Genomic DNA, 57,104 nt, shown 5'->3' with positions numbered 1-57,104 from the left:
CCATGCCGAGCACCAGCACCCCTGAGACGGCCATGGGGGAGAAGGCCCCTGCATGGGCGCCGCTGATCACCATCATTCCGGTCATCAGCGGGTTGATGTCGTAGCGGAAGGCGAAGTTCATCGCGATGGGCACCAGGATCGCCACGGCGGCAGGGGTGAAGGTGCCCAACGACGTCAGCACCCCGGCAAGGAGGAACAGCACCCAGGGGATCAGGAACGTACGCCCCCTCACCAGGCGGACTCCGGCGGCGACCAGAAGATCGACCGTGCCGTTGCGGCGGGCCACGGCGAACAGATAGGTGACGCCGACGATGGTGAGGAAGAGCTCCACGGGGAAGCCCTCGAATATCTGATCCTCCGTCATGTTCAGTGCGGTCGTACCGATCGCGAACGACACGACGAAGGCCAGGATGCCGATGTTGATCGGCAGGACGGTGCCGACGACGAACATGACGAGCAGCGCGCCGACGGATACCAGCTCAGGAGACATCATTGTCCTCTTTGTCCTGCGGGGACGGGGCGGGCGAGAGCGTCCGGTGACTGCGGCTCACCGGGGAAGGGTGGCAGGGGTCAGGCGGCGGCCGGCAGTGCGGGATCGCGTACGAGGATGCGGGCCTGGCACAGCACACGCGCGGCCCGGGCGACGGTGACCCGGTCCGGTCCAGTGCCCGAGGACTCCACGGCCAGCACACCTGCAGGGGTGCCGATGCGCAGGACGCCGCGGCCGGCGGCGGTGGACGCCTCGGCCACCACGGTGCCCTCGACGAGGTTGGCGGCGGCCACGGCCACCGCGGAGGTGAGCCCGATGGCCGGGTGCGGGGAGTTCATCGACAGCATCCGTACGGACACGTCGTACTCGTGCGCGCCCACGTGCTCGCCGAGGGTGGTGGTGTAGGCGACGGGAGAGCCGACGAGGCCGACCTTGGGCACCGCGTCACCGGGCGCAGCCCCGGGTTCGGCCAAGCCCATGCGGATTGCGGCGGCATGCCGGGCCGCACGCAGCCGAGGCACCTCCGTACGCATCTGCTCCAGCGTCTCGGCTCCGGTCCTCTCGGCGCGCAGCGCGTCCACCAGGACCACCGGGGCACCGGCGTCCACCATGCTCACGGCCAACGACCGCTCGCCGACCGGCAGTACTTCAGCCGGCCGGCCGGTCGGCAGGAGGTGACCTGTCGCTGCGCCCGAGGGGTGACGAAAAGCGAGACCTACCGGCACGCCTCCGGCCAGCGTGCCCGGGACCGTACGGTCTCCGAACTCCTGGACCCGGCCTCCCGGGGTGTCCACCTCGGCTTCGAGAACGGCGCCCGTGTTGATGTTGCGCATGACCACGGGGGTGCGCTCGTCCCTGAGCGGCACCAGGCCCTCGGCGACGGCGTAAAGGGCGATGGCTGTCGCGCAGTTGCCGCAGTTGCTGCCCCACTCGACCGTGCCGGTCCCGATGCCGACCTGGGCGAAGAGGTAGTCGATGTCGACGCCGTCGTGGGCGCTCGCGCCGACCACGGCCGCCTTGGACGTGGTGGGGGTGGCGCCGCCGATGCCGTCGAGCTGAACCGGGTCCGCCGCGCCGTAGGCGTCGACCAGGATGCGCTCGATCCGATCGCGGTCGGCGGGCATGTGCACCTGGGGGAAGAGCCAGCACTTGCTGGTCCCACCGCGTACGAGGGTTGCGGGAACGTGCATGTCAGAGCGTCCTTCTCTCAGCGCATCGGGTGCGGGACCGCTGCGTTGGCCAGACTCTCGCAGAGCCATTGGCTTGAGCACAATGTCTCGTTCCTTGAGGAGGCTTTAGCTGGGCTAAAGTCGCCGCATGCTCAATGTCCGCCGACTGCTGCTGCTCGCCGAGGTCGCCGAGCGCGGCTCGCTCACCGCCGCCGCCGAGGCGCTGTCCATGACCACGTCCGCCGCTTCCCAGCAGATGTCCCTGTTCGAGCGCGAGGCCGGGCAGCCGCTGATCGAGCGGCTACCGCGCGGCGTGCGCACCACCGCGGCCGGTGCCGCGCTCGCTGAACGGGGCCGCACCATCCGCCGTGAACTCCAGGCAGCAGAAGCTGACTTGGAGGCGTTCGGCCATCTGGACCGTGGTGTCGTGACCCTCGGCTCCTTCCCCACGGCCAGCGCCTCACTGCTTCCGCTGGCCCTGACCCGTTTCCGCCGCGCCCACCCGCAGGTACGCACGGTCGTGCGTGCCGGGGTCCTGGCCCAGCTGCGGGAGATGCTGCACACCGGTGAGGTGGAACTGTCGCTGCTGTGGGACTACGACTGGAACCGCGTCGACGACGACCAGTTGATCCTCACTCCCCTTCTGGAGGACCCCACGGTGCTGGTCGTGCCGACCAGTTCGCCGCTGGTCGCCTCAGAGCATGTGCGACTGTCCGAGCTGGCGGGCCAGGAGTGGATCATCCGCGCCGAGAACCACCCGGTCGCGGACGTGCTCCGGCGTGCCTGTCGTCAGGCGGGATTCGAACCGCGAATCGCCTACGCCTCCCACGACTACCAGGAAGCGCAGGCGATGGTCGCCGCCGGCCTCGGCCTGGCTCTTGCGCCCCGACTGGCCCTGACCAACCGGCGCAGTGACGTACGCCTTCTCTCCCTGTCTCACGACCAGTCGTCCGACGTCGTCTCCCCGGTCCGCCGCATTCTCCTGGCCAGGCCAGCCCAGCGCGCCGCCACGCCCGCGGCTCAGGCGATGGCCCGCATCCTGCACGCCGTCGCGCGAGGGTTCACCGACCCCGGACTTGACCGCCCTCAGCTGGGCGCGGTGCGGAAGCGCTGACGCGTCGCTCAACCGTGCAACGAACGGCGGGAGTCCAGCAGTTCGCCCGCTCCAGGCCCTGCGGGTGCCGGAAAATTATCCGGCCTGGTCAAGGTGCATGTCGGTACTCGCGGAGGGTTCCGCCGGGTCGGTCTCGTCGGCGGACCTTCAGGGCCCCGAGCTGCGGTGGGCGGTTGACCGGTTGGGGGAGCGGGCGGAGTGGTGCGGCTTGCTTGAGGGTCCGGTGGGGTCGGTGCTCGTTGTAATGGGTCTCGAACTCACCTAATGCGTAGAGGCGGTGGCTCTGGTTCCAGATCAAGGTGCGGTCCAGGAGCTCGCGTCGGCAGGTCTGTAGCCAGCGCTCCATGAGGGAGTTCATCCGGGGCATCTGGATGCCTGTGGTGATCCCGCGACTCGAAGTTCATGACCGCCTTCGACGCCCTTTTGGCCGACGCCGACCAGAAGGTACGTCTTCGCCGTCATCGAGCACTCGACAAGGCGCATCCGGGTCCTGGGCGCCACCGCAGCACGAGAGATCATGAGCCGTCCGCATTGGTCCGCGGGAAGACAATCAAAGGTCGGTGTGCGCGGCTCGCCGATAGGTAATCAAGGCCGTGACCTGCGCGGATGATTTATCGGCACCCGCAGTGTCCGAGGTCAACCAACCGTCGGCATAAAAGCCTTGGCGTGTGCGAGGTGGGCTTCCAGGAGCTGGGCCGCCTCCTCGCCTTTCGCCTGACGGAGCAGCTCCACGATGGCCCGGTGCTGCTCGACCTGTGCGGGCAGATCGTCGCTGGTGCGGTCTGTGGTGGCCACCGCCAGCTTGATCTCCGACATGAGATCGCGGGCCGTCGCCGTCAGTCGGGGGCTGCCCAGGAGCCCGACGATCGCCACGTGCACGGCGAGATGCGCCTCCGTGACGACGCTGGCAGCGGCTGACGACGCGACAGCCTCTTCGAAGTCGCGCTGGACCGCGATGAGCGTCATGAGGTCGGTGCGAGTTGCCTGCACCACCGAGCGCGCCGCCGCCGTCTCCAGGACGCGCCGCGCCGTGAAGACGTCCTCGATCTCCTCCTCGGTGAGCTGCCGCACCTCGACCCCGCGATTCGGCCGCCGTACCAACAGGCCCTCACCGGTGAGGATTTGCAGGGCCTCACGCACGGTGCTGCGCGAGACACCGAGGCTCTCGGCGACATTGTTCTCGCGCAGAGAGGTGCCGCCCGTGAGGGTTCCCCGGTACATCTCCTCGCGCAGCGCGTGAGCCACACGGTCCACCGTGCTGGAGCGATCGATCTCTATGGGGCCTAGCGCCATGACGCACTTCCTCGGGGTCTTGGTCGGACAGCCGGACAATCTGGGGCGACAGTCTACTGGCATGCAGGAGTGGGGAGTTGGCGCGGCCTATTCCTCCCAGGGCTCTTGACGATCACTGTGCTTGCTGAAATTGTCCGACAAGCGGGCAGTCCGACGAAGCGTGTCGGTGGTTCCTTCTGCCCACACCCCCTACAGCTCCTTCTCCATGTGATCAAAAAATCCTGGCCACGGCCGTCGAGCCGCCCCCTCACACCAGGGAGACCTGTTCATGACCGATACCGCTGCCACCACACGCCTGTGGGGCGGGCGCTTCCGCAGCGCTCCGGATGAAGCGCTGGCAACGCTGTCCCGCTCGGATCCCAGCTACTTCGCCATGGCGCCCTATGATCTCGCCGGTTCCCGCTCCCACGCCCGCGAGCTGCACCGGGCCGACCTCCTGGACGACGGCGAGCTGGCGATGCTGCTCGAGGCCATCGACGTACTCGACGGCGAGTACCGGCGCGGGGAGATCCAACCGAACCGTGAGGACGAGGACGTCCACACGTTCCTGGAGCGGGTGCTCAGCGAACGGCTCGGCGCGGTCGGCGGCAAACTGCGCGCCGGACGCTCCCGCAACGACCAGGCCGCCAACGATCTGCGGCTCTACCTGCGCGACCAGGTGCGCAGACTCGCCGAGGCCACGGCAGACCTGACGGACGCCCTGCTGACCCAGTCCCGGCACCACTGCGCAACCCCGGCCCCCGGTTTCACGCACCTGCAGCCCGCCCAGCCGATCACCTTCGGGCATCAACTCCTGGCGCACGCACATGCGTTGGGCCGTGACATCGACCGCCTGCGCGACTGGGACCGGCGCAGCGCGCGCTCTCCGCTGGGGGCCGCGGCCCTCGCGGGATCGGCCATCGCGCTCACCCCGGAGCACTCCGCGCGCGAGCTCGGATACGAGCGCACCTGCGCCAACTCCATCGATGCGGTGGCCAGTCGGGACCACGTCGCCGAGTTCCTCTTCGTCGGCTCCATGCTCGCTGTCGACGTGTCCCGGCTCGCCGAGGAGATCTGCCTCTGGGCAAGCCGCCAGTTCCGCTGGATCGCGCTCGACGACCGCTTCGCCACCGGGTCGTCGATCATGCCGCAGAAGAAGAACCCGGACATCGCCGAGCTGGCACGCGGCAAGGCCGCCCGCCTCACCGGAAATCTGACGAGCGTCCTCGGCGTGCTCAAGGGTCTCCCGCTCGCCTACAACAGGGACCTCGCCGAGGACAAGCGCGCTGCCTTCGACACCGTGGAGACGCTCCTCATGGTGTTGCCCGCGATGTCCGGGCTCGTGCGCACCTTCGTCGTCGACGAGACGGAGCTGCGCGCGCAGGCGACCGCCGGATTCACCCTCGCTACCGAGATCGCGGACTGGCTCGCGCGCCGCGGCGTCCCCTTCAGCGAGGCCCACGAGATCACCGGGGCCGTCGTGCAGCTCTGTGAGGAGCGCGGCGTCGACCTGGAGGACCTGAGCGACGAGGACTACGCGGGCGTCGACGCCCGGCTCACGCCCGAAGTGCGCTCCGTCCTCACGGTGGAAGCGGCCCTTGCCGCGCGCAGCGGACAGGGTGGCACCGCGCCCGCCCGAGTCGACGAGCAGATACGGGAGTTGGCGGAACTGGTCGCCGAACAGCGTGCGTGGGCCGCCGAGTACGCGGGCCCCCGCACATGAGCACAGACCGGTCCGTGCCTCCCACGCCTTCCCCTCCTGTTTGCCCACCGACCGGGACACCCGGAGAAGAGAGCCAGGACATGTCCGAAGCAGTAGCGGCGGGCTCCGAAGCCGTGGACACGAGCGAGCTCGTCGCGGTGCCGCGCACCCACTACGGCCGGTGGATCGGCGCCCTCGCGGTGGTGGCCCTCCTGTGCTGGCTGGGCTACGCCCTCGCCCACGCGGCGATCGACTGGGGCGTCGTCAAGGAGTACTTCACGATGGGCGTGCTCCTCAAGGGGCTCCTCATCAGCCTTGTCCTCACGGTCGTCGGCATGGTCATAGGCATTGTCCTGGGCGTCCTCGCCGCGGTGATGCGCCTGTCCCGCAACCCGGTCACCTCCGGCGTCGGCTGGCTGTACGTATGGGTGTTCCGAGGCACCCCGGTCTATCTGCAGCTGCTCGCCTGGTTCAACATCGGGCTTCTCTTCCCGTACGTCTCCGTGCCCGGCATCGGCGGCGCCCGCACCGTCGACCTGGTCACCCCGTTCGTCGCCGCCGCCATCGGTCTCGGCCTCAACCAGGGCGCGTACACCTCCGAAGTGGTGCGAGCTGGCATGCTCTCCATCGACGAGGGGCAGACCGAGGCGGCCCAGGCACTCGGCATGTCACGCCTGCGCACCCTGGGACAGATCGTGCTGCCGCAGGCGATGCGGGTGATCCTGCCGCCGATCGGCAACGAGACCATCGGCATGCTCAAGACGACCTCGCTCGCCTCGGCCATCGGTGTCAGCGAGATCCTCTCGGAGGCGCAGCACATCTACTTCGTCAACAACCGGATCATGGAACTGCTGATCGTGTGTGCCGTGTGGTATCTGGCCGCGGTCTCGGTCCTCTCGGTCGTCCAGTACTACCTGGAAAGGCACTTCGCCAAGGGCAGCAGCAGTCGCGCGCTGCCCGCGACGCCTCTGCAGCAGCTGCGCACGGCCCTGAACCAGAAGAAGGCGGTCTCGTGATGAGCGTCACCACGACCACCGAACGCGCCCTGGTGCGGGCCGAGTCGGTGCACAAGAGCTACGGCGACCTCCAGGTCCTCAGGGGCATCGACCTCGAGGTGCACCACGGTGAGGTGGTGTGCCTGCTCGGCCCTTCCGGCTCGGGCAAGAGCACCTTCCTGCGCTGCATCAACCATCTCGAGCAGGTCAACTCCGGGCGGATCTGGGTCGGCGACGAAGTCATCGGCTACCGGCAGCAGGGCAACAAGCTGCACGAGTTGAACGAGCGGGCCATCGCCCGGCAGCGCCGCCGTATCGGCATGGTCTTCCAGCGGTTCAACCTCTTCCCGCACATGACGGCCCTGGAGAACGTGATGGCGGCGCCCGTCGGCGTCAAGCGGGTGGCACGCGAGGCCGCCCGCGAACGCGCCGTCGCCCTGCTCGGCAAGGTCGGGCTCAAGGACAAGGCGGACGCCTACCCGCGCCAGCTCTCCGGCGGGCAGCAACAGCGGGTCGCCATCGCGCGCGCCCTCGCCATGGACCCCGACCTGATGCTCTTCGACGAGCCGACCTCCGCGCTCGACCCCGAACTGGTCGGTGAAGTCCTGGACGTCATGCAGGACTTGGCGCGCAGCGGCCTGACGATGATGGTCGTCACCCACGAGATCGCCTTCGCCCGCGAGGTCGCCGACCGGGTGGCGTTCATGGACGGCGGCAAGGTCCTGGAGATCGGCCCGCCGTCCGAGATCCTCGAGAACCCTCAGCACCCGCGCACCCAGTCGTTCCTGGCGCGCGTCCTGTGAGCCGCACGTCGGCAGGAGAAGTCATGTCCCGTCCGATCCGCGCGCTCGTGTCCGTCGCCGTCTGCCTCGGTGCGACGGCCGCCCTGACCGGCTGCGTCAGCACCACCCTACCCGCGTCCGCCAGCGGCAAGGGCGGCCTCCCGCCCTCCGTCGTCGACGGCAAGGAGCTCAAGGTCGGCCTGTCGCCTGACTTCCCGCCCATGGAGTACCGCGACGGGAAGACCAACCGCCTGGTGGGCGTCGACGTCGACCTGGCCCGGGCGCTCGGCGACGAACTCGGCCTCAAGGTCACGTTCGTGGAGCAGCGCTTCGACCAGCTGATGAACTCGGTCGCGACCTCCCGCGTCGACCTGGTGATGTCCGGTATCTCCGACACGGTGGAGCGTCAGGAGACCGTGGACTTCGTCGACTACTTCGACACGGTCGGCCGCCTCTACACCCTGCCCTCGCGGGCCGGCGACTTCCGCACCGCCGCAGACGTGTGCGGCCGCAAGCTGGCCGTCAGCAAGACCACCGACTACTACGGTCAGGCCCTCGCCTTCAACAAGAAGTACTGCACCGGCAAGGGGAAGCCGGCCGTGCAGATCCTGCCGACCGACTCCGGCGCCGCGGCCCGCCTCCAACTGGAGCAGAAGCGCGCGGACATCGCCATCCAGGGCGGCGAGAACCTGGCCTTCTTCGACCGCACCGAACCCGGCCGGTTCCGCGCGGTGCTCGACCCAATGCCCGCGAAACCGTTCGCCGCCGTGGTCAAGAAGGACGACAAACCCATGGCGGCGCTGGTGATGAAGGGGCTGCGCAAACTGCGGGCCGACGGAACGTACCAGCGCATACTCAAGAAGGCCGGCCTGTCCTACGGGTCAACCGCGCCGAAATACAACGGAGTTGATGGCTGACTCATGCACACCCCCGCCGACCCGCGCCCGCCGCGCTGGCCCTACGGGCGCCGCAGCGCGGTCGCCCTCGCCTTCGACCTGGACGGCCCCACAGGCGGAGCCATGCTCGACGGTTCCCTATGGGACCGGCCCGGCTACTTCGCCCTGGGCGGCTACGGCCCGCACCGGGCGCTGCCCCGCCTGCTCGACCTTCTCGACGACGCCGGTGTCCCCGCCACGTTCTTCACACCCGCCTGGGTGGTGGAGCACTGGCCGCAGGCTTGCCGTCAGATCGTCGAGCGCGGTCACGAGGTCGCCCACCACGGCTACCGCCACGAGTGCTACTACGACCTGACGGCCGACGAACAGGCGGACGTCATCACCCGCAGCCAGCGCGTGTTCCGCGACGTCCTGGGCACCGAGGCCACCGGCTTCCGCTCCCCGTCCGGCGACTGGCACCCCGAGACCCCGCGCATCCTGCGCGACCACGGGTTCCGCTATTCGAGCTCGATGCGCGGCGACGACCGCCCCTACCGGCACACCGTCGACGGCGTCACCACCGACCTGGTGGAGATCCCGGCACGCTGGGACCTCGACGACTATGCCTTCCTCGCCTACCACCGCAACCCCGACTACCCCAGCGGCCAGGACCGGATCGCCAGTTACGCGTTGACGCTCGACAACTGGAAGCGCGAGTTCGACGGATACCGCGCCGAAGGGCTCTGCCTGACCACTCTCTTCCACCCGAAGGTCTCGGGCAGGCCTGGCCGGCTGCTGATCCTGGAGGAACTGATCGCCCACACGCGGGCACACGACGACGTCTGGTTCGCGCGCTGTGACGACGTGGCCGAATGGTGGATCGAGAGCGGGCAGGGAGCGCAGGTGGCGGCCACATGAAGGACATCCGAGGCCGTTGGCCGAACGACGCCCGCGCCGCCGTCATGATCAGCGTCGACCACGACGCCGATCTCGCCATCCTCAGCGGCTCGCCCGCCACCGCGGACCGGGGCAAGACCCTGTCCGTCGGCAGGTACGGAACCGACCGCGGCATCGACCGGCTGCTCGGCCTCTTCGCCGAACTCGCCATCCCCACCACGTGGTTCGTACCTGGACGCAACGCCGAGAGGCACCCAGAGGCAGTGCGACGCATCGCCGCGGCCGGACACGAACTCGCCTGTCACGGCGATACGCACGAAGACTTCCAGGACCTGACGCTCGACGAACAGACCCGCGCCGCCCGCGACGGAGCGGACCGGCTCCGCCAGGTGACCGGCTCGAACGTGCGCGGATTCCGCACCCCGGCGGGGGAGTGGAAGCCGGGTCTCGGCAGTCGGCTCACCGGATTCGGCATCGACTGGTCCTCGTCGTCACCCGGCGACGATCTGCCCTACCTCCACCCCGGCACGCACGGCGTCGTCGAGATCCCGGTCCAGTACGAACTCGAGGATCACCAGTACTTCTTCTTCAACCTCGAACCGCCCTTCCCGACGGGGCAGTCGCGCATCGCGTCGTACGCACACGTCCTCGGCAACTGGACCCAGGAGTTCACCGCGTACCACCGCTTCGGGCTCTGCTACGTGCTGCGCCTGCACCCCGAGGTGACGGGCACGCCGGGCAGGATCGGACTCGTCCGGGAGCTCATCACCCACATCCAAGGCCACCCGGACGTCTGGCTCGCGACCGGATCGCAGATCGCCGACCGGTGGCGGGCGCAGCACCCGGCCAACGACCCAGGACACCCCGCCGACCTGTTCGCACGGCTGACGGCGGAGCGGGAGGGCGCCGCATGACCGCCGCGCCGTTGGACCATCTCGCGGACCTGATTGCCGACACCACGTACGACGATCTGCCGGACGCCGTCATGCGCAAGGCAACCGTTCACCTCCTGGACACGCTGGGCGCCGGGCTCGCCGGGGCGCACAGCGAGGAGACCCGGATCGCGCTGTCGGTGCTCGGCGACGAGAGGGGCGACTGCCCGGTGTGGGGGACGGGAGAGCGGCTCACCCCCAGAGCGGCCGCTCTGGTGAACGGCATCTCCAGCCACGCCTACGAGGTCGACGACACCGGCGGCTGCGACCACTCGGGCGCGGTCGTCGTACCCGCCGCGCTCGCGGCTGCCGACGCCAGTACCTCCCCGGTGAGCGGCGCCCGCCTGCTCACCGCGATCGTCCTCGGCTACGACGTGGGCCGCCGGATGCTCGAAGCACTCGGCGGCTACGAGGCGCACAACGGGGCCGGCTGGCACTCCACCGGAACCTGCGGTCCCTTCGGCGCGGCAGCCGCCGCGGCACACGTCCTCGGCCTCCCCGCCCGAGAGGCGCAGGCGGCCCTCGGCCTGGCCTCCAGCGGCAGCGCGGGACTGTGGGCCTTCGTCCACGACGGAGCCATGGCCAAACGCCTGCACGCGGGCCGCGCCGCCGAGAGCGGTCTGCTCGCGGCACGCCTCGCGGCAGCCGGGATGAAGGGCCCTTCGGCCCTGCTCGACGACACCTGGGGCGGTCTGCTCTCCACTTACGCCGGCCGGGATGCCGAACCAGCCGCGCTAACCAAGGAGTTGGGCCGCAACTGGAAGATCATGCGCAGTTCTCTCAAGCCATACGCCTCGTGCCGCGGCACCCACTCGTCCGTCGACGCGCTGTTCGCGATCATGGCCGAGCAGCGGCTGGCCGCGGCGGACATCGCCTCCGTCCACGTGCGCCTCAGCCCGTTCCTGCACGGCATGTGCGGGGGCCGGTCGACCGCGACGCTCGCCGCGGCGCAGCTGAGCCTTCCCTACGCGGTGGCCGCCGTACTCGCCCATGGGCATGCGGGACTCGACGCGTACGCGCAGGAGCGCAGGACTGGGTCTGAGCTGCGCGCCGCCATGGAGCGGATCGCACTCGAGGTCGACGAGGAGATGCCGGCCACCGAGGAACCGGTCGTCACCGTGACCGGTACCGGCGGGGGATGCTGGGCGCGACGGATCACCCAGGCCAGCGGCTCGCCGGGGAACCCGCTCACCGAACCGGCCGTCCGGGAGAAGTTTCGTGCACTGGCCGGGCGGGTCCTCGCACCGGAACGGACACGGGTGCTGGAGGACGCCGCGTTCGGCCTGGCCGCGACGGGCGATGTGCGCGAGCTCGCAGGGCTGTTGGCAAGCGCGTAACGGCGAGCGAATCAGGCGCGGCTCGGGTTGCGGGCACCGCTGAGTCGGTCTCGTCGGTGCCAGGAGTGTGTCGACTGCGCCACGCGATGGTCGATGCCGCTCGATCCTGCTCGGATCCGGATCCCGACCGGGCCGGCTTCACCGCCGCTACTGCCACCGCCCAGGCCACGGTGATCCGGGCTACGGGGATCGTCGACCAGCATCGCCCCGCCCCGTCGGCGACCGGTCAAGGTCCGCGCCGACAAGGCGTACTTCCCCGCCGAACACTTCGTCCGGCTCCGCTCACGAGAACTCCTCGGTCGCCTTGATCGCGACATGGCGTGCCGGCCTATGGCGTCAGTCGCCGTCGCGATCCGCCAAAATCCCCTGTACCCGGGCTGCATTGGTTGCGATGTGATGCCTGGCCTCGCGCTGTGCCCGCCCCGCGTCCCCCGTGCGGATCGCGGCCATCAGTGGTTCGTGTTCGGCGACCACCTTGCTGGGGTTCTCGCTCTCGCGTTCGTGTGCGGACAGGGCCATGAGGTAGAAGCGCAGCTCACGGGTGAGCGTTGCGTAGAAGGAGTCGATGCGGCTGTTGTCGAGGGTCGCGACGATCGACGCGTGGAAGGCGAGGTCCGCGGCGACGGTGTCCGCGCGCTCTCGTGTGCCGGCGGCCGCGACGAAGTCAGCGAACGCCCGCTCCACCGTGGCGAGCTGACCATCTGTCAAGGGTGTCGCCAGTGCCGCCGACTCGAGGTGTTTGCGCGCGGTGTAGAGCTCGTCGGCCGTCGCGGGTGTGGGGGAGAAGGTCACGGCGCCGCGGTTGCCGTCGAAGCGGACCAGGCCGCCGTGTTCGAGTAGGCGCACCGCCTCGCGGACCGTGTTGCGGGCGATGCCGAGCTCGGCGGCGATCGCGCTCTCTCGCAGCCGGTCACCGGGGCGGAACGCGCCCGCGAGGATCCGCTCGAGGTCGTGCTCAGCGGCGTCCGGATGCCGCGAATGAACACCATCATGGCGAGGTGGGTGCAGACCTGTCGGCGCGAACTCCTGGACCGCACCTTGGTCTGGGGCCAGCGTCATCTCCTGCACGCCCTACGGGAGTTCGTTCTACAACGGCCACCGGCCTCGCGAGGGCATCGCCAACGCCCGTCCGCTCCGGCCGCTGCCTGTCCCGCTCGCTGACCCGGAGCAGATAGCCCACCTCGACATACGGAAATGCCAACGCCTCGGCGGCATCCTCCACGAATACGAACATGCCACGTGACCTGCGCGGACGGGGTTCTCGGCAAGCGCAGGCCGGCCTCCGCGTTTCGGCTGGGACTGAGCGGCGTGTCGGCGGGCGATGGCGTTGCGGTGCCATCGAAGTACCGTGTCTGGCCTCACCAGCAGGCGCATCTGACGCAGCACCTCTCGTGGCAGGTCATGGAGGAGCGACGCCAGGAACGCGCGGTCGCTCGCGTGGAACCGAAGTTGCTGCCCGTTCAGCTGCCGTTCGAGAACGCCGATCTGGTGGCGCAAGGCCAGGATCTCGGCATCTTTCTCACGATCGCTCATCGGTAGCAGTCGCAGCATCGCGAACGCGTTCGTCACACCCAGGTACGCCAGTCTCAGAAGCACGACTGATCATCATGCCTCGCCCACCACCGCCAAGCGATAGCTGCGACTTGAGCAGCCTCAGCCAGCGCCGCGACCCGCTCCCACGTGCATGGATGAGGTATTCGGCAAGGGCAACGCCCTGCTGGGTCGATCTGATGGCCTCTGATCAGCAGGCGGCGCTCGACTTCTACCGGGACCTGTTCGGCTGTCAGGGCGAGATCGGCCCGCCCGAGTTCGGCGGGTACGCGATGTGCACGCTGAACGGCAAGCCGGTGGCCGGGATCATGAAGGCCCAGCCGATGAACGAAGGGGACCCCACCCCGCCCACGGTGTGGACCACCTACTTGGCCAGCGTTGACGCGGACGCCACCCAGGCCGTGATCACCGCGGCCGGCGGCACGGTGATGTTCCCGGTGATGGACGTGGGCACGGTCGGCCGGATGTGCGTCGCGGCCGACCCGACAGGGGCCGTCTTCGGCGTCTGGCAGCCCGTCGACTTCTACGGTGCCCAGGTGGTCAACGAGCCCGGCGCGCTCACCTGGAACGAGCTGCACACCTCGGACATCCCTGCCGCCTCGGCCTTCTACCAGAGGGCGCTCGGCCTCGGCTCCGCCCCGATGGAGGGCGCCGGCATGGCGGACTACCACTCGATGAACGTGGGCGGCCGCCCCGTCGGCGGCATGACCACCATGGAGGGCACGCCGCCCGGGGTGCCCCCGCACTGGCTCACCTACTTCGCGGTGGACGACACCGACAGCGTGGTGGACGCGCTGGTGAAGGCCGAGGGCAACGTGCTCGTCCCGCCGTTCGACTTCGTCGCGGGCCGGATGGCCGTCGTCCAGGACCCGCAGGGCGTCGTCTTTGCGGTGATCAAGCCCGTCCCGATGTGACGCTTCTAGGGAGACGGCGCTGATCGCGGTCGGCGCATGACGCGCGAAGGGCCGCACGGGCCAGGTGAGTTGTGACGCTTGCCGGGGCCCGTGCTGGGTCCGTGCGGCCTGTTCCATGTCCTGCACGACGGTGACGCCGGTGAGGCGGGACAGTTCCCCGACCGACGCTCAGTCGACCGGAAGCGGCGCGTCCGAGCCGGGTGCAGATGCTCGCGCGCCGACGGGTCGCGCGACCTCTGCGGTGCGCCGCGTACAGGCCAGGTACAGCACCGTCGCCACCAGCAGGCCGACGATCCAGGAGATGTCGGCGCCGCCCAGGTGGGCCACCATCGGCCCGGTGTAGAGGGTGCTGCTGATGAAGGGGATCTGCGCCGCGACGGCGGCCAGGTAGACAAGGACGGCCGGCCAGTTCACCAGTCCGTACGCGCCCCGGGGCCGGAAGAGTTCGCCGACGTCGTAGTGGCCGCGCCGTACGACGTAGTAGTCGGTGAGGTTGATGGCGGTCCACGGCACCAGCAGGTACAGCAGGAACAATGTGATGTTCTCGACGGTGCTCAGGATGTGGCCGCTCGCCATCAGCGTGGCCGCGATCGTGAGTGCCGCGCTCACCACGATGAAGACGGCGCGCACCAGCGGCGTCGCCGAGCCGTGGCCCTTGGCCGAGAAGGCACTGATCGCGGTGAGGTACATGCCGTAGTAGCCGTACACGCCGGCCGGGACGATGCCGATGACGATGGCGAGCAGGATGGCCGAACTCAGCCCCGGGATCTGCTGGCCGAGCATGCCGATGGTGTCGTCGCCCACCGCCTTGGCGCTGATCGTGGCGGCGAACGCGCCGAGGATCATCACCCAGGAGGAGCCGAGTGCCGAGCCGGCGTAGGTCCACAGGAACGTGGTCCGCGACGGGGTGTCCTCGGGAAGGTAGCGGGAGTAGTCCGAGACGTACGGCGCCCAGGTCAGCTGCCACGAGACGAAGATCGAGATGACGAGCAGGACGGTGCCGAACGACGGGGTCGGGCTGCTCGGCAGGTGGTCCGGCAAGTGACCGGCCAGCGCGAACGTGAGGGCGAGGAACAGCAACCCCGAGACCACGCTGACCACCCGGGTCGACAGGTGGATGACCTTGTACCCGACGATGGCGATGACCGCCGGGACCGCGCCCTGGATGATCACCGACCAGGTGAACGAGATGTGGGCCCAGTTCGCGAACGCCTGCCCGGTGATGACGCCGCCCTCGATACCGAATCCGAGGTACATGCACAGGACGATCACGACCGGCAGCAGCGTGCCGAGGAATCCGAACTGCGCACGGCTCTGGATCATCTGGGGCACGCCCAGACGGGGACCCTGGATCGAGTGGTAGGCCATGAACACGGCACCGGCGAGGTTGCCGATCAGGATGGTGGCGACGGCCCAGGGAAGATCGAGTCCGAGGGTGACCGCCAGGACGCCGGTGACGAACCCGGTGATCTGCACGTTGCTGGAGAACCAGACCGTGAACAGGTGCCACGGCTTGCCGTGGCGCTCCTCCGGCGGGACGTAGTCGATCGAGTGCTGCTCGATCGATGCGCCGTGTGATCTCTTGCGGTCCGTCCCAACCGTCTCGCCCATCTCACCCATCACACCCATCTCGTCCATCTCATGCCTCCTGCGGGATCAGGGCGGCGGCACGGGCGATGGCGCCCAGCGCGTCCAGGTGAGCGGGGGTGTCGGCGACCGGCTGGTCGGTGGCGGAGAACTTCGCGATGACGACGTCGGTCCGCGGGTCGAGCCAGAGGTACTGGCCGAAGATGCCGACGCCGTAGAAGGACCCGTGGTCGTCGCCCGGGATCCACCACTGGTTCTTGTAGGTGCCGCCCGCCGCCGCGTCGGACTCGGCCGTGGTCGCGAAGTCCCCTCCGCGGCGCGTCCGCGCGATCCAGTCAGCCGGCACCACCGGTGTGCCCTCGCGCCACCCGTCGTCGAGAATCAGGCGCCCGAATCGCGCGAGATCGCGCAGGCGCATCCCCATCCCGGCACACGCGTACGGCGTTCCGTTGTCGTCGACCGTGACGAAGGCGTCGTCCTCGGCGCCGATCCACGACCAGAGATGACGCCGCATCAGCTCGCCGTAGCCCGCGCCGCCGGCGCGTTCGAGCACCCACGCGAGGACGTCGGTGGTCCCCGAGCAGTACTGGAAGCCGGCGCCGTGCCGGCCGGCGCCGCGCAACCCGGCCAGGAACGTCCGGGTGCCGACCACGTCCCCGGGCCGCCGCGTCCGCCATCCGGCGGCGCGGTCGCCCGCGTGGACTTCGGCGGTGGGCTCCAGGTACGACATGTCGTAGTGCGGCGCCGCGGTCATGTCGAGCAGCTGTCCCACGGTGGCGCCGGCGTAGGAACCCGCCGCCAGTTCAGGGACGTACGTCGGGACCCTCGCCTCGATGTCGAGGAGGCCGGCGGCGGCCAGCACCCCGGCCAGCATGCCGGCGAAGGACTTCGATATGGACATCACGATGTGGCGGGACGCGGCGGTGAACTCACCGAAGTAGCGCTCTGCGAGGACCGTGTCGCCGCGCAGTACGAGGATGCCGTCGGTGTGCGTGCGGGTGAGGAACTCCTCCGCACCGACCGGCGCCCCGTCAGGGCCCGGCAGGGTCAGCAGGTCCCAGTTCAGGGGCTCGCGCGCGGGCTCCAGTACGCGTACCGGAGCCTCACCGCGAGCGATGGGCGCGCAGGGGACCACGTCCTCGACCCGGTGCAGGCCGAGCCGGTGGTGGGGCGGGGTGAGCCAGTTGCCGGACGAGACGTCGCAGGAGGTCATGGTCATGGGGGAAATGGTGATCCCGGCCGGCTACGCCTGTCCAAGACCTAACCACTACCCACGACCATGCCGTTTCGGCATGATGAGGCATGGAACTCCGCCACCTGCGCTGCTTTCTGACCGTCGCGCGACTCGGTACCGTCACGGCCGCCGCCGAGCACCTGCACATCGCCCAGCCCGCGGTGTCCCGCCAGATCCAGCGCCTCGAGCGCGACCTCGGCGTCACGCTCTTCCGCCGCAACGGGCACCGGCTGTCCCTCACCGACGCGGGCCGCCACACGCTCGACGTGGCGCACGACCTGCTCACCCGGGCCGACCGGCTGACGACGGTCGCCGGTCAGCTGGCCGACGGACAGCTGACCCGGATCACCTGCGTGGCCGCCCCCACCACGCTGGACTATGTCCTCGCCCCGTTCGTCGCCACCCTTGGCGACGACGACCCGTTCATCGCCGTCGTCTCGGTCCTCGGCGACGAGGTGCACGAGGCGGTCGCCGCCGGGCACGACTTCGGCATCGCCGCGAACGTGCCCCCCGCGGGCGGCCTCGCCTGGCAGCACCTCACCCGCGTACCGCTCCACGCCTACGTCCCCCCGGGCCACCCCTGGGCCCGCGACACCGGCGTCACCCTTGACGAGCTGATGGAGCAGCCCCTCCTCCTCCCGGGCCCGACGGACCCGACGCGCACCGTTCTCGACGCGGCCGTCACCGCGGCCCGGCTCCGGTACCGACGCCACACCGAGGTCCCGTGGGAGCAGATGCGCCACGCCCTGGCAGCGGGGCGGCGTGGCGTCGCGATCGGGACCGAGCTGCCGCGCTTCGGCACCCGTCCCGTGCTCGTCCTCGACCTCGACGGCGCCCCCGTCCAGCTCCCCATCCACGCGTGCTGGAGCCCCGACCACTACGCGGCCGCCGCGCTCGAACAATTGGCCACGCGACTCGGCACCTTCGCCGAGCAGGTCGTCCGCCCTGAGGCCGAGGCGATCTGAGGCTGAAGCGGTCTGAGGCGCGGGGCCGGGGCCGGCGTGGGTTTCCGGGCGAACCCGGCGGTGCCGCCGGTACGGCCGAAAGATCTGAACCGATACCGGGAATCAGGCCGCGACGAGCTCCTGCTCGCGGTCCGGCGTCTTGACCTTGGGCTTCTTGTTCGGCAGCGAGAGCCGGAAGACCTTGTGCCACGCGGAGAACACCTGCTTGGGCAGCGGCCCGGTGACGTACTCCAGCTCGTACTTTTCGAACAGCGCGCGCACCTTCACCGCGACCTCGGCGTACCGGTTGCTCGGCAGGTCCGGGAACAGGTGGTGCTCGATCTGGTGCGACAGGTTGCCAGTCATGAAGTGCATGGCCCTGCTGCCGCTGATGTTCGCCGAGCCCATCATCTGGCGCAGGTACCACTGGCCGCGCGTCTCGCCCTTGATCGACCGGCGCTCGAAGACCTGTACGCCCTCGGGGAAGTGCCCGCACATGATCACCGAGTGGGACCAGACGTTGCGGACCAGGTTCGCGGTGAACGTGGCGGCGAGCGTGGGGAGGAACGACGGGCCCGAAAGCAGCGGGTGGATCACGTAGTCCTTGAGCACCTGCTTGCGGATCTTGCGGCCCACGGCTTTGGCCCGCGCGCGGAACTCCGGATTTTTGCGGCGGCGCTTGTGCAGGTTCTTGCCGAGCTCCAGGTCGTACGCGGCGATGCCGTACTCGAAGAAGCAGGCGTTGATGAAGTTCCACAGCGGCTGGCCGAGGTGGAACGGGTGCCACCTCTGGTCCTCGTCGACGCGCATGATGCCGTAGCCGAGGTCGTTGTCCTTGCCGATCACGTTGGTGTATGTGTGGTGCAGCTCGTTGTGCGAGTGCTTCCACTGCGCGGACGGCGAGACGTGATCCCACTCCCAGGTGGTGGAGTGGATCTTCGGGTCTCGCATCCAGTCCCACTGGCCGTGCAGGATGTTGTGGCCGATCTCCATGTTGTCCATGATCTTCGCCACGGACAGGCCGGCGGTGCCGAGCAGCCACGCGGGCGGGAAGATCGAGAACAGCAGCACGCCCCGGCTGACCAGCTCGAGCTTGCGCTGCGCCGAGATGACCTTGCGGATATAGGCGGCGTCCTTCTCGCCGCGGCCGGCGATCACGTCGTCGCGGATCGCGTCCAGCTCGCGGCCGAGCTCCTCGATCTGCTCCGCGGTCAGGTGGGCGGTGGGGTCGATGGCGGTCAAGGTGGTCCTACCGTTCGATGTCGCAGGGGCCCGCCGCGGCGGACACACAGGTCTGGATGAGGACGCCCGGCTCGGCCTCGGTGATCTCGCCGGTACGCAGGTCGCGGACGGCGCCCGCCTTGAGCGGCGTGACGCAGCCGAAGCAGATGCCCATGCGGCACCCGGAGGGCATGAGCACGCCGGCCTCCTCGCCGATGTCCAGCAACGGCGTAGCGCCGTCCGCGTCGACGGTCTTGCCGGTGGCGCTGAACGTGACCTCGCCGCCGCCGCCGCCGCCGGCGACGACGATGCCGGGGCGGAAGCGTTCGGTGTGCAGGCGCTCGTGGACGCCATGCTCGGTCCAGTGCATTTCGGCGGCGTCGAGCAGGCCCGCGGGCCCGCAAGCCCAGGTCTCGCGCTCGGCCCAGTCGGGCACGAGTTCGTCGAGACGGACGATGTCGAGCATGCCGTCTGTGTCGGTGTGGACCTCGGTGAGCCGCAGCTTCTTGTCCGCGACCAGGTCGTGCAGTTCGCCCCGGAAGATCACGTCTTGCGGCTGTGGCGCGCAGTGGACCATGACGACGTCGTCGAACTCGGTGTCGCGCAGCATGCCCATCACGGGCGTGATGCCGCTGCCGGCCGTCAGATAGAGCACCTTGGCGGGCTTGGCCCGCGGCAGCACGAAGTCACCGGTCGGCTGGTCGAGCTGGATCAGCGTGCCCGGTGCCGCCCTGCGGACCAGGTGGTTGCTGACCTTGCCGTCCGGGATCGCCTTCACGGTGATCGTGACGCGGCCGTCCTGGCGATGTGTAGGCGAGGTGATGGAGTAGGCACGCCACAGGCGCACCCCGTCGACGTCGACCCCGATCCGCACGTACTGACCGGCTGTGTGGCCGCGCCAGCCCCGGCCCGGCCTGATCACGATGGTCGCGGCGTCACCTGTCTCGGGGTGCACGGCCTCGATGCGCCCACGCAGGTCGGCGCCCGCACGCAGCGGGCTGACCAGGTCGAGGTAGTCCGACGGCAGCAGCGGCGTCGTGACCATCTCCAGCAGTTTCCACGCCCTGCTGCGGAGGGCTGTACTCGTCATGGCTCCAGCTTGGTGCGCCGCAAGGCGTAAAGTCCTGACCGCAGGACGTAAATCTGGCTGGCTGAATTGTTCGCAGGGAACAAAAACGTGAACCATGCAATCCGGAGGGCCAGCGAACTGGCCCTGGACGAGACGACGGTCACCGCACTTCGGGCCGCGCTGAAGACCACCGCCGACGAGATCGTCCAGGCGATCATCGACGAGGTCCCTCCCTACGCCAACGCCCTTTCGGGCCGCATGGGCGCCACCATCCGCCGAGCAGTCCGCACCGCCCTGGGGCACTATCTGGACCTCGCGAGCGGGAACGCCACAGGCGGCGACGGCGGTGATGCGGCCTACGAGCTGGGCCGCGGCGAGGTGCGCGACGGCCGTTCGATGGACGCCCTGCTCAGCGCCTACCGCGTCGGCGCCCGCGTGGCCTGGCGATGCCTGGCAGCGGGTGCCGTCCCCGCAGGTCTGCCCGCCGCCGAGGTCGCCAAGTTCGCCGAACTGACCTTCGCCTACATCGACGAACTCTCCGCCGCGAGCGCCGCGGGCCACGCCGACGAACTGGCCGCCCGGGGCAGGGCCCACGAGCGCCACCTGGAACACCTGACCCGCGACCTCCTCGCCGGCGCGAGCCCGGACGTGCTGCTGGCCTCTGCTCAACGGGCCGGGTGGCAGCCTCCGGTTTCGCTGACCGCGGTCCTGCTGCCCGCCGCCCAGGCCCGGCCTGCCTACCGCGCGCTCGACCCGAGCACTCTCGTCCTCGACGATCTGCCGGACGCCACCGGTGTGCTGCTCGTCCCCGATGCCGACCGATCACATCTCTTGCGGCAGCTGACCGACCGCACCGCCGTGACCGGCCCGGCCCGGCCATGGACTCGTGCGTCCGCCTCGTACGCACGAGCCGTACGCGCGCGCTCCCTCTCCTCTGATATTCGCGACACCGAGGACCACCTGCCCGAGCTGGTGCTGAGCGCCGACGTGGACGCGTTCGCAGACCTGCGTGCCCGAGCCCTCGCACCGTTGCGGACCTTGCCTGTCGCGACCGCACGGCGGCTGGAGGAGACGCTGCGGGAGTGGCTGCTGCACCAGGGCAGGCGGGACGAGGTGGCGGCGGCGTTGTTCGTCCATCCCCAGACAGTCCGGTACCGGATGTCGCAGCTGCGGGAGCTGTTTCCGGATCTCGCATCGCCACACCGGGTTCTTGAACTGACGCTGGCGGTCGGACTTCGGGACGGCTGACGCGTACGTCGACCGTCCGGGCCTGCCTGGCACACCGCGCGAGGGATGATGAGGATGGCATGACGGAACGTGAGGTCAGGAGTTTCCATGGCGAAGCGGGTTCACCGACCCCGTGAGGACGCGGAGTTCAATTTCATCCTCGGGATGAGCGGAGTTCCGGTCCTCGCGTACTTCACCGGGACATGGCCCAAGGTGATCGAGCCCTGCCGGGTGATGGACCTCGTCGTGGGTGGCATCGCCGACGACTACGCGGGCCGCCTGACGGCCGTCCGCGCCGACATCACACGTTGTCCGGCCGCGACCGAGCGATACGGGATCACCGGAGCCCCGTCCTACGTCCTGCTGAAGGAGGGAGAGGCGGTGGCGCACGGCACGGGGCCTATGACCGCCGCCGAGATGCGGAAGTTCCTGGACGGCCACCTCTGAGCGGCCGCTGCGGCACGTGGCCGCGACGCCCGTCACGTCTCGTCCATGGGAGCTGCGCCGCCTGAGACACCTTGGGGCTGAGCCACCCCCACAGGTCACACAACGTCGTCCAGGCCTGTGGGGCTCGAAAAGCCATCGCTGCTGCTCAGCCCGCATATCGGTACTCGTTGATGGTGCCGCCGAGGATACGGGTTCGGAGGAGTCTGCGGTCTTCGAGGTTGTGGACGGGGGTGGTCGGCTCGGTGGCCTCGGGAGGTCGCTGGTGCCGAGCACGGTGTGGCCGATGTGTGTTGTAGTGCCGGGCGAACTCAGCCAGTACCCGTGTGGCGTGGGCCTCGTTCAGGATCAGGACGTGGTCGAGGGCTTCGCGACGGATGGTGCCGATAACTCGCTCGCAGTGCGCGTTCATCCGCGGCGCCCGGGGTGCGCTGAGCAGCACCTCGGCCTCCTCCGCTGCGAAGACGGCATCAAAGGCCGCGGTGTACTTCGCATCCCGATCGCGCAACAGGAACCGCGGTGACCGATCGCGCTCGCCGAGGCTGACGGTGGTGTTGCGGGCCTGCTGCACCACCCACCCGGCCGCAGGGTGCGCGGTCGCCCCGGTCACGTGCAGTCTGCGGGTGCCGTGCTCCAGGAACGCCATGGCGTACAGACGCTTCCCCAGCACGGTCCAGATGGAAGAAGTCCGCGGCCACGATGCCGTCGGCCTGCGCGATCAGGAAATCGCGCCAGGTCGGGCCGGTGCGGCGTGGGGCCGGGCCGAGGCCAGAGGCGTTGAGGACCTTCCACACGGTGGAGGAGGCAATGGGGTGCCCGAGCCGGGCGAGTTCTCCTTGAATTCTCCGGTGCCCCCACCGCGGGTTCTCGTGTGCCAGTTGCAGCACCAGGCGCTTGAGGGTGGCCGTGGTGGGCGGGCGACCGGTGCGTGCGCGCCGCGCGCTGTAGTCCCACTTCGCAGCGATCAGCTGGCGATTCCAGGCCGGCAGCGTGCCTGGGGTGACCGGGAAGACCCGGCTCCAGCGGTGACGGGGTATCAGGGAGGACAGCGCCGCAAACCACAGCCGGTCGGAGGGTTCGTAGCGAACCTGGGTCTTCAACTGCCGCCGTAGCACCGTGTTCTCGTGCCGCAGCACCAGCACCTCCGCGTCCTTCTCTGTGTCATGGCGCAGCAGCACGCCGGGGACGGACAGCAGCCTGCGGGCCACCTTGTACAGCAGCGAGATGATCACCGGGTCATCCTGCCAGCCGCGGCCGATTACGGCTCCGACGTGCAGCGACGACTTTACGAGCCCCACAGGGAAGTTCTCCGACTCGTTCGACGCTGTCCTGGGCGGCGCGGGCGTGCAGGTCCTGCTTTCCCCGCCACGATCGCCGAAGGCGAACGCGTTCGCGGAGCGCTGGGTGGGCAGCGTCCGTCGCGAGTGCACCGATCGGATGGTCATCCTCAACGAGCGGCACCTGCGGACCGTGCTGGACACCTATGCAGATCACTACAACCGGCATCGGCCCCACCAGTCCCTCCAGCAACGACCTCCCCAGGCCGTAGAGGCAGGAGAGCTGGTCCCGGTTATCCCGCTGGCCGATCGCATCCGTCGTACTCGGCATCTCGGCGGCCTGATCAATGAGTACCAGCAGTCCGCGTGACCGCGACGCCCGCCAGAGCCGAGGCGCGACGTACCTGATCAGCTACGCGAACCCGGGTTTTCACGCGGGACAGGGTTCTCGCGTACCAGGCGCAGGACCGATCGTCGGATGGAGCGGGCGGTGGGCGGCCGTCCGGGCTGTCTCGGGCGGGAGGCGTTCGCGTGATGCCGCTTGGCCGGGTCGCGGTGCCAGCGCAGCATGGTGTCTGGGCGGACCAGCAGGCGCAGTGTGCAGCACTGTGCGGGGCAGCGGGGCCAGGAGGGCTGCGAGGAAGGCGCGGTCTCCGGGGGAGAACGTTGGCTTCCGCGGGCCGAGTTGCCACTTGAGGACGCCGAGCTGGTGTCGAAGCGCCAAGATCTCAACGTCCTTCTCCCGGTGGCTCGTCGGTAGCAGGCGTAGCGCTGCGAAGGTGTTGGTAACGGCTAGGTAGGCAAGGCACAGCATCACGGGGGCTGTCATGGCGCGGTCGCTGACGCCGGCTGGGAGCGGGTGATCTGGGCGGATGAGTTATCGGCAGGCGCACGGCCGACAGCCAGGGCGTGGCCGGCCGGTCCCGGTCAGGCCGATAGCGGATGCGGCTGTGTTTCCAGCCGCCCCCTAACCGGCCTGACGCCTGCTCAGTGTGGCGCCACCCACCCGTGTCGAATGGCATAGCCGCCGAGCTGCATCCGGGTCCGGACTCCGGCTATGTCCATGAGGCGGCGTAGTCGTCGGTGCAGCGTGCGCGGTGACAGTCCGAGTTGTGTCGCGGCGGTTGGATCGGTGAGGCCCGCCAGCAGTAGTGCGAGGATTCTCCGGTCGAGGTCGGTCGGGCCTTCCGCACCGAGCTCGACGGTGGTTTCGGCTTCTCCGCCGGAGTCCGACAGTTCGAGCGGGTGGGCGGTGCGCCATACCGTCTCGAACAGCGCGTCCAGAGCATCCAACAGGCCGCTGCGGTGCAGCATCACGGCACCGGGCTCTCCGGCCGGTGTGACCGCGAGGGGGACAAGGCCGAGGTCGGCGTCGGCCAGTACGAGTTTCATCGGCAACTGGTCGGCGACACGCAGTTCCACGCCGTTGCGCAGTGAATCGATCGCATCGGTGATGATGCCAGGCTCTGCCAGCACGGCCCGGTCCAGTACCGCTCTGAAGTGCACGCCGCGGCCGATGGCCACGGGTTCGGCCGTGTTCTCGTCGGGCGGCACGGCGAGGAACGGTGCGGTGATGAAGCTGCGGACCTGTGTGCGGGCTGCCTGCTGCACCTGGAGGAAGCGATGTCGGATGGCGTCGACGCCGGTGACGACTTCGATCAGATCGTTGATGCTGCTTCCGGTCATCGCCGCCCGGTGTTCCTCGGCGAAGGTCACCAGCGCCTGCTCGGCCATCCGCAGCCCGTCTCGGCGCTGGCTGATGAGAGCGCCGAGCGCCATGGCCGGCGGCGCGGCGGTGAACTGCTCATCCGCCGACCTGATCACCAGTCCCCACTCGACCAGACGGGACAAGGCCCTGTTGAGGTCGGCTCGCGATACGACGAGCAGATCCGACAGCAGCGTGGCGGTGGAGTCGGGCCGTCCGAGCAGTGCCCGGTAGACGTGCTCTTCATCGGGGTCGAGACCCAGAACATCCAGCATCGGCGACCGACTCTCTTTCGCTTGCCGCAGCGGGGAGAGTATGCGCCATGGTGGCAGGCCCTGAATAGTTCCTGCTGGGAGTAGGTGTGAGGGGAAGGGCCCCGGGGAGTCGGCTCCCCGGGGCCCGACAGTGCGGTTCATCGCAGGCCGTACGCCCGGATGATCTCGTTCTTGACGCTGAAGCCGCTGTCCGTCCCGGCGCTCGCGCGGACCGAGAGGAAGCCGCCGGGCTTCTTCGCTGTCCTGAACGAACCCGTCCAGTAGCCGTGGGCGCCCTTGGCCAGGGTCACCTTCTGCCAGGTGGCGCCGTCGTCGTACGAGACGTCCAGCTTCACCTTGGTGACGGTGCCAGGCACGGTGCCGAGGTCCATCGACACCGGCTTGAGCGAGATCTTCTGGGCCGCTTCGGCCTTGACGTCGCCGTGCAGGTCCGACTCGAGCTTGTAGTCCAGGTTCAGCACCGAGAACGGCTCGAAGGAGTCCGAGTCGACGGTGTCGGACATGAACGTCCACTCGGTGTGGGTGCGCGTCGACAGCCGGAAGACGTCACCGGGTCGCTCCGCGTCGAGGACGGCGCGGTAGGGCAGGTTGCCCGCTGGTACCTCCTCCCACTGCATGTCTCCGCTGACCGGGTTGTCGTGGATCAGCGTGTCGCCCTGGAAGATCTGCAGATGGGACGGCGTCTCCCCCCACGGCAGGTAGCCGCCCAGCCGCATGTTGTCGCTGGCGGAGGCCCACGCCTGCACGTTCCAGGTCATGTAGTTCTGCCAACGGGAGTTGTACACACCGAAGGACTCGCTCTGGCCTGGCCGGGTCGCCGGGGCGAACCAGTCCAGACGGGTGGTGCTGCCCTTCGCATACGTGTTGTCGCCCGACACCATCGACCACGGCAGCGGTCCGTCGACGCCCTGCGTGTGGAACTCCCTCCAGACCTGACCCGGAGTCACCCACTCGGTGCGGGTGCCCGGATGCCACTCGCGCTCGGGGAGGTTGAACGACGGGCTGAGGGTGAAGTCGGACCGGTAGCCTTCCGCCAGTCCGCCGTCCGTGGCCGAGTAGTAGCGGGCATCGATCCGGGCGAGGTCACGCTTGGTCGGCTTGTAGACGAGGGCCCGGTTCGGCACCTGGCCGGGGTAGTCCCGGGTCAGGTCGTAGACGAACGGCGTGTACTCGGTCTGCTTCGCGGTCAGCTTCAGGATGCCGGCCTTGGCCATCGCGACAAGGGTCCTGCCCGCGTCGCGGTGCACGGTGGCGACTGGGATGGTCGACTCGCCGACGTACTCCATCAGGGCGCCGACACCGTCGTTGACCACGATCAGTGCCTTGGCGCCAGCCGCGACCGCGGCCTCGGCGCGCTCCTGCGGCGAGACCTCGTCGCTGCGCTTGATGACGACGACCTTGCCCTTGGCCTTGACCTTCTTGTATTCGGCCGCCGCGCCGTTGCCCGCGTAGACGGCGTCCAGTTTGTCCGTGGCCGTGTCCAGGGTGCTGCCCGCCTGCACCAGTGCCTCGAAGCGGAGCCGACCCCCCATTGCGCTCAGGCTGAGCTGCGGCTCGCCCTTGCGCCAGCGGGTGGTCAGCATGAACTCGCCCTGCTTCATCGGCTTCGTCGGGGCGACGTAGACATCGTCGTACGTCGGCGGCAGCACGTACGCGCTGCGGTAGTCCGTGAAGGGGTCGAGGCCCTTGTAGTGGACGTTGAAGTCGACCTTGCGCTGGCGGTCCTGGGTGCGCTGCGGCGCCTCGGTCTGCAGTAGGCGTGCCTTGCGCGCGTCCAGCACCACGTCCATGGAGCGGTCCTTGAGCACGGTCTCCGGGTCGACCAGCACGGCCAGACCCGAGCGGTCTGCCTTCTCGCCGGCCACGTCGAGGTACCCCGCGACGGTGTACAAGCCGGGTGCCATGCGCATGGTGGTCGAGCCGTCGACGTAGACGTTCCACGGCCAGAAGTCGCCGGCCAGGTTGACCGTGACCCAGCCGGCGGCGGGCTTGCCGTCCCGGCCGACCAGGTTGATGTTCAGGTCGTAGCGCTCCTCTTCCTTGAGCAGCGCCACGGACGTGCGGGTCACCGGCTTCCCGGTGGCCGCGTCGGTGCCTATGACGTAGCCGACGTGCCGGCCGGCCGAGGCGGCTTGCGGGTCACCGGTCACCGGGACGGCGGCGGTGCCGCCCGCCGGGACGGTCACCTTGGTCGCTCCCAGTGTGAACGGGCCGCCGTCGTCGGTCAGCGCCAGGTTCAGCGTGACATCGGCCGAACCTGTGTTGGTGAAGGTCAGGTCCTTCGTGACGGCGACGTCGGTCGGCTCGTGCGGCCATGTGTAGTTGCCGAAGAAGAGCGATCCGGTGCCGCGGACCGTGGTGCGCACGGCGGCGGCCACGTCGACACGGCCGGTGCCGACCTCGTACGGCGAGTACCCGTCGTCCAGGCCCTTCGCGGTGCTCATCAGGTGTTCCTTGAGCTGCGCGCCGGTCCAGTCCGGGTGCTGCTGCGCCAGGATCGCCGCCGCGCCGACCACGTGCGGGGTGGCCATCGAGGTGCCGCTGAGGGTGCGGTAGAGGCCCTCACCACCGTCGGTCATGTCCTGCGAGCGGGCCGCGGTGATGTCCACGCCGGGCGCCGCGATGTCCGGCTTCATGCCGCCGGAGTAGGCCAGTGGGCCGGTGCTGGAGAAGGACGCGAGCTGGTCCTGCTTGTCCGTGGCGGCCACGGTCAGCGCCGAGGCGGCCGCGCCCGGGGAGGAGATGCTCTCCGGGCCCGCGTTCCCGGCGGCGATGACGAAGAGCGTGCCGTACTGCGCGGACAGCGCGTCGACCTCCTGCGACATCGGGTCGCTGCCGTCCGTCGGGTAGGTGTCGCCGAGGCTCATGTTGACGACGTCCGCACCGGATTCGGCGGCCCACTGCATGCCGGCCATGACCCAGGAGTCCTGGCCGTAGCCCTCCGCGCCGCCGAGCACCTTGCCGACGAACAGGTCGGCGCCGGGGGCGACGCCGTTGTAGTCGCCGCCGGAGGCGGCGCCGGAGCCGACGATCGTGCTTGCCACATGCGTGCCGTGCCCGTTGAGGTCGGTGACGCCCTCACCCGGCACGAAGCTGGTCGTGCCGTCGATCAGGCCGGCCAAGTCGGGGTGGTTGACATCGATGCCGGTGTCGAGCAACGCGACCTTGACACCCTTGCCGGTGTAGCCGGCCGCCCAAGCCTCGGGCGCGCCGATCAGCGGCACGCTCTCCTTCAGGTTGGCCTTGACACGACCGTCGAGCCACAGCTTCGCCACACCCGCGCCCAACTTCGCGCTGCCCTGCGGCGCGACGGTGGTCCAGAAGGTGCGGGCTTGCCGCTTCTCGGTGCTGAGCGCGGCACCGTGGATGCCTTTGAGCTTGCGGGTCAGCTTGCTGCCGCGAGGGGCCGTCGGCTCGACGGCCGAGCGGGACTTCGGCTGGGCGTACGTCGCGATCAGCGGCACCGCGGCCGACTTCGCGTCGTCGTAGCCCATCTCGATCAGGTCGGTGACGTTGAACAGCCGACGGTCCAGCTTGTCCCTGCCCAGCAGCGGCACCGCCTCGTCCGGGATGACGAACAGGTCACCCTTGATCTCCTGGATCTTTACGCCGCCGACGGCGCTGTCCGGCCGGTCGACGTCGGCGGTCTGCTTGCCGTCGGCCATCGTGGTGACCGTGACGACGTCGCCGGTGACCAGGGTGACCTTGTGGGTCGCCGAGGGCTTGGCGGGAACGGTGGGCTTGCTCGGAGCAGCTTGTGCGGGCGCTTGCAGAACTGCGAGCCCCGACGCCAGAAGCGGCACCACGGTGGCAGTCGAGATCAACTGCCAGCGTCTGCGCCGGAAGGCAGAAGACTGAGAGGGGGAGGACATGCCAAGGGTCTATCGGCCGGTAACGCCCGACGTGAAGGCCTGATGACGGCAAGTCCACGCCATGGCAAGGACTTGCCAGCCGCAAAGCGCTGGAAGCCGGGCAAGACTCACTTGCCGACGTGGAGCCCCCCCCCGCGCCGTACAGGTGCCAAGAAGCGACCACGTGCTCAAGACGCCGCCCGACCAGATACTCAGGACGTACACCCACCCCGTGCAACGGGCACTCGCTCAACCTTTTCGGCTGCACCGATGACCGTACCGTGAGGCAAACTCCCAGCTCATGCCCACACACGGGGCAAGCCTTAGGGAGTGTCTTCCGGATCTCGCCAGCTGGCGCCGGCCGTGCGGACGTCCAGCGGGACGCCGCCGATGCGGTAGCCGCGTTCGTCGAGCAGATGGCCGCTGAGCTTTAGTGGCCAGAGGGCCACGGCCCGGTCGGTGATGTCCAGGTCGGGGGTGCGCTGGGCAAGTCGTACCTCGAAGCGCTGGGCGTCGGCGAGGGACTTCACCCAGGCCACGACGAGGACATTGTTCCGGCCGGTGAGACCGGCGCACAGCCGTACCTCGCGGGCGCCGGTGACGGCGCGGGAGACGCTCTCCAACTCCCTCGCGGCCACCCTCCCCCAGAGGATCACCGTGACCGGCCACTCCGACAGAGGGCGGGCGACCTCGCAACGGGGCTGGAGCATGCCGGCGCCGAAGAGCCGGCCGAGTCGGCGACGGACGGTGTCCGGGCTCGTTCCGCAGACGTCGGCGAGGGCACGGTAGGTGGCGCGGCCGTTCATGGACAGGGCTCCGACGAGGGCGTGGTCCAGGTCGGTGAGGGGGAAGACCGGGGTGTCGGTGCGGGGAGCGCCGGTGTCGGCGAGACGGGCGATCTGGGTGCGGTCGAGGGCGCGCAGCCGCCAGCGGCTTCCCTCGATGTAGACGGTGCTCGCGAGGTGGGTGCGGGTGGCGACGATGCCCTGCATCGAGCCGATGCCGCGAGTCACCCAGTGGGTGAGCGCGGCGAGGTCTGGGGCCATCACCGTGAGCAGGAGGTCGCGGTCTCCGCTGACGTGTTCGACGGTGGTGACGTGGGGCAGCTCGGCGAGGGCCCGGGCGACGGTCAGCACGCTGCCGCTGGCGCAGTCCACCTCGACGACGGCGAGCAGTCCCTGTCCCGTCGCGGCGAGGGCGGGCGACGGGGAGCAGCTGATCCAGGCGGCGCCGGTTTCGGTGAGCCGGTGCCAGCGGCGGGCCACGGTGACGGCGTCGAGTCCGAGTACCGCGCCGATCTCGTTCCAGCCGGCGCGTGGGGCGATCTGCAGCGCGTGCACCAGGGGCTGGTCGACGTCGTCGAGCGTCCGTACCGACCCGTGCGCGGAACTCCGTACCGGTCCGTTTCCGGAATGCTGCGTCATTCGATGTCCCTTGCGCGTTTCCTGCGATTCGGGCCGGTCGGACGGGTCAGGGCTTCAGTCTTGCCCCACCGATGGCCGGAACCGTATCAGGAGGTTGACGCAGCATGTCCGTACTGGAACGCGCCAGGGAGCTCCAGCCCGATCTCGTGCGGCTCCGCCGCTCGTTGCACCGCGAGCCGGAGCTCGGCCTCCGGCTCCCGCGTACGCAGGAGAAGGTCCTCGCCGCGCTCGACGGGCTCCCGCTCGAGATCACGCTGGGCCGGGAGCTCACCTCGGTCACGGCCGTGCTGCGCGGTGGCCGTCCCGGCGGGGCGGTGCTGTTGCGGGGTGACATGGACGCGCTGCCGGTGGACGAGCTGACGGGGGTGGAGTACGCCTCCGAGCTGCCGGGCCGGATGCATGGCTGCGGGCACGATCTGCACACCGCCGGGCTCGTCGGTGCGGCGACGCTGCTCGCGGACCGCCGGGAGAGCCTCCAGGGCGATGTGGTGTTCATGTTCCAGCCGGGCGAGGAGGGGCACAACGGGGCCGGCGCGATGATCGACGAGGGTGTCCTGGGCGTGGCGGGCAAGGCGCTCGACGCGGCCTTCGCCCTGCACGTCTCGGCCAATCGGCTGCCCGGCGGCTGGGTCGCGTCCCGGCCCGGCACGGTCATGACGGCGTCCGACGTCCTGCGGGTGACGGTTCGTGGCGAGGGCGGGCATGGTTCGGCTCCGCACCATGCCAAGGACCCGGTGCCGGCCGTCTGCGAGATGGTGACCGCGCTGCAGAACTGGGTGACGCGCACCTTCGACATCTTCGACCCGGTGGTGGTGACTGTTGGGCGGTTGCACGCCGGTACGCAGCAGAACGTCATCCCGGACACGGCCGAGTTCGAGGCGACCGTACGCAGTTACTCCGAGGCCAACCACGAACGGCTGGCCGTGGGGCTGCCGCGCCTGGTGCGCGGGATCGCGGACGCGCACGGCCTGGACGTGGAGGTGGAGTACGAGATGCTCTATCCGGTCACTGTCAACGAGCCGGCCGCGACCGCGTTCGCGCTGGACACTGCGCGCGAGCTGTTCGACGCGGGCGAGGTGTGGGAGGCGCCGCAGCCCGCCAGCGGTTCGGAGGACTTCTCCCTTGTACTGCACAAGGTGCCCGGTGCGATGCTGCTGGTCGGCGCGGCGCCCGAAGGCGTGGACGTGGAGAAGGCGCCCCAGAACCACTCCCCGCGGGCGGTCTTCGACGACCGGGTGCTCCACCGCCAGGCGGCGCTGCTCAGCGAGCTCGCGGAGCAGCGGCTCGCCGCAGGGGCGTCGGCATGACGGAATCGTGCGGGACGGGCGAGGTGGCGGCGCCCCGGGTGACCGCCGTAGTCGGCCTGCTCGTCGTCTTCGAGCTGGTCAGCGGCTTCCTCCAGGGTTCGGCGCCGGCGCTCGTGCCGGCTGTTCAGGACTGGCAGTCCATCAGCGCGTCCAAGGCGCAGTGGTACATGGCGGTGCAGTTCCTCGCGGCCGCCGTCGCGGTGCCCGTGTTCGGGCGGCTCGGAGATCTGTACGGGCACCGTCGGCTCACCCGGATCGCGCTGGTCTGCGTCGCGGCGGGCACCGTCCTGGTGGCCCTCGCACCGAATCTGATGGTGCTGCTGGTGGGCCGTGCCCTGATGGGCCCGCTGGCGGCGCTGCTGCCGCTGGAGATCGGCCTTGTACGGGACCGGCTCGACCTCGACGGCGGCCGGCAGGCAGTCGGGCTTCTCGTCGGCGCGCTCACCCTCGGCTCGCTCCTCGGCCACGGCCTGGTGGGCCCCCTGCTCGAACTCACCGGCGGCGTCCCGGCCACGCTCTCCGTCCTCGCCGCGCTCGCGTGTGCCTGCCTGGCCCTGTCGTACTGCGCGATCCCGGAGTCACGGACCCGTGCGCCGGGCCGGATGGATTGGACGGGGGCGCTGCTGCTCGGGCTCTCACTGCTGATGTTCCTCGGTACGACGGCGCGCGGCGCGACCTGGGGCTGGACCTCTCCGATCACCCTGGGCGGTCTCGTGCTCTCCCTGGCCCTGCTCGCCTGGTGGGTCCGGATCGAACGGGACCGGCCGCACGCCCTTGTCGACGTCCGGGCGGTGGCCCGCCGCCAGTCCGCGCCCTACTACGTCTCCGGCTTCCTCTTCGGCGCCGTGATGCTGGGCGGGCAGGCGGTGGGCATCTCGTATCTGGCCGCGTCCACGGCCGACGAGGGGTACGGGTTCGGGCTCACGACCTGGGAGATCAGCGCGTGGGGCGCGGTGCCGCACGTGCTGGCTTTCGCCGGTGCAAGCCTCGTCGCCCGGGTGGCAGCTCGCACTGGCTACCGCCGTGTGCTGCTGCTCTCCTTCGCGCTGATGGCGGCCGGGAACGTGGGACTGATCGCCGCACACACCGCTCTGCCCCTCTTCGCCCTGGCATCCGCCGTCGCTGGCCTCGGCATGGGCCTGGCCTTGGGCGGCCTGCCCACTCTGATCGTGGAACGCAGTGCCAAGGACCGGACGGCGAGTGCGACCGCCGTCTACAACAACCTGAAGACCCTGGGCGGCAGCGTCGCGGGCGCGGGCTCGGCGGTCGTCCTCGGCTCCGTCGTCGTCGAGGGCACGGAGGTCCCGGCGCTCTCCGCGTATCTGACGATCTGGGGGCTGAGCGCGCTGCTGTGCGTGGGCGCTCTGGTCCTCCAGGTACTGACGGGACGTGACGTGCATGCTCCGGGTACGACGGGGGACCTCGACTCCAGCGGGCGTACGCCGGGCGGTAGGTCCACGCCGGGCACCACTCGGGCGGCTTGAACGCGACACTCGGCCGCGGTCCTTCGCCGACCCGAAGACACTTACGGGCTGACCCGCGATTGGTCTTGGCGCGTGCTGGCCTGGGGGTTCGGCTGGCTGGTGTTCACTCGCAGCTCGGCCTGCTACTCGTACCGGTACTTCAGCGAGTCCGCCTCCGCCTGCTCGATGTCGGCGATCGTCAGCTCCGGCATCCGCAGCTGGGCCAGCGTCACCTCGGCCGAGGTCGGCTGGGCGTCCGCCGGCAGCCACTGCTCCGGCTTCCAGGCCCCGCTGCGCAGGAGCGCCTTGGGGCAGTGTGGGTAGACCTCCTCAATCCCCAGCACCAGCGCACTGGCCGGCGGCTTGCCCACGGCGGTCAGCTGCGACAGCAGCTCGGGGCGTGTGGAGACGACAGCCCGGCCATTCACCCGCAGGGTGGTGGTCCGCCCGGGGATGACGAACAGCAGCCCGGCCCGTCCGGTGGCGATGACGTTCTGCAGGGTGTCCAGACGCTTGTTGCCGGTCGCGTCCGGTATCGCTACCGTCCGTGCGTCCAGGACGGCGACGAATCCGGCGGGGCCGCCGCGCGGGGAAACGTCGCAGTTGCCCTGGGCGTCCGCGCTGGCGACCAGGACAAGCGATGAGCAGCCGATCAACCGCCGGGTGTGCTCGGTGAGTTCGGTCATCTGCTTGCGAACGGCCGCGTCGCCGGGGAGTTCGTACGCCCGGCGCAATGCCTCCTGGTCGGGCACGGCGTCGTGGCGGAGCGAGTCGAAGGCGCTGCCGGCAAGGGGTGTCGTCATGCCTCCGACCCTAACGAGCCGACTTGCGATTGATCTTGGTCGGTGGGGGCGGGGGCATAGAGACGGCCAAGCAAGTTGTCCGGTGTGTGACGATCAAACAGGCCCGCGCGGCCATGTCCCATCCTGCCTTCTGCGGGCTGTCGCGCCAACATCTGGGCGAGTTGGCCGCGGAACTCGCCCCTCGCTGGGTGGCACGCTGCGAGTCCGGGCGTCACGGGCGACGTGAGGGCGACCGTCGGCGGGAGGCGGGGGAGGGGCCGAAGCACGAACTGGTCTTCATCGACCGGCTCCTGGTGACACGGGTCCATCGGCGGACCGGGCTCACCCATGAGGCGTTGGGCGTGCTCTACGAGGTGGGATCCTCCACGATCGGCCGGGCCATCCGGCTGCGGACCCTGGAGGACGTGTTCGCCTAGGCCGCGGCCGAGGACGTCACCTTGCGGATCGACGGGATGGAGCCCCAGGTCCGCCGTCCACGGGCGGGTCGTCCCGGCCGGCGGGCCTTCGTCTCCGGCAAGCACAGGCAGAACACCGTCAAGACCACCACGATCAGCGACGGCCAGGGCCTGAGGGGTGTCAAAATCTCCGCACGTGCTGTGAGCTGGGGTTTTCCTCTTGGACCTGGGTGCCGTTGCCGGCGGACACCGCGTCGAAGGCCTGGGTGAACTTGGCGTCGCGGTCCCTGATCAGGGAGCGGAACGGGTGGGCGCGGTCCTCGAGTTGGAGGAGTTGCGGGCCTGCCGGGTGACCCAGTCGCCGGTGGGATGCGTGGTAACGCCGACAGAGTGCCCCGACAGGGATCCGGCCGTCCTCGCCGGCGACCCCGACACGTCCTGGGCGACAAGGCATGCAGTTCCAAAGCCATCCGCAGCTGGTTTACGCACCCGCCGCATCACCAGCCCCCTCCCCGAACGCGTCGACCAGAAGGCCAACCGGGCACGGCGAGGAAGCCGCGGCGGGCGGCCACCTGCCTTCGAACCGGAGCTCTACAAGCGGCGCAACGCGGTGGAACGGTGCTTCAACCGGCTCAAGCAAGTGGTCCTGGTCGACCAATGACCACGCTCACGTCGTCGCTGTGGCGGCCCTGTTGTCACCGGCGGATCGTTCGACGTGCGCCTGCGTGACGACGGCGCGGAGAATGGAACAAGGATCCGGTGCCGGGAGGACCGCCATGCCCCGGGGCAGCGGCGGTGACCTCCCCACGAAGGTGGTGACGATGCAGACGTGGCGATTGCGGGATTTCCGCGACGACGATCTGGACCGTGCCATCCAGATCTGGGACCAGAATCAGCAGGCGGACGGGGCACCTGCCGTTTTCCCCATATCGGAGGTCGTGACCGCGGCCAGGGCCGACGGGCCGACCGTCGTGGCGGTGGTCGGTGACGAGTTGGTGGGCATCGCTGTGGCGCAGACTCACGGCGAACGGGGCTGGATCACCCTGGTGGCCCTGGGCGTGGGGTGGCGTAACCGCGGGATCGGAAGCGCCTTGATCGCCGAGATCGAGCGGCGCCTGCGGTCACAAGGGGCCCGCCGGATCGGTGCACTCCTCGCACCGGGGGCGACCGGATCCGCTGCTTTGGAGCACTCCGGTTACCGGTCCCGCAGCGGGCTCGTCTTCTACGAGAAGGTCGAGCACCTCGGCGCGAGCGACGCCGGACTTCTCGCGGAACTCGGGGGAAGGATGGTGCCTGCGGGACTGTGGGACAGCCTCGCGGGAATGGAACGGGTGAAGGAGACCATCGAGCGGCGGATCGTGCTGCCGCTGGCCCAGCCCGCGCTCGCCGAACAGTACGGAGTGGTGCCGCCGAAAGCGGTCATCCTCTTCGGGCCGCCGGGCACTGGCAAGACCAGTTTCGCCAAAGGGGTCGCCGCCCGGCTGGAGTGGCCCTTCGTGGAACTCTTCCCCTCCCGGCTCGCATCATCGGGGGAGGGAGGACTGGCGACCTCCCTTCGCGAGGCGTTCACCGATTTGGCCGAGCTGGAGACGGTGATCCTCTTCATCGACGAGGTCGAGGAGATCGCCTCCGTCCGGTCCGGCACTGCCGTCGACCCTGGTCACGGAGTCACCAACGAACTCCTCAAGCTGATACCCGGCTTCCGTGACCACGATGACCGGCTCCTGATCTGCGCCACGAACTCCGTCCGCTCCCTCGACCCAGCGTTTCTACGGCCGGGCCGCTTCGACTACGTCATCCCCGTCGGCCCTCCGGATCCGGTGGCCCGGACGGCGGTCTGGCAGCGCTATCTCGGCCCCGCCGCGGCCGGTGTCGACCTGCAACGCCTGGTGGAAGCCAGCGAGATGTTCACACCGGCCGACATCGAGTTCGCGGCACGCAAGGGCGCGCAGACCGCCTTCGAACACGAAGTCGCCCACGGGAAAAGCGCACCGCCCAGCACAGAGGACTACCTCCAGGCTATTGCGCAGACCCGCCCCACACTGACCGACCAAGCGCTGAAAGATTTCGCCGAGGACACCGAGCAGTACGTGCGCATGTGACCTCGAGACGTCAGCCCCATACATGATGAGGATCTCTGCTTGACTCTCTGTGACGGGAGCCGTCTGTTCCAGAAGCCGGTCCGCTCGCCGTACAGCACGTCCGCCTGGCCGCACCACCCGCAGTTGAACAGGAAATCCACCGCTGTCCCGCGGCGACGGGGGACGAGCCGATGATGACGCTGACTCATGTGGCGGACTTCAGCGAGCCAGGGCTGCTATCTCTTGTCTTCGGGGTTGTCCGGGAGGCGAAGACGGGGACAGCAAGTCCGCCTGCCTGCGCAAGGGATCGCGCGGTGGCCGGCCTCTCGGCTTGCCCGAGGAGGCATGTCTGCCAGGCACGTCCCTCCATGTTGTCCGCAGCTGGGATCTGCCGCTCTACATCGCCCGCGGTCTGGCCGCCGACCTCGCGGCGAGCGCACGGCTCCTGGACGAGGAGGCTGCCGCGGTGACCGAGGTGCTGCGCCCCTGGCGGCAGACTTTCGCGACAGCGAGGGTCACCGAGGACTCCCGGTCCGGAAAGGCGCCCGACTACCTGGTCGAGGCCTCCCGCCACGCCTCCTTGGTGGTCGTGGGCCGTCGTGGGCGCCGCTCTGTGCTCGGCACCCACATAGGGCCGGTCACCCACGCCGTACTGCCACGGCCCCTGTCGCGGTGGTTCCCCATGAGTGATCACCTAGGAGAAGTGATTCTCGTGAAAACAGCGCCGGTATGGGCTTGCGTCGTGGCGCTGACCGAATCCGAAAACTGAAGGAAGGTGAAGGCCGTGGAGCTCCCCGTGGTCGTGGGCGTCGACGGCTCCGAGTCGAGCATGCGCGCGGTGGACTGGGCGGCGGACGAGGCCGTCCTGCGCGGGGTGCCGCTACGGCTGGTGTACGCGTCGTTGTGGGAGCGCTATGAGGGAGCGGCGCTCGCCGAGACCCTCGACGAGTCTTCGGAACAGGTGCTGGCCGACGACATTCTTGATACCGCGGCGCGGCGCGCCCACCACCGTGACAGCAAGCTGAAGGTCACCACCGAGGTCCTGCCCGAAGACGCGGGCAGCGCTCTCCTGCACGAGGGGCGGAACGCCTGTGCCCTGGTCCTTGGATCGCGTGGCCGCAGTGGTGTCGCCGAGGTGCTTCTCGGCTCGGTCTGCCTCGCGGTGGCCGCCCGTGCCGACTGCCCCGTGTTTGTGCTGCGCGGCAGTCACGACAACCAGGCCAGGACCGGGATGTTGCAGAGGATCGCTCTCGGAGTCGGCGAGGAGCAGCAGAACTCGGAGGCCGTGCGCTTCGCCTTCCAGGAGGCACAACGCCGTGGAGCCGCTCTCGACGCGGTGCGGGCCTGGCGCAGCCCGGCGCACGAGTCGGTCGATCATCCGCTGCTTGCGGGAGAACCTGCGCGTTCGCACGAGGAGCGGGCGGTGGAGATCCTTGAGTCGGCGCTGAGCGAGTTCGCGGCGGAGTACCCATCGGTGGAGCTGCGGCGGCGGACCGCCGAGGGGCCCGCCCGCAGGGTGCTGCTGGACGCCTCGACGCGGGCCGACCTGCTGGTTGTCGGTGCCCTGCGGCGCCGGGGCCACCTTGGCCTTCAACTCGGCCACGTCGCGCACACGGCCCTGCACCATTCGCGATGTCCCGTCGCCGTCGTTCCGCAGCGGGGCTGAGCACGTGTCCGGCTCAGATGCCCGCCGCGTGGTCGGGGACGTATCTCTGCAGGTCACGCGGCGGGCGTTCGTAGCCGGTCGACGGAGGCCGCGGCGGGAGCTCGAGCACCGGAGGGGGCACCTCGTGGTAAGGCACGGAGTCCAGCAGGTGGGCGATCATGTTCAGTCGCGCCCTGCGCTTGTCGTCACTCTCCACGACGAACCACGGTGCGTCCGACGTATCGGTGTGCACCAGCATCTGGTCCTTTGCCCTGGAGTAGGCCTCCCACCGACTGATCGACTCCAGATCCATCGGGGAAAGCTTCCACCGCCGCGTCGGATCCGCCAGCCGGCGACTGAACCGCTCCTGCTGCACGGCGTCGCTCACCGAGAACCAGTACTTGCGCAGCAGGAGGCCGTCCTCGATGAGCATGCGCTCGAATACGGGGCATTGGCGGAGGAAGAGCTGGTACTCCTCTTGGGTGCAGAAGCCCATCACATGCTCGACACCGGCGCGGTTGTACCAGCTCCGGTCGAACAACGCGATTTCCCCGGCAGCCGGCAGCTGCTCGACGTAGCGCTGGAAGTACCAGTGCCCGCGTTCGCGTTCGGTCGGCTTGGGCAGGGCCACGGTCCGCGCGACGCGCGGGTTGAGGTGTTCGGAGACCCGCTTGATGGTGCCGCCCTTGCCTGCCGCGTCCCGTCCTTCGAAGACGACCACCAGCCGGGCGCCCTCGGTGCGCACCCACTCCTGAAGCTTCACCAGCTCCGTCTGAAGACGCAGCAGCTCCCGCTCGTACGCCGCGCGCGGCACCTTCGCGGCCTTCTCGCCGGCCATGCCGCCTCCTACGCCCGAAGACTTGCCTCGATGACTTACGGAGTCACCATGCCCAAGGTCGAACACCCGGACAGCACGGTACTGACCGACGACGAGCTACGCACCCTGGACGCCCACTGGCGGGCCGCGAACTACCTTGCCGTCGGCCAGATCTACCTCATGGCCAATCCGCTGCTCGTCGAGCCCCTGACACCCGCCCACATCAAGCCGCGCCTGCTCGGCCACTGGGGAACGTCGCCCGGCCTCAATCTCGTCCACACCCACCTCAACCGCGCCATCAAAGCCCGTGACCTCGAAGCGCTGTGCGTGTGGGGACCGGGCCACGGTGGGCCCGCGGTCCTCGCGAACTCCTGGCTGGAGGGCAGCTACAGCGAGACGTACGCGGACGTCACGCGTGACGCGACGGGCATGGAACGCCTCTTCAGGCAGTTCTCGTTCCCGGGCGGCGTGCCCAGCCATGTGGCTCCCGAGACGCCCGGGTCGATCCACGAGGGCGGTGAACTCGGCTACTCACTCGCTCACGCGTATGGAGCCGCCTTCGACAATCCGAACCTGCTGGTCGCCTGTGTGATCGGCGACGGGGAGGCGGAGACCGGTCCCCTCGCTGGGTCCTGGCACTCGAACAAGTTCCTCGACCCGGTCCACGACGGCGCTGTCCTGCCGATCCTCCATCTCAACGGTTACAAGATCGCCAACCCGACCGTACTGTCCCGCATCCCCGAGCCCGAACTCGACGAGCTGCTGCGGGGATACGGGCACGAGCCGATCCATGTGACGGGCGACGACCCGCACGAGGTCCACCGCGCGATGGCCGGCGCCCTCGACCGTGCGCTGGACTGCATCGAGCTGATGCAGCGCACGGCCCGCGAGGGCGGCGTGGCCGAGCGGGTGCACTGGCCCATGATCGTGCTGCGCACGCCGAAAGGCTGGACGGGACCCGCTGAGGTCGACGGCGTGCCCGTCGAGGGGACCTGGCGGGCCCACCAGGTCCCCCTGGCCGGCGTACGCGAAAACCCGGATCATCTGCGGCAGTTGGAGGCATGGCTGCGCTCGTACCGCCCCGAAGAACTCTTCGACCCGGCGGGGCGGCCCAGCGCGGACGTCCTTGCGTGCGTCCCCGAGGGGGACCGCCGGCTCGGCGCCACGTTGCACGCCAACGGCGGCCGTCTCGTGCGCGATCTGCCGATTCGGCCCCTCGACGGCTTCGCCGTCCCCGTGGACAAGCCGGGCGCCACCCTGCACGAGCCCACCCGCGTTCTGGGCAGCCTCCTGGAACGGATCATGGAGGACACCTCCGGCCGCCGTGACTTCCGCCTGGTCGGGCCCGACGAGACAGCGTCCAACCGACTCGAGGCTGTCTATCAAGCCAGTGGCAAGGCCTGGCAGGCCCAGACCCTCCCGGTGGACGAGCACCTGGACCGACACGGCCGCGTCATGGAGATCCTCTCCGAACACCTCTGTCAGGGCTGGCTGGAGGGCTACCTCCTCACCGGCCGGCACGGACTGTTCTCGTGCTACGAGGCGTTCGTCCACATCGTCGACTCGATGGTGAACCAGCACATCAAGTGGCTCAGGACCTCGCGGTCACTGGAGTGGCGCGCTCCGATCGCCTCCCTCAACTACCTGCTGACGTCGCACGTCTGGCGGCAGGACCACAACGGGTTCTCGCACCAGGACCCCGGCTTCGTGGATCACGTCCTCAACAAGAGCCCCGAGGTCGTACGGGTGTACCTGCCGCCCGACGCCAACACGCTGCTGTCCGTCGCGGACCATGTCCTGCGCAGCCGGGACTACGTCAACGTCGTCGTCGCGGGCAAACAGCCCTGCTTCGACTGGCTCTCCATGGACCAGGCCCGCGCCCACTGCGCGCGCGGCGCCGGAATCTGGGACTGGGCGGGGTCCGCCGACGGGGAACGAGAACCCGATGTCGTCCTCGCCTGCGCGGGCGACGTCCCCACCCTGGAGATCCTGGCGGCGTCCGACCTGCTGCGGCGCCACCTGCCCGAACTGGCCGTCCGGGTCGTCAACGTGGTCGACATGACCCGCCTGCTGGCCCGCGATGAACATCCCCACGGGATGAGCGACTTCGAGTACGACGGGCTGTTCACGGCGGACAAGCCCGTGATCTTCGCCTACCACGGCTACCCCTGGCTGATCCACCGTCTCGCCTACCGCCGCACCGGACACGGCAACCTCCATGTCCGCGGCTACAAGGAAATGGGCACGACCACGACCCCGTTCGACATGGTCGTCCGCAACGACATGGACCGCTACCGCCTGGTGATGGACGTCATCGACCGAGTGCCCGGCCTCGCTGTCCGGGCCGCCGCCGTACGCCAGCGCATGGCCGACGCCCGCACCCGGCACCACGCGTGGATCCGCGAGCACGGAACCGACCTGCCCGAGGTCGCCGACTGGGCCTGGAGCGCGTAAGGCCCTTTCTCGCGAAGGAGTTCACCGCCATGACAGACATGACCGCCCGGCACGACGCCAACTCGACGGCCGGCGAACGATGAGTGGTGAACGGAAGGCAACGGCCGCCGTGCCCCGCGCGTTGCGAGGTACGGCAGCCGTGGTCTTCGACACCGACGGTGTCGTCACGGACTCGGCCCGGGTGCACGCCGCCGCGTAGAAGACGGCCTTCGACAGCTTCCTGCACGCCCGGGACCCGCAGGGACAACCGCCCTTCGACATGCGCGACGACTATCTGCGGTACGTCGACGGACCGTCCCCCTTCCGCGCCAGCGGGAGGCCCGAGATGAGATGACAAGGAGCGTGCACACCGTGGACCAGGAGAGCGTGAGCGCCACCCTGACTGTCGCCACGCCCGACGCGAAGGTGTTCGCGGTGCTGGCGGACCCGGCGACCCATTCTGCGATCCATGGCACCGGCTGGGTTCAGGAGCCTGTCGACCGGGCGCCGCTGACCGATGTGGGGCAGATTTTCCGGATGGACATGTATCACGCCAACCATCCAGACGGTGACTACCAGGTGGTCAATAAGGTCCAGGTGCTCGACCCGCCGCGCGCGATTGGCTGGCTCACGGGGACGGACAAGGGCGATGGTCACCTGGAGTTCGGCGGTTGGATCTGGCGTTACAACCTTGCGCGGCTCGGTCCGTCCGAGACTGAGGTCACGCTCACCTACGACTGGTCGGCGGTGCAGCAGTTCATCCGGGATCGCGGCATCCAGTTCCCGCCCTTCGGGCCTGAGCATCTCACCAACTCGCTGTACCACCTGGCCGAGCTTGTCTCTGGTAGGTGATGTCGTCGACCAGGATGACCATCAGTACCGAAGACCTCGGATGCAGACGATACCGGCTGGCGCGCCCGCTTTGATCTTGCCATCCGAGTTAGTCCTTGCAGGTCGCCGGGCTACAAGCGACTAACTTCGCTGTCAAAGGACAGTGGGCAGTTGTCCCGTCTCCGTCGATCTGGTCCGTGTCTCAAGCGAACGGGTCCGATTCGCTCAATGTCTCAGATGATCGAGTCCCCGAGACCGTTCGATCGGCGGACATGCGGCTGAGTGCGGACGCGCACTGGTCGTCACACGTTGGAGCGCGCGATGCGGAACCCTACGTCGTCGACCTGGAAGGTCGGGTGGCTGCGGCGCCGCGCGGAGGCCCGGCAACTCCAGTGCTCATCGAACCAGCCACCGCCACGGAGCACCCGGTAGGTGCCGTAGACCTCGGCGTCGTAGACGTCCCAGCACCAGTCCCAGACGTTGCCAAGCATGTCGTAAAGCCCCCACGGATTGGGGTGTTTGCCGCCCACGTCATGGATGCGCTCGCGCGAGTTGCCGCGGAACCAGGCGATCTCGTCGAGCGGCGCGTATTGCGGCCCGGTCGTGCCGGCACGACAGGCGTGCTCCCACTCGGCTTCGGTCGGCAACCGGTACCCGTCGGCGGACAAGTCCCACTCGATGCCGTCGCCGTCGGCAAGGAGGTCGTAGGCGGGCGTGAACCCGTCGTGCAGGGAAAGGGCGTTGCAGAACCGTGCCGCATCCCACCAGGAAACGCACTCGACGGGCAGCTGGTCCCCGTGAGCGGTGCTCGGCCGCTGGCCGGTGATTTGTGCATACAACGCCTGGGTGACCGGGAATGCCGCGAGTCGGTAGGGCGCAAGCTCGACCGACCAACTGCGCCGGGTCCGCCGGTCCGACAGCGTCACCTGCCCCGGCGGGATGGCGACCATCTCGTTCCCCGTCATCACGTCCATGATCAGGAGATCCTAGCGAGACGTGCCAGCGCGAAACGGCAGAACCGAACCAGATCGACTGAGACAGCACCCTGTGGGGCTCGGAAAGTCGTCGCTGCAGCTCAGGCGGCGTACCGGTACTCGTTGACGACGCCGCCGAGGACGCGGGTGCGCAGGAGTCTGCGGGCGTCGGTGCCATGCGATCCCTTCCCTTCGTGTCGGCTCAGGCGCGGTCAGCCGCGGCTGCGCAGCGGTGGGATCGCGGGGACCTCGATCGCGTTCTCGATGTCGGCCTCCGTCAGCTTGAAGTTCTCCGGGTAGGCGTCGCGGCGGGTGCGGCGGGCGGGTTCACTGGTGCGCCAGGTGTAGAGGCAGCGGCCGCACTGGAGCACGTCCCACACCCCCGGGACAGGGGACGTGGCGAGGCGGGTGATCGTCGCGAAGGCGCAACGGGGGCACTCGACGGGAAGGTCATGCACAGGAGTTGCGGGCAGGTCGTTCACAGGACTTGTCCTTTCGGCGGATTTTTTTGGTGGGTGTCAGTGGCGGTCGGCAATCAGGCGCTGCAGGCGGGCCGCCCACGCGGCGGTCTCCGGCAAGTCCTTGGCCGGGGTGGAGAAGTTGCCGCGGACGTCGGGCGCGACCGGCGTCGTAGCATCGATGATCATCTTGCTGGTGATGCCGGCCGGCTCGGCGGCGGGCGCGAGTTCGAGGACCGACAGATTGGGGATGACGACGACATCGTCCTTGGGGTTGACCTTGGCGGACATGGCCCACATCACCTGCGGCAGGTTGAACGGGTCGACGTCCTCGTCGACGAGGATCACCTGGGACACGTAACCGAGCCCGTGTGGTGTGGTCATCGCGCGCATGCCGACGGCCTTGGCGAAGCCGCCGTACCGCTTGGCCGTGGAGATGATCACCATCAGGCCGTGCGTGTACATGGCGTTGACCGCCTGCACCTCGGGGAACTCGGCACGCAGCTGCTTGAGCAGCGGCACGCACGTGTTGGGCCCGACGAGGTAGTCGCACTCGGTCCACGGCATGCCCAGGTAGAGCGACTCGAAGACGGGGTCGGTGCGGTACGAGACGCGGTCGACGCGGATGACCGGCATCCGGCGGCCGCCCGAGTAGTGGCCGGTGAACTCACCGAACGGACCCTCGATCTGCCGCTTGCGGGACTCGATGACGCCCTCGATGACGACCTCGCTGCCCCAGGGCACGTCGAAGCCGGTGAGCGGAGCGGTGGCGATCGGGGCGGGCGCCCCGCGCAGCGCGCCGGCCATCTCGTACTCGCTCTGGTCGTACGCCATCGGCATCCCGGCGACGATCGCCATGACGGGGTCGTTGCCGAGGGTGATGGCGATGGGCAGGTCCTCGCCCACTTCCTCGGCCTTGCGCAGGTGCTGGGCGACGTCGTGCATGGGGACCGGCTGGAACGCGAGGCGGTTCGTGCCGATGACCTGGATGCGATACGTGCCGACGTTCTGCTTGCCGAAGTTCTCCGGGTCCTCGGGGTCGCGGGAGACGACGGCGGCCTTGTCGAGGTAGAAGCCGCCGTCGCCGTCGTTGAGGCGGAACAGCGGCAGGACGGAGAAGAGGTCGACGTCGTCGCCCTCCTGGGTGTTCTCGCGCCAGGGCGCGTCCTTGCGCCGCTCGGGCGCGACGGGGAAGGCGTCCCAGCGCCGCGCGAACTCCTCCACCTGCTCCTTGACCGGGGTGTTCTTCGGCAGTCCGAGCGCGAGGGCGTGGTTGGCCCAGGAGCCGTGCACGTTCATCGCGATGCGGGCGTTGGTGAAGCCCTTGACGTTGTCGAAGTGGAGGGCCGGGGCGTTCTCGCCGATCCGGCCGGTCGCGTTGGCGGCGGCCGCCAGATCGGGCTCGGGCAGCACCTCGTCGGTAATGCGCAGAAGCTGCCCCTCCTTCTCCAAGGTGCCGAGGAAGCTGCGCAGATCGTCGTAGGGCATGGTGAAGTCCTTTGCGTTGTACGGGGGTTCAGGCGACGTCGGCGTCACGGTGATCGGCGCGGGCCGCGCGCATACCTGCCCAGCGCCGGGCGGCGGGCGCGGGCAGGTCGAACTGGTCGAGGATGCGGGCGGTGACGTGGTCGACGATGTCGTCGACGGTCCGGGGGTTGTTGTAGAAGGCCGGCATCGGCGGCACCAACTGCACGCCCATCCGGGCCAGTTCGAGCATGTTCTGCAGGTGGATCTCGCTCAGCGGTGTCTCGCGCGGGACGAGGACGAGCTTGCGCCGCTCCTTGAGGATCACGTCGGCGGCGCGGGCCACGAGCCCGTCCGCGTAACCCGTCCTGATCCCCGCGAGAGTCTTCATGGAGCACGGCACGATGACCATGCCGTCGGTCCGGAACGAACCGGAGGAGATCGTGGCGCCCTGGTCGTCGGGGTGGTGCGTGACATCGGCGAGCGCCGACACCTCGGCCACGGACAGGCCGGTCTCCAGCTCGATCGTCGTGCGGGCCCAGCGGGAGAGCACCAGATGCGTCTCCACGTCCGGCAGCTCCCGCAGATTTTCCAGCAGGCGGACACCGAACGGGGCGCCCGTAGCCCCGGTCATTCCCACGACCAACCGCACGGGACCACTCCTCACATGTCGCTGACCTGTGCTTTCACGCTAGGAGGCAGTCCGGGCCCGGCGGCGGTATTCTCGGGACTCGCTATGGGGAAAAACGGACAGTCTGCAGGACACCCCGACGTCAGGGACCTGGCGTACACCCCGACCGTGGGCGCGGCGGCCGGGGTCGAGGTGATGGAGCTCGCCGACCTGTACGAGCGCTCCCGCCGTCACGGCAACGACCCCTACGCGCCGCTGCGGCCCGCGTTCCACCAGCTGATCGGCGCCCGCACGCGGCCCCTCCGGGTGTGGGTGGACTTCGTCGAGCACGAGCTGCGGCCCGGCTCGTGGCTGTGGATCCGGCCGGGCCAGGTGCAGCGGTTCGGTACGGACCTGGTGGCGGCGGACGGGCTGATCGTCCTGTTCCAGCCCGGGTTCCTGCCGCCTGCGACGGTGTCGGCCGCGCACATGGATCCGCCCTACGAACAGCGGCCGTTCACACCCGAGGGTCCGGACGCGGAGGGACTGCGCCGGGCCCTGGAGCATCTCGCGTACGAGTACGGGCAGATGGCATCACTGCCGCTGGAGTCCCACACGGAAGTCCTGCGGGCCCTGCTGTCCGTGCTGCTGATGCGCCTCGCGACGGTCCGTGAATCGACGCCGGGCCCGCTCGCCGCGTCCGACACCTTCCACCGCTTCCACGCGGCCGTCGAGCGGGACCACGCGGTGACCCGTCGCGTGGAGGACTACGCGGCGGCGCTCGGCTACAGCCCGCGCACACTGACCCGCGCGACCCTCGCCGCGAGCGGCCGGACGGCGAAGCAGTACGTCGACGACCGGGTGCTGCTCGAGGCCAAGCGTCTGCTGTGGCACAGCGGCCTGCCCGCGAAGGAGGTCGCGCGCCGCCTCGGGTTCGCCGACGCGAGCGACTTCACGAAATTCTTCCGACTGCGGACGGGTACGACGCCGGGCGCGTTCCGTGAGGATCCGTACCCGCGTCGTTGAACTCGGCACTGCCCACCTGATCGGTGGCGCAGCGGTGCCGTCACGTCTCGACCTGTGCCGTTCAGAAGTGCGTCGCTGCAGCTCGTAGGGGGTCTGGCGGTCCGCGAGGCAAAACTGGGACGATGCCCGGGTGATCGTCTCGCTCGTCTATCAGGTGACACGGAAACTGCCCTCGGTCCCAGCAGTGCTCCTGCGCCGACAGGCGACCAAGGACGCCGAGTTGCTGGTGCTCCGGCACGAGAACGTGGTGCTGCGCAGGCAACTCACGCCCGGTGCGGTACGAGCCGGTGGACCGGCTGTGGTTTGCGGCGCTGTCCGCGCTGATACCCCGGCTGCGCTGGGCGCACGTGTCCCCAGTGAGGCCGGGGACCTTGCTCGCCTGGCACCGAAGGCTTGTCGCGGACAGGTGGGATTACAGCACGCGCGGAGCAAGCCGGGCAGGCCGCCGACCGCCAAGGCGGTGAAGGAGCTCGTGGTACGGCTGACTCAGGAGAATCCGCGGTGGGGGTGCCGCAGGATCATGGGCGAGCTCGCACGGCTGGGGCATCAGATCGGCGCCTCCAAGGTCTGGGAGATCTAGACCGCTGCCGGCATCGGACCGGCGCCCCGCCGCAGCGGCCCCACGTGGCGCGAGTTCCTGACGGCACAAGGCGACGGCATCATCGCCTGCGATTTCCTGCATATCGACCTGGTGGACCTGCGCCGTGTGTATGCGCTGGTCTTCCTCGAGCACGGCACGCGCCGCTTGCACGTTGCCGGCGTGACCGCGCATCCAACCGCGGAGCGGACGGTACAGCAGGCCCGTAACCTCGCCGTCGAGTTGGGCGTGCGCTTCGGGTCGCTGCGCTTCTTGATACGCGACCGGGACGGCAAGTACACGGAGTCCTTCGACGCGGTCTTCGAGGCCGAGGGCATTGAGCCCGTGCAGACAGCGCCGCGTGCTCCGCGGATGAACGCGCACTGCGAGAGGGTCATCGGGACCCTGCGACGCGAGGTCCTCGATCACGCCCTGTCCTGGAACGAGATCCACGCCCTACGAGTGCTCGATGCCTACGCCCGGCACTACAACCAGCATCGCCCGCACCAGGCTCGAGGGCAGCTACCTCCCCTTGTCTCGGAGCACCCGGTGCTCCTGAGCGCCCCGGCCGTTGACCGACTCCTACGTACACGGGTGCTCGGCGGCATCGTCAATGAGTACAGATACGTGGCATGAACTGCAGCGATGCGTTTCTGAACGGCACAGGGGCAGCGGTGGCTGCTGACGCCGCGCTGTCGGCATTGGAGCTGGACCTCGTCGAGGGAGGCAACCGCCATTGGCTCCCGCGCGGGCACGACTGGAACCAGTGGTCCTCGACTGCTGATTTGGTACGCGAGTTCCGCTGGGCCAAGAGTGGCCACCTTCGCGGGCTCTACTCCTCAGCGGTGAGCGACGACGTGGGCTACGAGTCGTGGCTGGAGCGGGACCGGCGGATCTGCTGGACCGCGAGCCCGAGGTGATCGGGACGGCCTCGCAACCGGACGACACCGCCGACCGCATCGGCCCCAGAGTGTAAACCCGTGGGCCGATGCCCGCTCGAGTGATCAATCGGTGGGCCGATGCTGTGCGGGAGGGGCACATGACAGCGTTCCCCTGTGCCCACGGACTGGCCGTCGCGGCACGGTTGACGATCCGTCACCACGGGAGGGCCCATGACCACCACGCCGTTCATCAACCGGAAGAGCATGACGCGCCGCCGCATGCTGGGAGCCGCGCTGGCAGCCGGGGCCGCTGTTCCGCTTGCCGCCGTCGCCGGCCCCGCGTGGGGGGACCCGGCCGCGGCCGGCCCCGCCTCGACGCGGCTCATGCTGCCCGTGCCGACCGGGCCGCACCCGGTGGGCACGGTCCAGCTGCACCTCGTCGACCGGTCGCGTCCGGACGACATCGCGGGCCCCGGGCACTTCCGCGAGCTGATGGCCACCGTCTGGTACCCCGCCCGGGACGTCGAGCGGTACCCGGTGGCGCCCTGGATGCCGGCCGGCGCACTTCAGGCGTTCCTCGCCGACGCGGGATTCAGCGATCTGGCCCCCCTGGCGCCGCTTACTGCCGGCCACGTGGGCGCTCCGGTGCGGCGGTCGGGCCGACGGCTGCCCGTCGTCGTGTTCTCGCACGGCGCGCACAGCCACCAGGGCGACCACACCGTCATGGTCCAGGAGCTCGCCAGCCACGGATACGCGGCTGTGACGGTGGCTCACCAGTACGACACGTACACCGAGTTCCCCGACGGTCGGGTCGCCGTCCCGCTCCACGACAGGCAGGCACCGACGCTGCCCGGGGACTTCGCCGCTGACCTGCGCTTCGTCCTCGACTGCGTCGAGCAGCTCGCCGCCGGGCGCAATCCGGACGTCGACCAGAGGAAGCTGCCGTCCGGGCTGCTCGGCTCCCTCGACCCGCGACGCATGGGCGCGTTCGGCTGGTCGAAGGGCGGGACGGCCACCGCCTGCGCCACGCTCGCGGACGAGCGCATCCGGGCCGGGCTGAGCCTCGACGGCCCGATGCAGATGAACCCGCCACTGGCCGGCTACCTGGACCGGCCGTTCATGATGATGTCCGCCGCGTTCACCCGGGCCACGGATCTCGAGGCCGCCACATTCTGGTCGCACCTGCGGGGCTGGCGGCTGAACATCCAGGCCCAGGGCGCCGTCCACATCTCGTACGGCGACAACGAGGCGCTGTTCCCACAGGTGGCAGAGCTGTACGGATGGAGCGGGCAGCAGCTCCAGGACGTGATCGGCACCCTCGATCCCGACCAGGCGGTGAAGATCCAGCAGGCGTACCCGCTCGCGTTCTTCGACGAGCACCTGCGCCACCGTCGGGGGCACCTGCTCGACGGGCCGTCCCCAGCTTTCCCGGCAGTGACGTTCCTCCCTTGAGTGCCTGGGACCGTAGCACCTCGGTCCCTTGCAGGCGCTTGAGAGAGCAGTACGGCGGGGCCGAGTTCTACCCGAACCGCCTCGGCTTGAGCGCGCCGTGGGACGGCTCGCACGACACGTAGGGATCCGCAGTCAAGGTGGTTTGGAAAACGGTCAAGATCACCTGTCACAGGACACCGGCCCCTCCCCACCGACGACTCCGCGTCGCCATGACCGCCGCGCCGCCAATCGTGCGGGGGAATCCTGCGCCCGCTCATCCCCGCAGCTACTTGTGCCGCTCGAGAGTACGAATTGGTGCGGTGAGCTGTGGTGATGGGGTCCGGTCAGGCGGCGCGAAGGTACTCGTTGATCAGGCCGCCCAGGACATGTCGTCGTCGGATCCGGTGCGCCTGGAGATCGGTGGCGGAATCAGCACCTGGTCGAGGGCCTCGCGGCGCAGAGTACCTACGACTCTCTCGCAGATGGCGTTCGCTTTGGGCGCCTGGGGTGGGCTGAGCAGGGTCTCTACGTCGTTGGCCTCGAAGGCGGCGTCGAAGGTGCGTGTGTACTTGCTGTCCTGGTCCCGGAGGAGGAAGCGCAGCGAGTTCATCCGGCGCCCAGTGTCATGGCGAGGTTCCTGGCCTGTTGAACGGTCCCTCGCGGCGGTGGGCTGCGCGGTGACGCTGACGAGGTGGACGCGGCGGGTGCCGTGTTCGATGAAGATCAGGGCGTACAGGCGCTTGAGCCAGATGGTCTCGAGGTGGAGGAAGTCGGTGGCGATGATGCCCTGGGCCTGGGCGGTGAGGAACTGGCGCCAGGTGGTTGTGCGTGCCGATAATTACGCCCTTCAGGTCAGGAAGCGTGTTGGTACTCGTGGAGCACGCCGCCGAGACGGTCGCGTCGGCGTATGCCAAGACGCTCGATCTGTACTGGTTCGAGCGGTTCGGGGGCGGCGTGGAGAGGCGCGGCGGCCTGCAGTGTGCGGTGGGTGCGGTGATGGTTGTCGTGCTGCTCGTACTCGCGGAGCGCTCGCCGGAGGTGGGCTTCGTTCCAGAGCAGGGTGCGATCGGGGAGTTCACGGCGCAGGCTGCGAACCCAGCGTTCCATGATTGAGTTCATGTGCGGTGTGCGGACGGCGGTGAGCACGGTATGGATCCCGGCCTGACCGAGGATCAGGATCTCGTCGATGACCGCGGGGTATTTCGCGTCGCGGTCGCGGATCATGAACTTGATGGCGGCGAGCTGTCCGGCATCTTCGAGGTCCATGACCAGGTTCTTGATTGTCTGGGTGACCCAGGCATGGGTGGGATGCGCGGGGGTGCCGAGCACACGGACACCTCGGCGGGGGTGGTGGATGGCGGCGAGGATGTACTGACGCTGCCCGCTGAGGGTGAGGGTCTCGATGAAGTCCATCGCGAGGATGGCCTCGGCCTGGGAGTACAGGCACCCACACGGCCGCACCGGACTTCCCCGACGACTGGCCGTCGCTCGCCACGGCGGGAGCGTCCACTTCGGCCAGCGCCTCCAGGAACTGCTCCAGCCCGGTCACCCGCCGCCGCTGCACTTCCTCCGCGTCAGCCGCCGCCTGCTGAACTCTCTCCAACTCGGTGCCGAATTCCTCCAGTCGCACCGCCGCGGCCTTCTGCCGAGCTTCAAGGACCGCCCGGATCGGGGGGCATCCTCCACCTCCACCACATCTCGGTCGACAACGACCCGAGACTCCCGCGACGGCCACGACCTCAGCCTGACCAGCAGAGACCACACACGAGGTTCGGAAAGAGAACGGCCTTCAAGTGGGTGCTGGCCGGGGAGGGACCATTTCGTCGAGGGCGGGCCCTCCCCGGCCAGCAGAAGGTCAGACTCGGTCGGCGGCGATGAGGAGGTACTGGAAGGAGCCGTCCTTGTAGGAGTTGATGAACCCGTCCTCAATTCCCGTGACCAGTGAAGACGTTGCCCGCAGCTCCCAGTAGGGCAGAGTGGCGGGGGTGAGGTCGACGACGGCCTGCGGCACGAGGCGATTATCGGCCATGGCACGCAGGTACTCCCGGCGCGAATGGATGTTGCACTCGAAGTGCGCGTTGATCTGGGAGACCCACTTCGAAGGCTGGCCGTATCGCGGGTTCCAGCAGCCGGTGATGGTCACGTAGCGACCGCCGACCTCGAGGATGCGGGAGTGTTCCGCGAAGAGGTCCTGCAGGTCGACGTACATGCTCGACTCGTTGTTCCACGAGGCCGCGGCCTGCCCGGTCTCGAAGGGCGTGGAGAGCATGTTGCAGACACGGGCGCGTACGTGGTCCTGGATGCCGAGTTCGTGGGCGCGCCGGTTGGCGAACTCGGCCTGCTTGGCCGAGAGTGTGACGCCTTCGACGTGGCATCCGAAGCGCTGGTGCGCCATCACCATCGAGCCGCCGCGCCCGCAGCCTGCGTCCACCAGCGTGTCGTCGCGCCCGATGTCGCCGAGGTGGCCGAGCAGATACTCGGCCTGCGCCGACTCCAGCCGGTGTAGCTCGGCGATCAGCTTTTTCTCGCTCTCGCTGTCCTCGGGGTCGCCGAGCGCGGCGTGGTCGACCTCACCGATGCCGTAGTGGTGGTGGTAGAGACCGTCGACATCGCCGAGACGCAGGTTCACGGGCCGGGCCTCGCCGTCCCAGTAGCGGGCGATGTCTCCCTGGTAGGGAGTCGCCGGGCCGGGGATGAGCAGAGGGGCGTCGGTGGCGGTGCGTGCGGTGCTGGTTGTGCTGGTCACAGATGAGTCCATTCTTCCTACCAGAAGTCGGGCAGGCTGTAGCGATAGGTGTTGGTCTGGTGCCAGTGGTGGTTTCCGTCGACCCAGGCGGCCACGCCTCGCAGGAAGCGCTGCACGGTGGGGATGGGGCAATCGGCGGCCAGGGCCGCGGCGTTGCTCTCGAAGTCGTGCATGAGGTCGTTGTGGACTTCGACCGACTTCAGATAGGCGTCCCGGTCGGAGAGGCCCTCACGTTCGGCGATCACGACCGGGAGGTTCAGGTGCCGGCCGGGAGCGTCGAGTTCCTTGGTGTACGAGTACAGGTCGTTCACGATGGTCGTCGCGTTTCCCGCGAGCGCGATGACCTTCTGCATGGCGGTCTGGGCATGCAGGTCCGCCGGCAGTTCGTAACCGCCGACGGTGTCGGTGATGGTCGGGCAGGGGCGGAAGTTGTTGAACTGGCGCATCGCCAGGTACTCCCACACCTCCGGCACGCGGTCCTCCTGGGCCCAGGAGGCTTCGGCGAGGTACCCCAGGTGAAGCCGGGCCATGTCGTGCCGGTACCGGTCGCTCTGGGAGGGGCTGGCTGCTTGGTCGAAGTAGCCCATGGCGGAGCGGTAGGCGCGCCGAGGCGCGTCCGCATGGAGCGACTTCGACCACGGCGCCCGGTACTCCTCCGTCGTGTACACGGGGTCGAGAGCGGTGTGAGCCAGCAGAAGGCGTTCGCCGAGGCCGACGGGCGAGCCCCCGTGGTCCTCGCAGTAGCAGTCGTCCACCGCGTTCTCGGCCACCATCAGGCGAGTGGCGATCATCAGGTGGTCGATGGTGGGTGCGTCCGGATGGCAGCCGACCATGTAGCGGCCCACGGAGAAGCCGTCGAACTGCTCCTCCCAGTCCTCGGGATACAGGGAGACCTCGTCCAGCGCCCAGGACTTGATCCTTCGGCTGACCTCTTCGACCCGCACCGGGTCGGGCTCGGCCACCTGGTGGTAGTAGAGGCCCGGGATCGGCCTGCCATCGGCCGTAGCTGCCGACGGCTCCGGAGGTGTCGGCAGCTGCTCCCGCGAGATCAAGCGCAAGCCCGCCGTGCCCAGGCCGCTGGGGCCGCGCAGGATCCGTTCCAGGTCCGGGACCGGTGCCGGCACGGAAACCGCATACGGTGCGGGTACCGACGGCGCACGGGGTGGGCCGCCGGTGACAGTCTTGATATCGCAGGCACGGGCCGCAGCTTCAGCGAGGACGTGCGCCCCGAAGCGGGCGGCGGCCTCTGGCAGGGTCGATTGTGGTGGTGGCAGCTCAGGCGCGGGCATCGATGACTCCTAGATGAGGTGGGCGGCGGGGTCCGCTACCTGGGCCAGCGGGCGATCTGCACGTTCTCCAGCACGCCGACCGCGTCCGGCACGAGGATGGCGGCGGAGTAATAGGTGCTGACGAGATAGGAGGTGATTGCCTGCTCGTTGACGTTCATGAAGCGGACCGACAGGCCGGGTTCGTACTCGTCCGGCAGACCCGTCTGATGAAGACCGATGACGCCCTGGTTGTCCTCGCCGGTACGCATGCAGAGGATGGAGCTGGTCTTCTCCTTCGTGATGGGGATCTTGTTGCAGGGAAGGATCGGAACCCCGCGCCAGGCCGGGACCTGCTGACCACCGAGGTCGACGTGGTCCGGATAGAGCCCGCGCGCGTTGAACTCCCGCCCGATCGCCGCGATGGTCTTCGGGTGCGCGAGGAAGAACTTCGACCCGCGCCGACGGCAGAGCAGTTCGTCCAGGTCGTCCGGGGTCGGCGGGCCGGAGTGCGTCTGGAGACGCTGCTTGAAGTCGGCGTTGTGGAGAAGGCCGAACTCCCTGTTGTTGACCAGCTCGTGCTCCTGGCGCTCGCGCAACGCCTCGATGGTGAGCCTGAGTTGCTCCTTGGTCTGGTTCATCGGCTCGTTGTAGAGGTCGGCGACCCTCGTGTGGATCCGCAGAATGGTCTGGGCGACTGAGAGTTCGTACTCGCGCGGTTTCAGTTCGTAGTCGACGAACGCGCCGGGCAGCTCATGCTCGCCGGTGTGGCCGGCCGACATCGCGATCTCCGCCTCGCCGCGGTGGTTCTGCCGCTGGTGGGGAAGCGAGGTGAACTGTGCGATGTGGTCCCGCAGGGCCGGCGCCATGGCGAGCACGGCCTCGAAGTCGGCGCGCGACAGAGTGAGGAGGGTGCCCGAGGTCTCGGCGGTGGAGGTGTGCTCCCAGGGGCCGCTCCCGTCCAGCAGAGCGTGGTCCCCGAACCGGTCACCATCGGCCAGTACGTCCAGGGCGACCTCGTCGCCGTACTCGCCGACGGTGGTCTGGCTGATGCGGCCGTGGGCGATCAGGTGGAGTTTGTCCGCGGGCGCACCCCGCTCCACCAGCGTCTCGCCGCCCCGGAAGTCGCGTTGGACGCACCGATCGGCGAGGGCGGTCAGTACCTCCACGTCGTCGAAGCCGCGCAGCAGCGCGAGTTCACCGAGCTCACGGGGGATCACCCGGACGTCGCTGCCGTCCTGGACGAATTCCACGCGCCCGTCGCCGATGGTGTAGGTCAGGCGACGGTTCACCCGGTAGACGCCGCCCTTGGTCTCCACCCAGGGGAGCATCCGCAGCAGCCAGCGAGAGGTGATCTCCTGCATCTGCGGAGCGGACTTGGTGGTGGTGGCGAGGTTGCGGGCGGCCGCCGTGCCGAGGCTGGTTTGCTGGGCCGGCTCCGGTCGCGCTTCCGGGCTCGAGTCAACAGTCATCGGGCGAGCTCTCCTTGTTCAGGTAGGTGATGGCACGTTATGTGAGCGTTATCGAGCAACAGGAGGAAAAGGGGGTATTCGAAGGGGAATGCGTCAAGATCCCGGTGAACGACGCTAGCGGCCGCTGGGCCCCGTGGACCATGGAAATTCGACGGCGTAACTCGATCCGGTGATCGCGCCCGCGTGATGTTTTCCCAGGTGCAGACGGGTTTCAGCCCCGATTGGGCGGTGCATCCCGGCCGGCGGCCGGTCGGCTTCCACCGTGGGGGACCGGCGAGTCGGGGGCCGCGGAAGTGCCGTGTACCCAGGCCGTCTTGGGCGATCGGGCCAGTCGGGTGCCTGCCCGCTGCCGCCGCAGTCGGCAGACGTCGCGGCGGGCAGCTCGCATCACGGCATCGGAAACGCGACAGGACTCAGCCTGGGCACTGTTACGGCCGGGCGACGCTTTGATATGCGCGGCCGTGAACTTCTGCCAGCTCTCCCGTAGGGGACGGCGGAGGAACTGGTCTCCTATCGGAAGCCGGCCGACCCTTATCTCGCCGACACCGGCAACAACAACCGCTACCGGTACGCCGTACCGTCACCTCAAGACACTCCGTGACATCCATCGCGACCTGGAGACCGAGCCCGAGTTCCTGGTGTTCCTGGAGGAGCTGCGCGCTGTGCACCGTCGCAAGACCAGCTTTCTCACCTCCTCGACAAGAGCCGGTCTCGGCGGAACACACCCGGAGTGACGTCGACCCTCGTGACCCCTTGCGCGCGATGTGGAACTGGGGGCATCAATCGCGCTCCGTCACAAGGGACTCACTCCCCTCAGAACCACTCTGACCTGTGCGGATGAGGTTCTCGGCAGGAGCACAGTGGAGGACGCTGCAACTCAGTTGATGCGGCGTGAAGTTGCTTGGTCATCGCGGCCGGTAGGAGAGCACTGGATCCGCCCAACCGCCGAGGCGACGTGACAGCCCATAGCGTGAAGGCAGCCACCAGCGTCGTCGAACGTGATCAGCCGTGACCGAGGACCATGGCGGGCCGGCGAGGTCTTCCACTCCCCACCATGTCTTGACGGCCTTGCTCCCGCTGAGCTTCAGCAGCGGCCAACGGGGAAGATGAAGCCCGCTGAAGAACATCGAGACGTCATCGCCGCACTTGGTGGTGTAGAAGTAGCGTTCAACGTCTGTGTAGCTGGCTCCGAGGCCGGACTCCAAACCCATGGTCCCACCGAGCCATGACAATGAAAGCTTGCCTCCGGCAGGGATTGAAGGCACCAGCACTGGGTTGAACCACACTTCTCCGTTGAGTCCTCTTGTGAGCCCCGTTCTCACGGTCTGGGCAACAACGACGTTCGTTGCTGGGCCTGTTCCGACGTTGACAAGCCACCACTTCGGCTCACCGGAATCGCCCTGCGCGCTCTCCCACATGAACTGCAGGACGGGCATGTGGGAACGGCGGTTGGACGCGTACGACAGGGCAAGAGACCCCACGGACACGAGGACTGCGAGCACCGATATCAGGATGGTCAGCATCGCCCCTCCCACACACGACGAGTGCCAGTCCTCCTTACCCGCTCCTCTGCAGCCGAACTCGTCAAAGGCCAGGAAGGCCGGCCTTCACATGGGCTGGTCCTGGGCTGACCTTGTCTGCATAGAGCGATTGATCGATGCCCTGACCGTGTCAGAACTGTGAGAGGGGCTCTCACCGAGCGAGAGTCGCCGGTCCGCGGTGGAGCGACTGCGGCACGCCGGTGGAGCCGCCCGCCTGAAGCAGCAGGTCCCGCCGCGTCAGCGCGCTCGGCCTCGTCGAGGGCGTCCATCTGGACGAGCCGTTCCACGATCGGCAGTGAGGGTCTGGACGCTGCCACAAGTCCTGCAGGGAGGCCTAGCTGGTGGGCGGCGATCCAGGCCGACTCCGCGTCACTGATTCCCTTCACCGTGGACCTGGGAGCGGCCCACATCGCTTCTCGGTTCACCGACAAACCGCTCTCGCGTGATCGTTCCCACACGCACCGACATAGACTCGATCGCGCGCGAACGTGTCAGCTTGTCGCTAGCAGGAAGAATCGATCTCGTGGCCAACGCACTGCAGGAATTGGTGAAGAGCCGGCTGGAGCAGCAGGGCTGGTCCTACGGCGACGTGGCCC

The 57,104-nt window shown here is 69.0% G+C and carries 48 protein-coding genes and 6 pseudogenes (1 of these 54 running past the window's edge); 29 read left to right on the top strand and 25 right to left on the bottom strand.

Annotated features, from left to right (window positions below):
- On the bottom strand, positions 1-490 hold the start of the coding sequence (locus AC07EJ_RS29835; RefSeq protein WP_478885422.1) for an SLC13 family permease. Its footprint begins 767 nt before the window's first position; only the first 490 of its 1,257 coding nucleotides appear in the window; the start codon lies at positions 488-490; its stop codon lies beyond the left edge, outside the window.
- Positions 491-570: 80 nt separating this feature from the next.
- Positions 571-1,680: a PrpF domain-containing protein gene (locus AC07EJ_RS29830; RefSeq protein WP_389489925.1), complete on the bottom strand. Its 1,110-nt coding sequence runs from the start codon at positions 1,678-1,680 to the stop codon at positions 571-573.
- Positions 1,681-1,807: 127 nt separating this feature from the next.
- On the opposite strand from AC07EJ_RS29830, the gene AC07EJ_RS29825 reads away from it, so the two are divergent.
- Positions 1,808-2,773 carry a LysR family transcriptional regulator gene (locus tag AC07EJ_RS29825; RefSeq protein WP_389489926.1) on the top strand — a complete coding sequence of 322 codons (966 nt, stop codon included), beginning with the start codon at positions 1,808-1,810 and terminating at the stop codon, positions 2,771-2,773.
- 88 nt (positions 2,774-2,861) lie between these two features.
- Here AC07EJ_RS29825 and AC07EJ_RS29820 read toward each other — a convergent pair.
- Positions 2,862-3,158: pseudogene (locus AC07EJ_RS29820) on the bottom strand (integrase core domain-containing protein); the annotation flags it as partial.
- A gap of 251 nt (positions 3,159-3,409) precedes the next feature.
- Complete coding sequence (locus AC07EJ_RS29815; RefSeq protein WP_478885421.1) at positions 3,410-4,066, bottom strand: GntR family transcriptional regulator; 657 nt, start codon at positions 4,064-4,066, stop codon at positions 3,410-3,412.
- A 268-nt stretch (positions 4,067-4,334) separates the two neighbouring features.
- On the opposite strand from AC07EJ_RS29815, the gene argH reads away from it, so the two are divergent.
- The 7 genes from argH (at position 4,335) to AC07EJ_RS29780 (ending at position 11,565) form a co-directional block, all read left to right on the top strand.
- Positions 4,335-5,768 (top strand): argininosuccinate lyase, encoded by a 1,434-nt coding sequence (gene argH / locus AC07EJ_RS29810; protein ID WP_389489931.1) that lies wholly within the window; start codon positions 4,335-4,337, stop codon positions 5,766-5,768.
- Positions 5,769-5,848: 80 nt separating this feature from the next.
- Positions 5,849-6,763, top strand: a complete 915-nt coding sequence (locus AC07EJ_RS29805) for an amino acid ABC transporter permease (protein WP_389489933.1) — start codon at positions 5,849-5,851, stop codon at positions 6,761-6,763.
- Positions 6,763-7,545, top strand: a complete 783-nt coding sequence (locus AC07EJ_RS29800; RefSeq protein ID WP_389489935.1) for an amino acid ABC transporter ATP-binding protein — start codon at positions 6,763-6,765, stop codon at positions 7,543-7,545. Before AC07EJ_RS29805 ends, AC07EJ_RS29800 begins: the two co-directional genes overlap by 1 nt.
- A gap of 23 nt (positions 7,546-7,568) precedes the next feature.
- Positions 7,569-8,441 carry an ABC transporter substrate-binding protein gene (locus AC07EJ_RS29795; protein WP_389489937.1) on the top strand — a complete coding sequence of 291 codons (873 nt, stop codon included), beginning with the start codon at positions 7,569-7,571 and terminating at the stop codon, positions 8,439-8,441.
- Positions 8,442-8,444: 3 nt separating this feature from the next.
- The gene (locus tag AC07EJ_RS29790; RefSeq protein WP_478885420.1) at positions 8,445-9,317 is read left to right on the top strand and encodes a polysaccharide deacetylase family protein; all 873 of its coding nucleotides are present in this window, start codon (positions 8,445-8,447) and stop codon (positions 9,315-9,317) included.
- Positions 9,314-10,210, top strand: coding sequence for a polysaccharide deacetylase family protein (locus AC07EJ_RS29785; RefSeq protein WP_389489941.1), 897 nt, complete (start codon positions 9,314-9,316; stop codon positions 10,208-10,210). Before AC07EJ_RS29790 ends, AC07EJ_RS29785 begins: the two co-directional genes overlap by 4 nt.
- Positions 10,207-11,565 carry an MmgE/PrpD family protein gene (locus tag AC07EJ_RS29780; protein WP_478885419.1) on the top strand — a complete coding sequence of 453 codons (1,359 nt, stop codon included), beginning with the start codon at positions 10,207-10,209 and terminating at the stop codon, positions 11,563-11,565. Before AC07EJ_RS29785 ends, AC07EJ_RS29780 begins: the two co-directional genes overlap by 4 nt.
- Positions 11,566-11,901: 336 nt before the next feature.
- Here the strand turns inward: AC07EJ_RS29780 and AC07EJ_RS29775 are convergent, their stop codons facing one another.
- Positions 11,902-12,624 carry a GntR family transcriptional regulator gene (locus AC07EJ_RS29775; protein ID WP_478885418.1) on the bottom strand — a complete coding sequence of 241 codons (723 nt, stop codon included), beginning with the start codon at positions 12,622-12,624 and terminating at the stop codon, positions 11,902-11,904.
- Between AC07EJ_RS29775 and AC07EJ_RS29770 the strand changes: the two are divergent.
- From AC07EJ_RS29770 to AC07EJ_RS29760, 3 genes and pseudogenes are all read left to right on the top strand, one after another.
- A pseudogene (locus AC07EJ_RS29770) lies at positions 12,508-12,808 on the top strand (integrase core domain-containing protein); the annotation flags it as partial. The gene AC07EJ_RS29775 and the pseudogene AC07EJ_RS29770 overlap by 117 nt on opposite strands.
- Positions 12,805-13,104 (top strand): hypothetical protein, encoded by a 300-nt coding sequence (locus AC07EJ_RS29765; RefSeq protein ID WP_389489949.1) that lies wholly within the window; start codon positions 12,805-12,807, stop codon positions 13,102-13,104. The pseudogene AC07EJ_RS29770 and the gene AC07EJ_RS29765, both read left to right, overlap by 4 nt.
- 191 nt (positions 13,105-13,295) lie before the next feature.
- Positions 13,296-14,030 (top strand): VOC family protein, encoded by a 735-nt coding sequence (locus AC07EJ_RS29760; RefSeq protein WP_478885417.1) that lies wholly within the window; start codon positions 13,296-13,298, stop codon positions 14,028-14,030.
- A 168-nt stretch (positions 14,031-14,198) separates the two neighbouring features.
- Here the strand turns inward: AC07EJ_RS29760 and AC07EJ_RS29755 are convergent, their stop codons facing one another.
- A complete protein-coding gene (locus tag AC07EJ_RS29755; protein ID WP_389489951.1) occupies positions 14,199-15,668 on the bottom strand; it encodes a purine-cytosine permease family protein in 1,470 nt (489 codons plus the stop codon).
- Between the two features lies 1 nt (position 15,669).
- A complete protein-coding gene (locus tag AC07EJ_RS29750) occupies positions 15,670-16,836 on the bottom strand; it encodes a serine hydrolase domain-containing protein (RefSeq protein WP_389489954.1) in 1,167 nt (388 codons plus the stop codon).
- 83 nt (positions 16,837-16,919) lie between these two features.
- Here AC07EJ_RS29750 and AC07EJ_RS29745 point away from each other — a divergent pair, with 83 nt between their 5' ends.
- Positions 16,920-17,816 carry a LysR family transcriptional regulator gene (locus AC07EJ_RS29745; RefSeq protein WP_389489956.1) on the top strand — a complete coding sequence of 299 codons (897 nt, stop codon included), beginning with the start codon at positions 16,920-16,922 and terminating at the stop codon, positions 17,814-17,816.
- A 102-nt stretch (positions 17,817-17,918) separates the two neighbouring features.
- On the opposite strand, the gene AC07EJ_RS29740 is transcribed toward AC07EJ_RS29745, so the two are convergent.
- Positions 17,919-19,037, bottom strand: coding sequence for a fatty acid desaturase family protein (locus AC07EJ_RS29740; RefSeq protein ID WP_389489959.1), 1,119 nt, complete (start codon positions 19,035-19,037; stop codon positions 17,919-17,921).
- Positions 19,038-19,044: 7 nt separating this feature from the next.
- On the bottom strand, positions 19,045-20,106 hold the full coding sequence (locus AC07EJ_RS29735; RefSeq protein ID WP_478885416.1) for a ferredoxin reductase: 1,062 nt from the start codon (positions 20,104-20,106) through the stop codon (positions 19,045-19,047).
- A gap of 87 nt (positions 20,107-20,193) precedes the next feature.
- On the opposite strand from AC07EJ_RS29735, the gene AC07EJ_RS29730 reads away from it, so the two are divergent.
- Both AC07EJ_RS29730 and AC07EJ_RS29725 read left to right on the top strand, forming a co-directional pair.
- Complete coding sequence (locus tag AC07EJ_RS29730; RefSeq protein ID WP_389489964.1) at positions 20,194-21,333, top strand: PucR family transcriptional regulator; 1,140 nt, start codon at positions 20,194-20,196, stop codon at positions 21,331-21,333.
- A gap of 87 nt (positions 21,334-21,420) precedes the next feature.
- Positions 21,421-21,759 (top strand): thioredoxin family protein, encoded by a 339-nt coding sequence (locus AC07EJ_RS29725; protein ID WP_389489966.1) that lies wholly within the window; start codon positions 21,421-21,423, stop codon positions 21,757-21,759.
- A 145-nt stretch (positions 21,760-21,904) separates the two neighbouring features.
- On the opposite strand, the pseudogene AC07EJ_RS29720 reads toward AC07EJ_RS29725, so the two are convergent.
- Positions 21,905-22,988: pseudogene (locus AC07EJ_RS29720) on the bottom strand (integrase core domain-containing protein).
- Here AC07EJ_RS29720 and AC07EJ_RS29715 point away from each other — a divergent pair.
- Positions 22,981-23,403, top strand: coding sequence for an integrase core domain-containing protein (locus tag AC07EJ_RS29715; RefSeq protein WP_393587229.1), 423 nt, complete (start codon positions 22,981-22,983; stop codon positions 23,401-23,403). The pseudogene AC07EJ_RS29720 and the gene AC07EJ_RS29715 sit on opposite strands and share 8 nt — an antisense overlap.
- Positions 23,404-24,020: 617 nt before the next feature.
- Here the strand turns inward: AC07EJ_RS29715 and AC07EJ_RS29710 are convergent.
- The 3 genes from AC07EJ_RS29710 to AC07EJ_RS29700 form a co-directional block, all read right to left on the bottom strand.
- The gene (locus tag AC07EJ_RS29710) at positions 24,021-25,013 is read right to left on the bottom strand and encodes a helix-turn-helix domain-containing protein (protein ID WP_478885415.1); all 993 of its coding nucleotides are present in this window, start codon (positions 25,011-25,013) and stop codon (positions 24,021-24,023) included.
- A gap of 137 nt (positions 25,014-25,150) precedes the next feature.
- Positions 25,151-28,885 (bottom strand): S8 family serine peptidase, encoded by a 3,735-nt coding sequence (locus AC07EJ_RS29705; protein WP_478885414.1) that lies wholly within the window; start codon positions 28,883-28,885, stop codon positions 25,151-25,153.
- Positions 28,886-29,187: 302 nt separating this feature from the next.
- Positions 29,188-30,288, bottom strand: a complete 1,101-nt coding sequence (locus tag AC07EJ_RS29700; RefSeq protein ID WP_478885413.1) for an Lrp/AsnC family transcriptional regulator — start codon at positions 30,286-30,288, stop codon at positions 29,188-29,190.
- A 104-nt stretch (positions 30,289-30,392) separates the two neighbouring features.
- Here AC07EJ_RS29700 and AC07EJ_RS29695 point away from each other — a divergent pair, with 104 nt between their 5' ends.
- The gene (locus AC07EJ_RS29695) at positions 30,393-31,595 is read left to right on the top strand and encodes a M20 metallopeptidase family protein (protein WP_389489977.1); all 1,203 of its coding nucleotides are present in this window, start codon (positions 30,393-30,395) and stop codon (positions 31,593-31,595) included.
- The gene (locus tag AC07EJ_RS29690; RefSeq protein WP_478885412.1) at positions 31,592-33,079 is read left to right on the top strand and encodes an MFS transporter; all 1,488 of its coding nucleotides are present in this window, start codon (positions 31,592-31,594) and stop codon (positions 33,077-33,079) included. The genes AC07EJ_RS29695 and AC07EJ_RS29690 overlap by 4 nt, the downstream gene beginning before the upstream one ends.
- Positions 33,080-33,201: 122 nt before the next feature.
- Here AC07EJ_RS29690 and AC07EJ_RS29685 read toward each other — a convergent pair whose 3' ends face one another.
- A complete protein-coding gene (locus AC07EJ_RS29685; RefSeq protein ID WP_478885411.1) occupies positions 33,202-33,861 on the bottom strand; it encodes an MSMEG_1061 family FMN-dependent PPOX-type flavoprotein in 660 nt (219 codons plus the stop codon).
- Between the two features lie 86 nt (positions 33,862-33,947).
- Between AC07EJ_RS29685 and AC07EJ_RS29680 the strand changes: the two genes are divergently transcribed.
- From AC07EJ_RS29680 to AC07EJ_RS29660, 5 genes and pseudogenes are all read left to right on the top strand, one after another.
- Positions 33,948-34,277 carry a helix-turn-helix domain-containing protein gene (locus AC07EJ_RS29680; RefSeq protein ID WP_389489984.1) on the top strand — a complete coding sequence of 110 codons (330 nt, stop codon included), beginning with the start codon at positions 33,948-33,950 and terminating at the stop codon, positions 34,275-34,277.
- A 366-nt stretch (positions 34,278-34,643) separates the two neighbouring features.
- Positions 34,644-34,896: pseudogene (locus AC07EJ_RS29675) on the top strand (IS5/IS1182 family transposase); the annotation flags it as partial.
- A 136-nt stretch (positions 34,897-35,032) separates the two neighbouring features.
- Positions 35,033-36,358, top strand: a complete 1,326-nt coding sequence (locus AC07EJ_RS29670) for an ATP-binding protein (protein WP_478885410.1) — start codon at positions 35,033-35,035, stop codon at positions 36,356-36,358.
- Positions 36,359-36,668: 310 nt separating this feature from the next.
- Positions 36,669-37,106, top strand: coding sequence for a universal stress protein (locus tag AC07EJ_RS29665; protein WP_389489987.1), 438 nt, complete (start codon positions 36,669-36,671; stop codon positions 37,104-37,106).
- Between the two features lie 15 nt (positions 37,107-37,121).
- Positions 37,122-38,003, top strand: a complete 882-nt coding sequence (locus AC07EJ_RS29660; RefSeq protein WP_478885409.1) for a universal stress protein — start codon at positions 37,122-37,124, stop codon at positions 38,001-38,003.
- A 13-nt stretch (positions 38,004-38,016) separates the two neighbouring features.
- On the opposite strand, the gene ppk2 is transcribed toward AC07EJ_RS29660, so the two are convergent.
- Entirely contained in the window at positions 38,017-38,820 is an 804-nt protein-coding gene (gene ppk2 / locus AC07EJ_RS29655; protein ID WP_478885408.1) for a polyphosphate kinase 2, read from the bottom strand.
- A gap of 48 nt (positions 38,821-38,868) precedes the next feature.
- On the opposite strand from ppk2, the gene AC07EJ_RS29650 reads away from it, so the two are divergent.
- The 3 genes and pseudogenes from AC07EJ_RS29650 (at position 38,869) to AC07EJ_RS29640 (ending at position 42,084) form a co-directional block, all read left to right on the top strand.
- Entirely contained in the window at positions 38,869-41,253 is a 2,385-nt protein-coding gene (locus AC07EJ_RS29650) for a phosphoketolase family protein (RefSeq protein WP_478885474.1), read from the top strand.
- A 79-nt stretch (positions 41,254-41,332) separates the two neighbouring features.
- Positions 41,333-41,551 (top strand): annotated as a pseudogene (locus AC07EJ_RS29645) (hydrolase); the annotation flags it as partial.
- 53 nt (positions 41,552-41,604) lie between these two features.
- Positions 41,605-42,084, top strand: coding sequence for an SRPBCC family protein (locus AC07EJ_RS29640; RefSeq protein WP_478885407.1), 480 nt, complete (start codon positions 41,605-41,607; stop codon positions 42,082-42,084).
- A 281-nt stretch (positions 42,085-42,365) separates the two neighbouring features.
- Here AC07EJ_RS29640 and AC07EJ_RS29635 read toward each other — a convergent pair whose 3' ends face one another.
- The 4 genes from AC07EJ_RS29635 to vdcB all read right to left on the bottom strand — a co-directional run bounded on the left by AC07EJ_RS29635 (position 42,366) and on the right by vdcB (position 45,611).
- Positions 42,366-43,037, bottom strand: coding sequence for a formylglycine-generating enzyme family protein (locus tag AC07EJ_RS29635; protein ID WP_478885406.1), 672 nt, complete (start codon positions 43,035-43,037; stop codon positions 42,366-42,368).
- A gap of 212 nt (positions 43,038-43,249) precedes the next feature.
- Positions 43,250-43,519, bottom strand: coding sequence for a non-oxidative hydroxyarylic acid decarboxylases subunit D (locus AC07EJ_RS29630; protein WP_389489431.1), 270 nt, complete (start codon positions 43,517-43,519; stop codon positions 43,250-43,252).
- A 36-nt stretch (positions 43,520-43,555) separates the two neighbouring features.
- Positions 43,556-44,983 (bottom strand): non-oxidative vanillic acid decarboxylases subunit C, encoded by a 1,428-nt coding sequence (vdcC, locus tag AC07EJ_RS29625; protein ID WP_389489429.1) that lies wholly within the window; start codon positions 44,981-44,983, stop codon positions 43,556-43,558.
- Positions 44,984-45,011: 28 nt separating this feature from the next.
- Positions 45,012-45,611, bottom strand: coding sequence for a non-oxidative vanillic acid decarboxylases subunit B (gene vdcB / locus AC07EJ_RS29620; protein WP_389489426.1), 600 nt, complete (start codon positions 45,609-45,611; stop codon positions 45,012-45,014).
- Between the two features lie 84 nt (positions 45,612-45,695).
- On the opposite strand from vdcB, the gene AC07EJ_RS29615 reads away from it, so the two are divergent.
- The 4 genes and pseudogenes from AC07EJ_RS29615 (at position 45,696) to AC07EJ_RS29600 (ending at position 49,505) form a co-directional block, all read left to right on the top strand.
- Positions 45,696-46,595, top strand: coding sequence for a helix-turn-helix domain-containing protein (locus tag AC07EJ_RS29615; RefSeq protein WP_389489424.1), 900 nt, complete (start codon positions 45,696-45,698; stop codon positions 46,593-46,595).
- Positions 46,596-46,725: 130 nt separating this feature from the next.
- A pseudogene (locus AC07EJ_RS29610) lies at positions 46,726-47,808 on the top strand (integrase core domain-containing protein).
- A 38-nt stretch (positions 47,809-47,846) separates the two neighbouring features.
- Positions 47,847-48,092 (top strand): hypothetical protein, encoded by a 246-nt coding sequence (locus tag AC07EJ_RS29605; RefSeq protein WP_389489422.1) that lies wholly within the window; start codon positions 47,847-47,849, stop codon positions 48,090-48,092.
- Positions 48,093-48,284: 192 nt separating this feature from the next.
- Positions 48,285-49,505 (top strand): alpha/beta hydrolase family protein, encoded by a 1,221-nt coding sequence (locus tag AC07EJ_RS29600; protein ID WP_393588180.1) that lies wholly within the window; start codon positions 48,285-48,287, stop codon positions 49,503-49,505.
- Between the two features lie 349 nt (positions 49,506-49,854).
- Here the strand turns inward: AC07EJ_RS29600 and AC07EJ_RS29595 are convergent, their stop codons facing one another.
- The 6 genes from AC07EJ_RS29595 to AC07EJ_RS29570 form a co-directional block, all read right to left on the bottom strand.
- On the bottom strand, positions 49,855-50,094 hold the full coding sequence (locus tag AC07EJ_RS29595) for an integrase core domain-containing protein (RefSeq protein ID WP_478885405.1): 240 nt from the start codon (positions 50,092-50,094) through the stop codon (positions 49,855-49,857).
- A 242-nt stretch (positions 50,095-50,336) separates the two neighbouring features.
- Positions 50,337-50,945 (bottom strand): integrase core domain-containing protein, encoded by a 609-nt coding sequence (locus AC07EJ_RS29590; RefSeq protein ID WP_478885404.1) that lies wholly within the window; start codon positions 50,943-50,945, stop codon positions 50,337-50,339.
- A gap of 394 nt (positions 50,946-51,339) precedes the next feature.
- A complete protein-coding gene (locus tag AC07EJ_RS29585) occupies positions 51,340-52,242 on the bottom strand; it encodes a geranyl diphosphate 2-C-methyltransferase (RefSeq protein WP_478885403.1) in 903 nt (300 codons plus the stop codon).
- Between the two features lie 5 nt (positions 52,243-52,247).
- The gene (locus AC07EJ_RS29580; RefSeq protein WP_478885402.1) at positions 52,248-53,519 is read right to left on the bottom strand and encodes a family 2 encapsulin nanocompartment cargo protein terpene cyclase; all 1,272 of its coding nucleotides are present in this window, start codon (positions 53,517-53,519) and stop codon (positions 52,248-52,250) included.
- 35 nt (positions 53,520-53,554) lie between these two features.
- Positions 53,555-54,967, bottom strand: coding sequence for a family 2B encapsulin nanocompartment shell protein (locus AC07EJ_RS29575; RefSeq protein ID WP_478885401.1), 1,413 nt, complete (start codon positions 54,965-54,967; stop codon positions 53,555-53,557).
- A gap of 905 nt (positions 54,968-55,872) precedes the next feature.
- Complete coding sequence (locus AC07EJ_RS29570; protein ID WP_478885400.1) at positions 55,873-56,490, bottom strand: hypothetical protein; 618 nt, start codon at positions 56,488-56,490, stop codon at positions 55,873-55,875.
- Between the last annotated feature and the right edge of the window lie 614 nt (positions 56,491-57,104).

Source organism: Streptomyces sp. NPDC045026 (assembly GCF_056432625.1).
This window is presented reverse-complemented; position numbering and strand designations above follow the sequence as displayed.

Coding starts and splice junctions, on each gene's coding strand:
- AC07EJ_RS29805 (WP_389489933.1), top strand. CDS start 5,849: ATGTCCGAAGCAGTAGCGGCGGGCTCCGAAGCCGTGGACACGAGCGAG.
- AC07EJ_RS29570 (WP_478885400.1), bottom strand. CDS start 56,490: ATGCTGACCATCCTGATATCGGTGCTCGCAGTCCTCGTGTCCGTGGGG.
- AC07EJ_RS29690 (WP_478885412.1), top strand. CDS start 31,592: ATGACGGAATCGTGCGGGACGGGCGAGGTGGCGGCGCCCCGGGTGACC.
- AC07EJ_RS29795 (WP_389489937.1), top strand. CDS start 7,569: ATGTCCCGTCCGATCCGCGCGCTCGTGTCCGTCGCCGTCTGCCTCGGT.
- AC07EJ_RS29650 (WP_478885474.1), top strand. CDS start 38,869: ATGCCCAAGGTCGAACACCCGGACAGCACGGTACTGACCGACGACGAG.
- AC07EJ_RS29705 (WP_478885414.1), bottom strand. CDS start 28,885: ATGTCCTCCCCCTCTCAGTCTTCTGCCTTCCGGCGCAGACGCTGGCAG.
- AC07EJ_RS29825 (WP_389489926.1), top strand. CDS start 1,808: ATGCTCAATGTCCGCCGACTGCTGCTGCTCGCCGAGGTCGCCGAGCGC.
- AC07EJ_RS29800 (WP_389489935.1), top strand. CDS start 6,763: ATGAGCGTCACCACGACCACCGAACGCGCCCTGGTGCGGGCCGAGTCG.
- AC07EJ_RS29830 (WP_389489925.1), bottom strand. CDS start 1,680: ATGCACGTTCCCGCAACCCTCGTACGCGGTGGGACCAGCAAGTGCTGG.
- AC07EJ_RS29725 (WP_389489966.1), top strand. CDS start 21,421: ATGGCGAAGCGGGTTCACCGACCCCGTGAGGACGCGGAGTTCAATTTC.
- AC07EJ_RS29790 (WP_478885420.1), top strand. CDS start 8,445: ATGCACACCCCCGCCGACCCGCGCCCGCCGCGCTGGCCCTACGGGCGC.
- vdcC (WP_389489429.1), bottom strand. CDS start 44,983: ATGCCCTACGACGATCTGCGCAGCTTCCTCGGCACCTTGGAGAAGGAG.
- AC07EJ_RS29710 (WP_478885415.1), bottom strand. CDS start 25,013: ATGCTGGATGTTCTGGGTCTCGACCCCGATGAAGAGCACGTCTACCGG.
- AC07EJ_RS29700 (WP_478885413.1), bottom strand. CDS start 30,288: ATGACGCAGCATTCCGGAAACGGACCGGTACGGAGTTCCGCGCACGGG.
- AC07EJ_RS29780 (WP_478885419.1), top strand. CDS start 10,207: ATGACCGCCGCGCCGTTGGACCATCTCGCGGACCTGATTGCCGACACC.
- AC07EJ_RS29600 (WP_393588180.1), top strand. CDS start 48,285: ATGACCACCACGCCGTTCATCAACCGGAAGAGCATGACGCGCCGCCGC.
- AC07EJ_RS29815 (WP_478885421.1), bottom strand. CDS start 4,066: ATGGCGCTAGGCCCCATAGAGATCGATCGCTCCAGCACGGTGGACCGT.
- AC07EJ_RS29580 (WP_478885402.1), bottom strand. CDS start 53,519: ATGCCCGCGCCTGAGCTGCCACCACCACAATCGACCCTGCCAGAGGCC.
- AC07EJ_RS29785 (WP_389489941.1), top strand. CDS start 9,314: ATGAAGGACATCCGAGGCCGTTGGCCGAACGACGCCCGCGCCGCCGTC.
- AC07EJ_RS29750 (WP_389489954.1), bottom strand. CDS start 16,836: ATGACCATGACCTCCTGCGACGTCTCGTCCGGCAACTGGCTCACCCCG.
- argH (WP_389489931.1), top strand. CDS start 4,335: ATGACCGATACCGCTGCCACCACACGCCTGTGGGGCGGGCGCTTCCGC.
- AC07EJ_RS29585 (WP_478885403.1), bottom strand. CDS start 52,242: ATGGACTCATCTGTGACCAGCACAACCAGCACCGCACGCACCGCCACC.
- AC07EJ_RS29635 (WP_478885406.1), bottom strand. CDS start 43,037: ATGGACGTGATGACGGGGAACGAGATGGTCGCCATCCCGCCGGGGCAG.
- AC07EJ_RS29685 (WP_478885411.1), bottom strand. CDS start 33,861: ATGACGACACCCCTTGCCGGCAGCGCCTTCGACTCGCTCCGCCACGAC.
- ppk2 (WP_478885408.1), bottom strand. CDS start 38,820: ATGGCCGGCGAGAAGGCCGCGAAGGTGCCGCGCGCGGCGTACGAGCGG.
- AC07EJ_RS29595 (WP_478885405.1), bottom strand. CDS start 50,094: ATGAACTCGCTGCGCTTCCTCCTCCGGGACCAGGACAGCAAGTACACA.
- AC07EJ_RS29615 (WP_389489424.1), top strand. CDS start 45,696: ATGGGGAAAAACGGACAGTCTGCAGGACACCCCGACGTCAGGGACCTG.
- AC07EJ_RS29775 (WP_478885418.1), bottom strand. CDS start 12,624: ATGACGCTGGCCCCAGACCAAGGTGCGGTCCAGGAGTTCGCGCCGACA.
- AC07EJ_RS29745 (WP_389489956.1), top strand. CDS start 16,920: ATGGAACTCCGCCACCTGCGCTGCTTTCTGACCGTCGCGCGACTCGGT.
- AC07EJ_RS29695 (WP_389489977.1), top strand. CDS start 30,393: ATGTCCGTACTGGAACGCGCCAGGGAGCTCCAGCCCGATCTCGTGCGG.
- AC07EJ_RS29760 (WP_478885417.1), top strand. CDS start 13,296: ATGGCCTCTGATCAGCAGGCGGCGCTCGACTTCTACCGGGACCTGTTC.
- AC07EJ_RS29670 (WP_478885410.1), top strand. CDS start 35,033: ATGCCCCGGGGCAGCGGCGGTGACCTCCCCACGAAGGTGGTGACGATG.
- AC07EJ_RS29755 (WP_389489951.1), bottom strand. CDS start 15,668: ATGGACGAGATGGGTGTGATGGGTGAGATGGGCGAGACGGTTGGGACG.
- AC07EJ_RS29575 (WP_478885401.1), bottom strand. CDS start 54,967: ATGACTGTTGACTCGAGCCCGGAAGCGCGACCGGAGCCGGCCCAGCAA.
- AC07EJ_RS29735 (WP_478885416.1), bottom strand. CDS start 20,106: ATGACGAGTACAGCCCTCCGCAGCAGGGCGTGGAAACTGCTGGAGATG.
- AC07EJ_RS29715 (WP_393587229.1), top strand. CDS start 22,981: ATGATCACCGGGTCATCCTGCCAGCCGCGGCCGATTACGGCTCCGACG.